This is a genomic window from Paraburkholderia sp. GAS33 (assembly GCF_050436645.1).
In the GTDB taxonomy this organism is placed as follows: Bacteria; Pseudomonadota; Gammaproteobacteria; order Burkholderiales; family Burkholderiaceae; genus Paraburkholderia; species Paraburkholderia phenazinium_B.
The window spans coordinates 170907-228577 of the sequence record NZ_JBNDMP010000001.1 but is presented as its reverse complement, the minus strand read 5'-3'; the positions used below and the strand labels follow the sequence as shown (position 1 = coordinate 228577).

General features: G+C 60.6%; 54 protein-coding genes and 1 pseudogene (2 of these 55 cut by a window edge). 15 read left to right on the top strand and 40 right to left on the bottom strand.

Going from position 1 to position 57671, the window contains the following annotated elements; genetic code table 11:
• The 9 genes and pseudogenes from kdsA to P3T24_RS01000 all read right to left on the bottom strand — a co-directional run.
• On the bottom strand, positions 1-287 hold the 5' portion of the coding sequence (kdsA, locus tag P3T24_RS01040; RefSeq protein ID WP_429431636.1) for a 3-deoxy-8-phosphooctulonate synthase. It extends 559 nt beyond the left edge of the window; only the first 287 of its 846 coding nucleotides appear in the window; its start codon is at positions 285-287; the stop codon falls past the left edge of the window.
• A gap of 25 nt (positions 288-312) precedes the next feature.
• Positions 313-1488 carry a glycosyltransferase gene (locus P3T24_RS01035; protein WP_429431633.1) on the bottom strand — a complete coding sequence of 392 codons (1176 nt, stop codon included), beginning with the start codon at positions 1486-1488 and terminating at the stop codon, positions 313-315.
• A 177-nt stretch (positions 1489-1665) separates the two neighbouring features.
• Positions 1666-2496, bottom strand: a complete 831-nt coding sequence (locus tag P3T24_RS01030) for a glycosyltransferase (RefSeq protein ID WP_429408227.1) — start codon at positions 2494-2496, stop codon at positions 1666-1668.
• A gap of 2 nt (positions 2497-2498) precedes the next feature.
• Positions 2499-3698: a capsular biosynthesis protein gene (locus P3T24_RS01025; RefSeq protein ID WP_429433210.1), complete on the bottom strand. Its 1200-nt coding sequence runs from the start codon at positions 3696-3698 to the stop codon at positions 2499-2501.
• Positions 3699-3727: 29 nt separating this feature from the next.
• Positions 3728-4960 (bottom strand): lipopolysaccharide biosynthesis protein, encoded by a 1233-nt coding sequence (locus P3T24_RS01020; protein ID WP_429431630.1) that lies wholly within the window; start codon positions 4958-4960, stop codon positions 3728-3730.
• A gap of 15 nt (positions 4961-4975) precedes the next feature.
• Complete coding sequence (locus P3T24_RS01015) at positions 4976-7216, bottom strand: polysaccharide biosynthesis tyrosine autokinase (protein ID WP_429431627.1); 2241 nt, start codon at positions 7214-7216, stop codon at positions 4976-4978.
• 9 nt (positions 7217-7225) lie between these two features.
• The gene (locus P3T24_RS01010) at positions 7226-7702 is read right to left on the bottom strand and encodes a low molecular weight protein-tyrosine-phosphatase (protein ID WP_074269116.1); all 477 of its coding nucleotides are present in this window, start codon (positions 7700-7702) and stop codon (positions 7226-7228) included.
• Positions 7699-8880, bottom strand: a complete 1182-nt coding sequence (locus P3T24_RS01005) for a polysaccharide biosynthesis/export family protein (RefSeq protein WP_429431624.1) — start codon at positions 8878-8880, stop codon at positions 7699-7701. The genes P3T24_RS01010 and P3T24_RS01005 overlap by 4 nt, the downstream gene beginning before the upstream one ends.
• 19 nt (positions 8881-8899) lie before the next feature.
• Positions 8900-9574 (bottom strand): annotated as a pseudogene (locus tag P3T24_RS01000) (sugar transferase); the annotation flags it as partial.
• A gap of 460 nt (positions 9575-10034) precedes the next feature.
• Here P3T24_RS01000 and P3T24_RS00995 point away from each other — a divergent pair.
• Complete coding sequence (locus P3T24_RS00995; protein WP_429431621.1) at positions 10035-11012, top strand: 2-dehydropantoate 2-reductase; 978 nt, start codon at positions 10035-10037, stop codon at positions 11010-11012.
• Between the two features lie 96 nt (positions 11013-11108).
• Here the strand turns inward: P3T24_RS00995 and P3T24_RS00990 are convergent, their stop codons facing one another.
• Positions 11109-12560 (bottom strand): aldehyde dehydrogenase family protein, encoded by a 1452-nt coding sequence (locus tag P3T24_RS00990; protein ID WP_429431618.1) that lies wholly within the window; start codon positions 12558-12560, stop codon positions 11109-11111.
• 48 nt (positions 12561-12608) lie between these two features.
• On the bottom strand, positions 12609-13937 hold the full coding sequence (gene oxlT / locus P3T24_RS00985; RefSeq protein WP_429431615.1) for an oxalate/formate MFS antiporter: 1329 nt from the start codon (positions 13935-13937) through the stop codon (positions 12609-12611).
• A gap of 357 nt (positions 13938-14294) precedes the next feature.
• Between oxlT and P3T24_RS00980 the strand changes: the two genes are divergently transcribed.
• Both P3T24_RS00980 and P3T24_RS00975 read left to right on the top strand, forming a co-directional pair.
• Entirely contained in the window at positions 14295-15236 is a 942-nt protein-coding gene (locus P3T24_RS00980) for a LysR family transcriptional regulator (RefSeq protein WP_074269121.1), read from the top strand.
• Between the two features lie 96 nt (positions 15237-15332).
• Positions 15333-15647 carry a hypothetical protein gene (locus P3T24_RS00975; RefSeq protein ID WP_074269122.1) on the top strand — a complete coding sequence of 105 codons (315 nt, stop codon included), beginning with the start codon at positions 15333-15335 and terminating at the stop codon, positions 15645-15647.
• A 67-nt stretch (positions 15648-15714) separates the two neighbouring features.
• Here the strand turns inward: P3T24_RS00975 and P3T24_RS00970 are convergent, their stop codons facing one another.
• The 6 genes from P3T24_RS00970 to P3T24_RS00945 form a co-directional block, all read right to left on the bottom strand.
• Positions 15715-16434: an NAD(P)(+) transhydrogenase (Re/Si-specific) subunit beta gene (locus P3T24_RS00970; RefSeq protein WP_429431612.1), complete on the bottom strand. Its 720-nt coding sequence runs from the start codon at positions 16432-16434 to the stop codon at positions 15715-15717.
• A gap of 37 nt (positions 16435-16471) precedes the next feature.
• Positions 16472-17287: a fumarylacetoacetate hydrolase family protein gene (locus P3T24_RS00965; protein ID WP_429431609.1), complete on the bottom strand. Its 816-nt coding sequence runs from the start codon at positions 17285-17287 to the stop codon at positions 16472-16474.
• 14 nt (positions 17288-17301) lie between these two features.
• On the bottom strand, positions 17302-18549 hold the full coding sequence (frc, locus tag P3T24_RS00960) for a formyl-CoA transferase (RefSeq protein WP_429431606.1): 1248 nt from the start codon (positions 18547-18549) through the stop codon (positions 17302-17304).
• Between the two features lie 27 nt (positions 18550-18576).
• Entirely contained in the window at positions 18577-20340 is a 1764-nt protein-coding gene (locus P3T24_RS00955) for a thiamine pyrophosphate-binding protein (protein ID WP_429431603.1), read from the bottom strand.
• Positions 20341-20618: 278 nt separating this feature from the next.
• Entirely contained in the window at positions 20619-21338 is a 720-nt protein-coding gene (locus tag P3T24_RS00950) for a GntR family transcriptional regulator (protein WP_429408246.1), read from the bottom strand.
• Positions 21316-21576: a hypothetical protein gene (locus tag P3T24_RS00945; RefSeq protein WP_074269128.1), complete on the bottom strand. Its 261-nt coding sequence runs from the start codon at positions 21574-21576 to the stop codon at positions 21316-21318. Before P3T24_RS00945 ends, P3T24_RS00950 begins: the two co-directional genes overlap by 23 nt.
• A 427-nt stretch (positions 21577-22003) precedes the next feature.
• On the opposite strand from P3T24_RS00945, the gene shiA reads away from it, so the two are divergent.
• From shiA to P3T24_RS00930, 3 genes are all read left to right on the top strand, one after another.
• Positions 22004-23320 (top strand): shikimate transporter, encoded by a 1317-nt coding sequence (shiA, locus tag P3T24_RS00940; RefSeq protein WP_074269129.1) that lies wholly within the window; start codon positions 22004-22006, stop codon positions 23318-23320.
• A gap of 395 nt (positions 23321-23715) precedes the next feature.
• Positions 23716-25119 (top strand): L-lactate MFS transporter, encoded by a 1404-nt coding sequence (locus P3T24_RS00935; protein WP_074269130.1) that lies wholly within the window; start codon positions 23716-23718, stop codon positions 25117-25119.
• An 11-nt stretch (positions 25120-25130) separates the two neighbouring features.
• Complete coding sequence (locus P3T24_RS00930) at positions 25131-25259, top strand: MFS transporter small subunit (RefSeq protein ID WP_074269131.1); 129 nt, start codon at positions 25131-25133, stop codon at positions 25257-25259.
• A gap of 90 nt (positions 25260-25349) precedes the next feature.
• On the opposite strand, the gene P3T24_RS00925 is transcribed toward P3T24_RS00930, so the two are convergent.
• From P3T24_RS00925 to P3T24_RS00890, 8 genes are all read right to left on the bottom strand, one after another.
• Positions 25350-26567: a sensor histidine kinase gene (locus P3T24_RS00925; RefSeq protein ID WP_429285986.1), complete on the bottom strand. Its 1218-nt coding sequence runs from the start codon at positions 26565-26567 to the stop codon at positions 25350-25352.
• A 138-nt stretch (positions 26568-26705) separates the two neighbouring features.
• Positions 26706-27131, bottom strand: coding sequence for a DUF3830 family protein (locus tag P3T24_RS00920; protein WP_429285987.1), 426 nt, complete (start codon positions 27129-27131; stop codon positions 26706-26708).
• Between the two features lie 144 nt (positions 27132-27275).
• Entirely contained in the window at positions 27276-28865 is a 1590-nt protein-coding gene (locus P3T24_RS00915) for an aspartate:alanine exchanger family transporter (RefSeq protein WP_429431601.1), read from the bottom strand.
• A 51-nt stretch (positions 28866-28916) separates the two neighbouring features.
• Entirely contained in the window at positions 28917-29858 is a 942-nt protein-coding gene (locus P3T24_RS00910) for a bifunctional enoyl-CoA hydratase/phosphate acetyltransferase (RefSeq protein WP_429431598.1), read from the bottom strand.
• A gap of 108 nt (positions 29859-29966) precedes the next feature.
• Complete coding sequence (locus P3T24_RS00905) at positions 29967-31262, bottom strand: NAD(P)/FAD-dependent oxidoreductase (RefSeq protein WP_429431595.1); 1296 nt, start codon at positions 31260-31262, stop codon at positions 29967-29969.
• The gene (locus tag P3T24_RS00900) at positions 31259-32029 is read right to left on the bottom strand and encodes an amino acid ABC transporter ATP-binding protein (RefSeq protein WP_429408253.1); all 771 of its coding nucleotides are present in this window, start codon (positions 32027-32029) and stop codon (positions 31259-31261) included. Before P3T24_RS00900 ends, P3T24_RS00905 begins: the two co-directional genes overlap by 4 nt.
• Positions 32026-32682 (bottom strand): amino acid ABC transporter permease, encoded by a 657-nt coding sequence (locus P3T24_RS00895; protein WP_074269138.1) that lies wholly within the window; start codon positions 32680-32682, stop codon positions 32026-32028. The genes P3T24_RS00900 and P3T24_RS00895 overlap by 4 nt, the downstream gene beginning before the upstream one ends.
• A gap of 72 nt (positions 32683-32754) precedes the next feature.
• Positions 32755-33552, bottom strand: a complete 798-nt coding sequence (locus P3T24_RS00890; RefSeq protein WP_429408255.1) for an ABC transporter substrate-binding protein — start codon at positions 33550-33552, stop codon at positions 32755-32757.
• Between the two features lie 172 nt (positions 33553-33724).
• On the opposite strand from P3T24_RS00890, the gene P3T24_RS00885 reads away from it, so the two are divergent.
• The 7 genes from P3T24_RS00885 (at position 33725) to P3T24_RS00855 (ending at position 42062) form a co-directional block, all read left to right on the top strand.
• Positions 33725-34528 carry an IclR family transcriptional regulator gene (locus P3T24_RS00885; RefSeq protein ID WP_074269140.1) on the top strand — a complete coding sequence of 268 codons (804 nt, stop codon included), beginning with the start codon at positions 33725-33727 and terminating at the stop codon, positions 34526-34528.
• 321 nt (positions 34529-34849) lie between these two features.
• On the top strand, positions 34850-35722 hold the full coding sequence (locus P3T24_RS00880; protein WP_429431593.1) for an ABC transporter substrate-binding protein: 873 nt from the start codon (positions 34850-34852) through the stop codon (positions 35720-35722).
• Positions 35723-35795: 73 nt separating this feature from the next.
• Positions 35796-37331, top strand: a complete 1536-nt coding sequence (locus P3T24_RS00875) for an amino acid ABC transporter permease/ATP-binding protein (RefSeq protein ID WP_429431590.1) — start codon at positions 35796-35798, stop codon at positions 37329-37331.
• A gap of 16 nt (positions 37332-37347) precedes the next feature.
• Positions 37348-38022 carry a GntR family transcriptional regulator gene (locus tag P3T24_RS00870; RefSeq protein WP_429408258.1) on the top strand — a complete coding sequence of 225 codons (675 nt, stop codon included), beginning with the start codon at positions 37348-37350 and terminating at the stop codon, positions 38020-38022.
• A gap of 105 nt (positions 38023-38127) precedes the next feature.
• Positions 38128-38982: an urea carboxylase-associated family protein gene (locus tag P3T24_RS00865; RefSeq protein ID WP_074269144.1), complete on the top strand. Its 855-nt coding sequence runs from the start codon at positions 38128-38130 to the stop codon at positions 38980-38982.
• 252 nt (positions 38983-39234) lie between these two features.
• Positions 39235-40269 carry an ABC transporter substrate-binding protein gene (locus P3T24_RS00860; protein ID WP_143787778.1) on the top strand — a complete coding sequence of 345 codons (1035 nt, stop codon included), beginning with the start codon at positions 39235-39237 and terminating at the stop codon, positions 40267-40269.
• Between the two features lie 14 nt (positions 40270-40283).
• Entirely contained in the window at positions 40284-42062 is a 1779-nt protein-coding gene (locus tag P3T24_RS00855; RefSeq protein WP_429431587.1) for a GMC family oxidoreductase, read from the top strand.
• Here P3T24_RS00855 and P3T24_RS00850 read toward each other — a convergent pair.
• The 5 genes from P3T24_RS00850 to P3T24_RS00830 all read right to left on the bottom strand — a co-directional run bounded on the left by P3T24_RS00850 (position 41983) and on the right by P3T24_RS00830 (position 46903).
• Positions 41983-42774, bottom strand: coding sequence for an ABC transporter permease (locus P3T24_RS00850; RefSeq protein WP_429431584.1), 792 nt, complete (start codon positions 42772-42774; stop codon positions 41983-41985). The two genes, P3T24_RS00855 and P3T24_RS00850, sit on opposite strands and share 80 nt — an antisense overlap.
• Complete coding sequence (locus tag P3T24_RS00845) at positions 42771-43676, bottom strand: ABC transporter permease (protein WP_074269148.1); 906 nt, start codon at positions 43674-43676, stop codon at positions 42771-42773. The genes P3T24_RS00850 and P3T24_RS00845 overlap by 4 nt, the downstream gene beginning before the upstream one ends.
• Positions 43677-43729: 53 nt before the next feature.
• Positions 43730-45043 carry an FAD-dependent oxidoreductase gene (locus P3T24_RS00840; RefSeq protein ID WP_429431581.1) on the bottom strand — a complete coding sequence of 438 codons (1314 nt, stop codon included), beginning with the start codon at positions 45041-45043 and terminating at the stop codon, positions 43730-43732.
• A complete protein-coding gene (locus P3T24_RS00835; protein WP_074269150.1) occupies positions 45040-45756 on the bottom strand; it encodes an HAD-IA family hydrolase in 717 nt (238 codons plus the stop codon). The genes P3T24_RS00840 and P3T24_RS00835 overlap by 4 nt, the downstream gene beginning before the upstream one ends.
• 64 nt (positions 45757-45820) lie before the next feature.
• Positions 45821-46903 carry an ABC transporter ATP-binding protein gene (locus tag P3T24_RS00830; protein WP_074269151.1) on the bottom strand — a complete coding sequence of 361 codons (1083 nt, stop codon included), beginning with the start codon at positions 46901-46903 and terminating at the stop codon, positions 45821-45823.
• A gap of 99 nt (positions 46904-47002) precedes the next feature.
• On the opposite strand from P3T24_RS00830, the gene P3T24_RS00825 reads away from it, so the two are divergent.
• A complete protein-coding gene (locus P3T24_RS00825; RefSeq protein WP_429285999.1) occupies positions 47003-47968 on the top strand; it encodes a LysR family transcriptional regulator in 966 nt (321 codons plus the stop codon).
• Between the two features lie 33 nt (positions 47969-48001).
• On the opposite strand, the gene P3T24_RS00820 is transcribed toward P3T24_RS00825, so the two are convergent.
• From P3T24_RS00820 to P3T24_RS00805, 4 genes are all read right to left on the bottom strand, one after another.
• Entirely contained in the window at positions 48002-48211 is a 210-nt protein-coding gene (locus P3T24_RS00820; protein ID WP_074269153.1) for a hypothetical protein, read from the bottom strand.
• A 418-nt stretch (positions 48212-48629) separates the two neighbouring features.
• Complete coding sequence (locus tag P3T24_RS00815; RefSeq protein ID WP_429431578.1) at positions 48630-49262, bottom strand: response regulator; 633 nt, start codon at positions 49260-49262, stop codon at positions 48630-48632.
• Positions 49259-50887 (bottom strand): hybrid sensor histidine kinase/response regulator, encoded by a 1629-nt coding sequence (locus P3T24_RS00810; RefSeq protein ID WP_074269156.1) that lies wholly within the window; start codon positions 50885-50887, stop codon positions 49259-49261. Before P3T24_RS00810 ends, P3T24_RS00815 begins: the two co-directional genes overlap by 4 nt.
• Positions 50884-53055, bottom strand: coding sequence for an ATP-binding protein (locus P3T24_RS00805; protein ID WP_429431575.1), 2172 nt, complete (start codon positions 53053-53055; stop codon positions 50884-50886). The genes P3T24_RS00810 and P3T24_RS00805 overlap by 4 nt, the downstream gene beginning before the upstream one ends.
• Here P3T24_RS00805 and P3T24_RS00800 point away from each other — a divergent pair.
• Positions 53015-54046: a substrate-binding periplasmic protein gene (locus P3T24_RS00800; protein WP_143787715.1), complete on the top strand. Its 1032-nt coding sequence runs from the start codon at positions 53015-53017 to the stop codon at positions 54044-54046. The genes P3T24_RS00805 and P3T24_RS00800 overlap by 41 nt on opposite strands.
• A gap of 30 nt (positions 54047-54076) precedes the next feature.
• Here P3T24_RS00800 and P3T24_RS00795 read toward each other — a convergent pair whose 3' ends face one another.
• The 6 genes from P3T24_RS00795 to P3T24_RS00770 form a co-directional block, all read right to left on the bottom strand.
• A complete protein-coding gene (locus P3T24_RS00795) occupies positions 54077-54385 on the bottom strand; it encodes a hypothetical protein (RefSeq protein ID WP_074269159.1) in 309 nt (102 codons plus the stop codon).
• Between the two features lie 177 nt (positions 54386-54562).
• Positions 54563-55324, bottom strand: coding sequence for an ABC transporter permease (locus tag P3T24_RS00790; protein ID WP_074269160.1), 762 nt, complete (start codon positions 55322-55324; stop codon positions 54563-54565).
• Positions 55321-56247 (bottom strand): ABC transporter ATP-binding protein, encoded by a 927-nt coding sequence (locus P3T24_RS00785; RefSeq protein ID WP_074269161.1) that lies wholly within the window; start codon positions 56245-56247, stop codon positions 55321-55323. The genes P3T24_RS00790 and P3T24_RS00785 overlap by 4 nt, the downstream gene beginning before the upstream one ends.
• A 105-nt stretch (positions 56248-56352) precedes the next feature.
• Positions 56353-56895 carry a PaaI family thioesterase gene (locus P3T24_RS00780; protein ID WP_429431572.1) on the bottom strand — a complete coding sequence of 181 codons (543 nt, stop codon included), beginning with the start codon at positions 56893-56895 and terminating at the stop codon, positions 56353-56355.
• Between the two features lie 279 nt (positions 56896-57174).
• A complete protein-coding gene (locus tag P3T24_RS00775) occupies positions 57175-57540 on the bottom strand; it encodes a response regulator (RefSeq protein WP_074269162.1) in 366 nt (121 codons plus the stop codon).
• A 43-nt stretch (positions 57541-57583) separates the two neighbouring features.
• Positions 57584-57671, bottom strand: the 3' portion of a protein-coding gene (locus tag P3T24_RS00770) for a hypothetical protein (protein WP_429433208.1). It continues 452 nt past the right edge of the window; 88 of the gene's 540 nt are visible here — the last part of the coding sequence; its start codon lies off the right edge, out of view; its stop codon occupies positions 57584-57586.

Genomic DNA, 57671 nt, shown 5'->3' with positions numbered 1-57671 from the left:
TCATGAACGTCGGTGATCACAGGGACGCCGAAGCGCTCCTTCACGGCGCTGAGAATGGTGAGTCCCTCATCGAGGCCCACGCCGCGATAAGAATGGATCGACGACCGGTTCGCCTTGTCGAAAGACGCTTTGAAGACAAACGGGACGTTCAGTTTCCGCGTGGTCTCTACAAACTGGCCGCAGACGTCAAGGGTAAGATCGAGGTTCTCGAGAACGTTGAGTCCGCCGAACAGCACGAACGGCAGATTGTTCCCAATGTCGATGCCTGAACCAATATGTACTTTCACTTTCTTCTCCAGATTGTTGGGTAAGTTACGGCAATGCCGATTCGAGCCACGCACGCAAACGCGTGGGACCGCCCCTCCGCAAACGCCCTTCTCGACCCGCAATATAAACCGGTATCAGTTCCTTGAAGAACCTGTCCTCGCAAAATCGTGCCTGCGCCTCCGCATGAGCGCGTGCCGCGATAGCCTCCCGAAGCATCTCATCTTCGGCAAGCCTGGCAAGTAGTTCGACCGCCTCGTCCGCGGTTCTGAAAATCGCCCCGGTATCCAGGTGGCGCACGACGTCTACATTTCCCGCACAAGCAAAGACAACGGCCGGCCGCCTCAGTAGCATGGCTTCGATAACCGACACCGGCATGCCTTCCCACGACGCCGTAGACAGATACAGGCTGGCTCGCTGGAGACAATCCATGACTTCAGCTCGACCCAGCCAGCCACTCACCTCGACGCCTGCGGCCAGCAGCTCATCCTTGAGCGCCTGATCGCCATCGCCGATCCAGAGGAACCGCATGCCACGCCCCTTAAACCGGCGGGCGATCTCGGCGAACAGGCGCGGATTCTTTTGCGCCCGAATCCCACCAACAGTAACGATACACCCACGAGCCATCGTGTCGTACCTCGTTTTATCGGGACTCGCAGCCGGCACGCTAGCAACCGCGTTTTCGATCACCACGACCGGCCGTCTCAGATAGGCTCGTATTGCAAGGCGCTCGCTCTCGGAGCAGGCGATGTACAGGCACCTCCTGAGACAGGCAATCAATTCGAGGCCCGCGAACGACAGTCTCCTGAGCATGGAAACATCTCTGCGCATAAAGGAAATGCAGTGTGGGCTATAAAAGAATGCGGTTTTTCGGAATGAAAACATCGCCGCGATCCGACCCAGGAAGCCCGCGAAGGATGAGTGCAAATGCACGATGTCGGGTTCAACCTCTTTCAATGCGGCGCGCACATCCGCGAGAACCGACAGCACACGCGCGTTTTTCATCTGGATATGCCGCAACACGACGTCCTTGTGGAACAACGCCCTGAGATCGGCCGGCGTATCTTTCCGAACCGAATAGATCACATGCACGTGGTGGCCCTCTTGCGCGAGCCGGTTTGCGATCATGCAAACCATCGACAACGTTCCGGTTGCGCTCGACTCCAGTAGCTGAACAATCTTTAGGGCTTTGCCTTGCGTGGGCTGAGACAACATTTCGAACATATTTCCAGTTTTAGACGGGCAGTCGTCAATGCCCCGTCGGCGCAAAGGCGTTGCACCGCCGCAGCCCCTAATTACCGAGGACGCGTCAGTTATTGATGAATTAATGGATTAACCGAAGTTGCCGCGTTCAATGCGCGGCAATTGACTACTTTCGAGTTCTGACCGGATTTATCTGGGCTACCGCCGCTTCAGCCAGAGCACCATCGAATATGGAATAGCCATCAACGCCAGCGTTTTAATCACGCCATATACGGTCGCCGCATTGGCGCGGGCATACCGCAATTGCAAACGCAATCTCGACTGCAATTGCTGCTTGCGCCTGCTAATTGAGAGCCCATTCGGATTGATTTCGCAACTTACCAACGCGGCCTGCAGGTTGGCCGTCTCAAACCTGCTGACAAACTTCCAGAAGAAGGCGTAGTCCTCGGCCATCGGATAGTCGATCGGATAGCTACCCAGTCTGCTCATGACCGAGCATCGCCACATCACTGCGGGGTGTACGAAGGCACAATTCAGATGCATGGCACGTCGGATTTTTCGGGCCTTCACCGGCAGTGTCAGCGTGTATTGGGGTTCGCCTTCGGTGTCTACGAAGGTGACTGCACTCCCCAACAGCATGATTTTCCGATTATTATCAAGAAACTCCATTTGCAAGCGGAAGCGATTGGGAGCACACGTATCTCCGCAATCCAGTCTGGCGACATATTCATAGTGTTGTTCAATCTCGAGCAGTCCCGCATTCAGCGCGAATTGAATACCCTGATTTCGTGGCAAATAGCCAAACCTGATGCGTCCGTCAAATGCTTTCTTCGCAGCAGTCTCATCGGGTTTTCGCTGGCTGCCGTCGTCCACCACCCAGACATCCACCGCTTCGTCTTTCCCGATAGAGGACAACGATTTCAGCAGCCCCTCGGGGTTGTTGTAGTGAGGGATCAACACAGCACATCGGCCCGTGCTCAGTTCAGTGCGGCCGCGCAAGCCGCGATTCAACGCCGACAAATCGTTCATTTCTATACCGTCCGGGCAAAAACATTTCGCGCCGACAGCGTAGAAATCTCACCAGAACCAAAATAGTCGATGCCGTCAATCAAAAACGAATGAATGTATTTGCGGAGCCTTGCCTGATCGAAGTCCTTGTAGAAACATCTCCCCAGCGATACGACCTTCTTCCCGTACAGCAGCGCTTCGAGGCCCACCGTCGAGTTGATGGTCACGACCATTTGCGCATGCCTGATCAGTTCCGTCGTAGGCGCCGCGACCAGATCGAATAAGTAAGCGTTCTTAAGACGCACAATTTCCGCGATCATCGCGGCATCGTTCTCCGCGGGGTGCAGCTTCACCAGCAGTCGAGCCCCGGCCTTCGCTGCCAACCCGGACGCAATCTCAATCGCGCCAACATTGTTCACATCGGAGTGCAGTTTGATCTGCGTATCGCCGGAAACCTGCAGCGGCAAGAACACGTAAGGCTGCGCGGACAGGTCCTTCGGCGAAACGTTCTGTGCCTGCCGATGCGCTGCCTTGCTGCTTCCGATCCGGATGGTACGCAACGAAGTCCTGGCGACACCTCGTGTGGCGAACTTCAACGCATAGTTGAGCACGGCCACAGCCTTGCGACTCATGAACGTTTGCGACTGAGGTAACGGCCTGGATTTGTATTGCTCGTAATCCACGAGCCAGCGACGATGTTCGTCTTCACTGGGCATCTGCAACGCATCGATCACCGCGGGATCTGCACTGATCGTCGAGAGAGCATTGACTCCCAGGCTATCGACGAACAGCTTGTTCGGGAGATTGGATATCTCGAGGAATCTGCGCTGCACGCCATGCTGTTCGCAAACCTTACCAATGGTTCGACCGAGTAGTTGCTGACCGTTCCATATGACGCATTGCGAAACCGCGAATCTACGAAACGCCCTGGAAACGCTGCTGCAGATCGCAGCAGCATCGCGTCGTGCGCGTTCCATGGAAACGTGCCCATTCAATACCTCAATGGCGGCGTCATACTGGGTCCCTGTCGGGCATTCATTGGGACTGAAGCGCAGCAAACCTGTCTTGCGCAGATAGATCGAGCGCAAACCCGACAACGAGAGCCGGACATGCGCAACCGGCTCACTCGTTAGAAACAGGAGATCCAGTTCTTTACCGACAGCCTTCACCAGTCTTCTCGCGAAGTAATAGCGCTCCATCGAATCAACAACAAAAGCAATCATGGTCCGTTTTTCTACTATGTTTGTGGAAATCAGGTCGAAGCGTGAACACGCGAGACGCTGCCGCTCATCACCTTGAATGTCAGCGTGATGCCGCAGATCATCAACATGGCGCCGGCCAGCGAAAAGCTCCGGATGCTCGCCTGTGCCGACAGATTCATGAGACGGGCCGCGAACAACACACTCATGAGCGTTGCGCCGCACGACAACTGAAACAGGAAGTCGGTTCGCTGCTGTCTGACGGCCAGAAATACCTGGGACAACGGCACATAAATCATCTGAAACGCAAAAAGAGGAATCAGGTCGTAATAGAAGCCGATCGCTCCGTCCCATCGATTGCCGAACACCATCTTTACAAGCGGCCCGAAGAGCAGAGCGCCGCCAACTGCGTACAGCAATGCAAGCACCGCGAGCGATCGCGCGTAAGCCAGAAACACCTTCGACAAGGCATCTGTTAAGTCATCCTGAGCGATGGCCGCAACCGCATCGCGCCGGAACACGCCACCTAGGCTCTGACCGATCAACGAGACAGGGAAACACCCCAGCCGATAGGCCGCGGCGAAATACCCCGCGCTTTCGGCGCCAAACCAATGTGGGATGACGATCGCCAGTGCGTAAGTCAACACCGATCCGCAGACGGTAGAAGGCAGGATATATTTTGCGAATCGACTGTTCGCGACAAAGAACTCGCGCGACACCCGAAACTCGTATCCTCGTCGTTTTCCCAGCAGAAGAATCCAGACAAGCATCAGGACTGCGACCACTACATTGACTACGGTATAGGCAACGAAAACGTCCAGTCCTCTAGTTGCGAGCACCCCCCATCTTCCAGCCAGGCACGTCAGAAATGCCAGGTTCACTGCCAAACGGCATGCCGCTATCCATCCATAGCGCCGCATGCTGTTGAGATAGGCGCCGGCGGCCTGCTGAATGAAGTAAGCAAACGCGAAGGCTTCAACGATGTACAGGTCGGAGCGCCCAGCAACGAAGCTGATCGCCACTGCAACGAGAATGACGCCTGCGCTGAGGCTAATCACATTGACAAGCGCGTTGAAGGATTGCTGCGGGCTATCGCTGACGCAAGCGAGCTCATAACGACACGCCAGCAGAGTCCCGGCAAACGTGCCGAGCGCGAGCGTGTAGTTAAAATGTCCCAGCACCTCTGGTCCGTTCAAACGCCCGATCAACGAGATGCACAGAAAAAGCACGATCTGAGCACTTACCACGCCAATCAGCGACACAACGGAGTCTTTCGCCTTGATCATGACAGAGCGCTCATCTCAAGTATCCTGGTCGGCTCCGTATTCGTACGCGACATAGCGATAGCCGCCATATTTCGAGCCGAATCGGGACTGTTCCAGGCGGGGATTCGCACCGTTAAACACGATGCCGTTCAGACGAACGCCGTTCTGAGCCAACCGCTTGGCAGACTCGGTCAGTTCACCCAGTCTCGTTGCCTCTGCGCGCGCAACCAGGAAGGTCGTACCCGCCATCGAGGCCAGCGTGCCCGTATCGGCCACCGCGAGAACGGGTGGCGAGTCGATAACGACAACGTCGTAGCTCTTCGAGAACGCTTCAATCAGTTTCGCCAAGCGGCTATTCAGGAGCAGCTCCGCGGGATTCTTCGGCAGCGCGCCTGTGGAAAGAAAATCCAGTCCGTCGATCACGTTGGAATGCAGCACGCCGTCAAACGGCGCATCGCTCTCTATCAGTTCGGATAAGCCGCATCCACGGACGAGTCCCAGGTATTCGTGCAGGCGGCCTTTGCGCATGTCGCCGTCCACCAGCAAGACGCGTTTTCCTGCCATTGCCAGTACGGCGGCGAGGTTTGACGAAATAAACGATTTGCCGGCCCCCGGCGCTGGCCCCGCGATCACTACGACATTGTTCTTTGCCTCGACAATCGCGAACTGGAGCGCGGTACGTAAGCTTCGCAGGCTTTCGACGGCGGGATCATTGGGGAACACATACGACAGGAGGAGCACATCGGGGCCGCCCGTTTTTGTCTGCTCAGAGAGCGCTTTCTGACGATTGCTCAATGGGACTGTTGCATAGACGCTCAGCCCAAGACACTGCTCGATCTCGTTAGCGTCGGAAATACCGCGAAACAGCATTGTGCGTGCAAGCGCCGTACCGCAGCCGACGAGCAAGCCAAGCATGGCAGACGCCACCATGACCAGCAGCTTCTTCGGTTTAACCGGAGTTTCCGGAACCGCCGCCGTATCGACTAGCCGCACGTTCCCCACCTTGCCGGCGCGAATCAGTTGCAGTTGCTGCATGTTATTCACGAGCGCCGTGTAAAGATCGGTATTGACCTTGACGTCGAGCATGAGACGTAGCGAATCCTGCTGCAGATCGGGAAGCTGACGAATCTGCTTTTCTGCCTGGTCGCGGTAAGCGCCCAGCGCGGCAATCTGCTCGTCAATCGCGACGACATCCGGATGCCGGTCCATCAAGCGCGATAACAGTTCCTGCCGCTTCTGCTGCAGCTCCAGCAAACGGGTTTTGGCGTCCGCCGTCTGCGCCAATGAGAGCCTGGCCTCTTCGGTGAGATCAACCGTTCCATGCTGCGCACGGAATTTCGTCAGACGTGCCTCCGATTCGTTCAACTGGTCCTTGAGTTGCGGCAACTGACCGCTAAGGAACTCGAGCGATTGCGCAGCCTCCGCCGACTTTCTTTCGACGTTCTGGCGGATGTACTGGCGGCCGATCTCGTTCATCGCGCGGCTGACCAGTTGTGGATCCGTGTCCTGCAGGCTCGCAACCATCACATCGGATTGCTTGATCTTTTCCTGGACGTTGAGCTTGTCCTGCAGATCGAGGATCGTTTGTAGCCTCGACTTGCGCACCAGCTTGAAATTGGCGCCCGGCATCGCCGAGATGGTATCGATGCGCAGTTCGATCATGCCGCGGCTCGTCGTAAAGCGCTCGAGCGTGCCGACTGTGCCCTCAATGCTTGCCTCGAGATCGCTTCCTGAGAGCCTGTAACGACCACCGCCAAGAGCGGTCACCGTGAACGCATCACCCTCTAACGCTTCCGGCACGTTAAAGATGGGCACGTCGATACTCTCACCGCCCCACGTGTAGCCACCCAAGCCCATGAAACCCGGCTTCGACAAACCACCGTTGCGGTGCGCAATCCAGCTTCCTATCACGGGAAAGCGTAGCGGCCTGGCGATCACGAACAGATGCAGATTGTCGACTGCCCGCGACACGACGAGGCGCGACGCAAGAATCTGTGTCTCAGCCGAGGCAGACGACTTCACGTCGAACATCGACGAGACGTCGCCAAGCAGGCTCTTTGCAGCCGACGTGTCGGGACTGTCTTCGACCTGAACCAGAATGTCCGCCTGGTAGACGGGCTTTGCCAGCAGCGCGTATGCTGCGCCGAGGAAAATAAAGCTGGCCATCACCGAAGCGATCAACCAACCGCTTCCAACGAGAACGTCGAGCATCGCGACGAAGTCGGCATCGCCGTTTGTATCGATGGGAGGCTGAGGATCTTGACTGATTTGATTCATATTCGTTAATCATGTACGGGCGGGTTCGGCCGCACTCAGCGAGTCGCGCGCTCGAACAAGCTGGAGGCGCGTCAGCCAGCGAGCAATGCCCGCCTCGATCAGCCGCGCGCAACGCTCAAAAACAAAGCGTGGCTGGCGGTAGGGATCGTGAATGTCGAAATCGTCATGCTCGCCAAGGCGAAAGACCTTGCCGCGTGCAAACGAGTAGCGCTCTTCCAGAAATCTGCGTTGATCCCGGTCCATAACCAGGATCAGATCGGCTTCCACACACAGGCTTCTACTGATCTGCCGAGCCCGATGTCCTCCAATGTCAACGCCGCGCTCGCGCATGACGTCCTGGGCAATGGCCGTTGCAGGTTTGCCGGTCAATGCGTTGACTCCGCAGGACGCAACTTTCACGTCAGGCAGTGCCGCGCCGAGCAATGCTTCGGCCATCGGGCTACGGCATACGTTGCCCTCGCAGACGACGAGAATCGTCCCGATCACTTCGCCACCACTGCGGCCGTCAAACCGGCGTTGACGGCCGGCAGCAACAAACTGAGCACCCGGCTAAAGCGCACGAGGCCGTTACCGTCGACATAGACGATGTCCTTAGGCTGCAATTCGAACTGGTTCGCCAGCACCATCGCTACTGGCGAGCTGGCGTCGAGATGAAACACCTGCGGCGTCGACTCGAGCGATCCGCGAATCACATAGAGTTGCGCGGCATCGGCAGTTGTCGCATTCAAACTACCCGCCTGCGACAGCGCATCACTAAGCGTTAGCTTGCCGTTTCTCTTCGGAAGCGCAGTAACGGGTTTGTTGACTTCGCCCATCACAAACGCCCCGCTGTCTTCGCGAGACAAAACATGAACGAGGTCACCGCCCCTCAGGACGATTTGAGCAGGATTACCTACCTGTCCTGCACCGTCAGCCAGGCTAATCTGCTTCGAGACGCCGTCGCGCACGAGAATGACGCGGCTCTGATCTGCACTATCGATAAAGCCGCCCGCGCGGCTGATCGCGTCATACAGCGTCATCGGAATGTCGTTGACTGGTTGAGACCCGGGAGTGTGGATCTCGCCCTCGATGTATACCTGCCCAGATCGAAACGAAGCGACGCGCACCGTAACCTGAGGATTGCGAAACGTACTGCCAAGCGCGTGCACCAGTTGTGTCTGGATCTCCTCAGGCCGTAAGCCACCCACATGCAGCCGACCTGCGTAGGGAAACTGCAGCGTCCCATCCTGATCGATAACGAATCCTGCGGGAGCATCGGATGGACGCGCTGCGGTGGCAGGTTGAGCCCCAAGTGCAGCCGCCAGCTCGGGATGATCCCACACGATGATTTGCAGAACGTCACCGGGCCCGACGACGTACGCGGTGTGTGCCGCGACAGGAAGGTCCACGGCGACAGACGAATCCAGGCTGCGTGCTTCTTCCCGCAATTTCCTGACCAGTGCAATAGAGATATCCGTGAAAGGAACGGGCAATTGGGATTCCGTGGTCTGAGCATCGCCACTCTCCGCCGGAATATGTGCCGGTTCCTGCATGCGCATGCCGGGTGCAACCGCGCACGCGCACAGGGTCGCGCACAAAGGTGCCAACGCCACCCACTTCCGAATTCCGGAGACGCGTCCACGCGATAGCGGACCGCCATTGCGGACTACCCTCAGCACACCCATATCGACCTCAAATTTGCGCTTAATACGCACCGCTCCCGGTGACGACCACCTTGACCGTCCTGATCAGGATTCCCAGGTCGCGACGAAGCGACCAGCTCTTCACATACGACACGTCGAGCGACACGCGCGTGGCGTAGTCCGTGTCGTTCCTGCCGCTGACCTGCCAGAGACCGGTCATACCGGGCCTGGCCATCAGGTAATAGCGCACGTCGTCGCCGTAGCGGACCAGTTCTTCTTCCACTATCGGGCGCGGGCCGACAAGGCTCATCTCGCCTCGCACCACGTTCAATAGTTGCGGCAGCTCGTCCAGACTCGTGCGACGCAGAAAGCGACCAATGCGCGTGATCCGGATATCGTCCCTAAGCTTGAATTCAAGGTCCCATTCCATGCGTGCCGATGGATCCCGATCCAGAAGATCCTTCAGCACCGCATCGGCATTCACCACCATCGAGCGGAACTTCAGACATTTGAATGCCTGACCGTGCTGCCCTACGCGAGTGTGTCCGAACATGGCCTTTCCACCGTCAAGCCTCACCAGCCATGACACTACCAACAGCGCAGGAGACAACACGACGAGCAAGCACGACGCAGCCGCAATATCGAAGGTGCGCTTGATCAGCGTTCTTACCCGCCGCCTTGCCGCACCGCTGCCAGGCCGGGTCTGGCCGTACCGTCTGCCATGATTCGTGGTTGCTCGTCCTGCACTTTCCGGCACTTGACACTCCTGAGACACAATCGCTTAAAAAACAGAGTTTCTGTACGCTCGCAACAAAGCGTTACTCGTCACTAAATCAGGATGACTAATTTAATATGGCACTTATGGAGTCGAACTACGTCTCTCTATGCCGCGCCAGTCAGCGAGAACTCGAGCGCCCAATCTTCGTTCGTCGAGAGGGCGCAATTGTGCCCCCCACAGACAGATGGGCATATAAGACATTTCTCAATGAGATTGAGATAAGTCCTCAACGAGTCTGGCTAATCGATGTACGGGGGGCGAGGTCGGAGTCAATTTGACGCATAACTCATAGCGAATGGATCAGCGCATAAACTTTAACTATCATTAATCGTAGCCACCCCCTATTCTTGAACCGTGACTCTCTGCGGGCGTGTCGTGCTGAGGGCAAGCGGCTTTTCACTACCACTGGGACGAAAACATGAAAATCTGCATCTTCGGAGCGGGAGCGATCGGCGGGCTGATGGGTGTTCAGTTGGCACGTGCTGGAGCGGACGTGAGCTTCATTGCGCGCGGCCCACATCTGGCCGCGATGCGCGAACACGGCGCGCGTTTGCTCATGGATGGCGAGGAGTTCAGCGCGCCCGTCAAGTGCACGTCCGATCCCCGTGAGCTCGGCGTACAAGACTTCGTGATCGTGACGCTCAAGGCGCACTCGCTGCCGGGCGTGGTCGAATCGATGCAACCACTGCTCGGCAAGCACACGGCCATCGTGACGGGCGTCAACGGCATCCCCTACTGGTACTTCTATCAGCACGGCGGCAAGTTCGCCGGCACACGCCTGTCCAGCATCGACCCGGACGGCACGCAATGGACGCGGCTCGGCCCCGAACGCGCCATTGGTTGCGTGCTATACCCCGCCGCTGAGATCGTCGAGCCGGGGCTGATCAAGCACGTGTATGGCAAGAAGTTTCCCATTGGCGAGCCGAGCGGCGATCGCACGCCGCGCATCCAGCAGCTTCACGAGATCATGCAGGCGGCGGGCTTCGACGCGCCGATCCGCGATAATATCCGCGATGAAATCTGGCTCAAGCTGTGGGGCAATCTTTGCTTCAACCCAATCAGCGCGCTCACTCACGCAACACTTGATGTGCTCACCAGCGACCCTGGTACGCGTGCCGTGTCACGCACCATGATGCTCGAGGCAAAGCGCATCGCCGATCAGTTCGGCGTGCACTTTCGCGTCGACGTCGAAAAGCGGATCGATGGCGCCGGCGCCGTGGGCGCACATAAAACCTCGACGCTGGTCGATCTGGAAAACCGCCGGCCGATGGAAATCGATCCGCTGCTTACGGTCGTGCAGGAAATGGGACACCTCGTCGGCGAGGCCACTCCGACTATCGACGTGGTACTTGCGCTGGTGAAGTTGCGCGAGCGCACGGCGTTGCAGGGTGCATAAATCGTACCCCGCATCAGCGATGCTTAGAGAAGCAGTACCGTTCAAGAATGTGGAATCGAGTCTGGCAGGCTCGATTCCGCAACCGGCCCTGAAACACTATTGATCGATCGCAAGCCAGACAGCCTTGGGTTCCGTAAAGTTTTCGATCGCCACGTCCCCATGTTCCCGGCCGAAACCCGAATCACCCGCCCCACCCCACGGCAAGCGCACATCGGTATACCCATAGGTGTTGATCCACACGGTCCCGGCCTTGAGCCCATGCGCGACCCGATGCAGCCGGCCAATATCGGCACTCCACACGCCTGCAGCGAGACTGTATAGCGTACCGTTAGCAATCCGTAACGCGTCTTCTTCGTCGTCAAACCGGATCACGCTCGCCACCGGCCCAAAAATCTCCTCCTGCGAGATACGCATCTCGTGCTCGACGTTGGCAAACACAGTGGGTTCGACAAAGAAGCCCCGCTCGCCAACGCGCTTACCACCCGTCACGAGCTTTGCTCCCTCTTCCCGGCCTATATCCACGTAACCGAGCACGGTCTTCATTTGCGCGGCAGAGATAAGCGGCCCCATTGAAGTTTCGCGCGCCGTAGGGTCGCCGATCTTCATCGATTTCGCGCGCGCCGCAAGCCGCTCGACCACTTCGTCATAAACATCGCGATGCGCCAGAATACGCGAGCCGGCCGAACACACCTGACCGGTGTTAAAGAAAATCCCGGATGCCGCCGCACGCACCGCGTTGTCGAGGTTCGCATCCGCGAAGATCACGTTGGCCGATTTGCCGCCCAGCTCGAGCGTCACCCGCTTGAAATTGCTGGCGGCGCCCTGCAGGATGCCACGTCCCACAGAGGGTGAACCGGTGAACGTCACCTTGTCGACACCCGGATGGGCCACCAGTGCATTACCAACCACACTCCCCTTGCCCGTGACGATATTCAGCACGCCGGGCGGCACGCCGGCTTCGAGCGCGAGTTCGCCCACACGCAAGGCGGTGAGCGGCGTAATCTCGGCCGGCTTGACAATCAGCGTGCAGCCGCACGCTAGCGCAGGGGCGATTTTCCACATGCCGATCATCAGCGGGAAATTCCACGGCACAATGGCCGCGACCACGCCGACTGGCTCGCGGATCGTGTAGGTCAGTGCATCCGGCCGCACAGGTACCACCTGGCCGGTGATCTTGTCGCACCAGCCGGCGTAGTAAGCGAGCGTGTCGATGGCGGCCGGTAAATCCTGGCGTTGCACGGCCGAGATCGGCTTGCCAGCATCGAGACTTTCAAGCGCTGCGATTTCTTCCTGGTTAGCCCGCAACAAATCCGCAAAGCGGTTCAAGATCCGGCTACGTTCGGCCGACCGAAGCGCATTCCACACCTTCAGTGCGGCCCTCGCCGCACGCACCGCGGTATCGACATCGGCGACGCTGCCTTGCGCCACGTAAGCAATGGGCTCTTCCGTAGCAGGATTGATGTCGACCGAGTATTCACCGCTACTCGGCGGTACACGCTTACCGTCGATCAGGAGATCGTATCGCTTGAGATCGAGTTTGGTGTCCATCGTGGTACTCCTTGCTTTTGGGGTATTACATTAGTTTGCGCGGTGCCGCTATTCACCTGTCTGCTCCGGCCAGTGCGTGAGCCGTGACGGACCATTGGCGGCAGCGGCGGGCGCGTTGTGCAAGCCGATCCAGCGCGAACGCATCGGCGCGAGAATGAACTTTGCGCAGATGGCTGCCGCGATCGTCACGACGGCCGACACGATGAACACCAGATTCCAGCCACCGGTTGTGGACAGGATCGAGGCGAGCGGCACGAGCAATGAAGCCGTACCTTTCGCTGTGTACAACGTGCCCGCGTTGGCCGCCGCATATTTACTGCCGAAGGTATCGGCACAGATTGCCGGGAAGATCGAAAATATTTCGCCCCAAAACAAAAAGATAAGGGCTGCGAAAGTGATGAACGCATACGGATTGCTGCCGTATTGCATGAGTCCGAGCAACGCCAGCCCTTCGCCGCTGAAGATCAGGAACATGGCGTTTTCGCGGCCAATCTTGTCGGAGATGAAGCCGCAGAGGGGCCGCGTAAAGCCGTTGCAAATATTGTCGATCGACAGCGTCACTGTCAGCAGCGGCAAGGTCATACCGAAGAAGCTCATCGGAATGCGCGCGAGCCCCCAGTCCTTCGCGATCGGACCAAGTTGCGCGGTGGCCATCAAGCCACCGCCCGCGACGGCGACAAACGAAATGTAGATCACCCAGAACAGGGGTGTCTTGATCATTTGTCCCGGTGTGTAGTCGACCTTGGTAACGAGGAATTTCTTGCTCGGTGCGCGTACCTGGCGCGTGTCGGGCTTCTTCAAAAGCATCGCGAGACCGAGTATGCAAACACCTTGCAGGATGCCGAAAAAGAAGAAGGCCTGCTCGTAGCCCGAGCGCACAATCATGTTGGCAATGGGAATCACGGTCACGGCAGCACCTGCACCGAAGCCCGCTGCAGTGAGCCCGGCCGCAAGGCCGCGCCGATCCGGAAACCACTTCAGCGCATTGCCGACGCACGTACCGTACACACAACCCGCGCCAATTCCGCCAATTACCGCGGCCACATAAAGATGCGGCAGCGTCGTCGCATACGAGTCGATCACCCATGCGAGCCCGGCGCACACCGCACCGCCTGCGACCACCGGTCGAGGGCCGAACCTGTCGACCAGCCAGCCCTCGATGGGCACGAGCCACGTTTCAGTCAGAATGAAGATCGAAAACGCGAGCTGGATGGAGGCGTCCCCCCAGTGGTGACGCACGCTCATTGGCGTCACGAAGAGCGTCCATGCGTATTGCAGGTTCGCAACCAGGGCCATGCACAGCATGCCAATCACGAGCTGGCACCACCGGTTCGCGCCAACGGCAGGGGCCGGCTTTTGCTGAGTGAGATCGTCCATGCGCCTTGTCTCCGCTATCTATTCAGGGCAGCCGGCCACTTCGCCGTGCTGTGTGCACCCCACCTTATAGTTGCGACCCGAAACGTTGCAATCGGGCATATTTTCTTATTTGCATCACCCATTTCCGCCATTTAAATCGCAATGCGTGGAAGTCCGGATTATTCCCTGGTTAAATCGGGTCGATTACGCGCACACGGTGACGTGCCTCACCCTGCAGCGCCTTTCTGCAAGCGTTAACCCGATAACCACTCTTCTCCACTCTGCTTTATAAATTCATGCTAGGGTCATTACTGAATTACGGATAATTAAAGTTTGTTAGTATGTCGATTCATATTCGCTTATACATCGGCCACGACGATGAGAAATGCGACACTCCGGCAATTGAAGGTCTTCGAAACGGTCGCACGTCATCTGAGTTTTTCGCGCGCGGCGGAAGAACTGCATCTGACTCAACCCGCGGTCTCCACTCAGGTGCGTCAACTTGAAGAGCATGCGGGGCTGCCGCTCTTCGAGCAGCTCGGCAAGAAGATTTACCTGACGCCTGCCGGCACTGAGATGCTCCATTACAGCCGCGCGATCATCCAGCAGTTTCACGAAGTGGATGAAGCGATGAGCCAGTTGAAGGGCGTCTCGGGGGGCAAACTGAATGTCGCGGTCATCAGCGCGGGCGACTACTTCTTCCCACGGCTGCTCGCCGAATTCACGCGCCGCTACGCCGGCGTCGTGCTCAATCTGGCAGTGCATAACCGCGAGGAATTGCTGCATCAACTGTCCACTAATCAGACCGACCTCGCGATCATGGTGCGTCCGCCGCATGAGATGGACGCCACCAACGAACCGTTTGCGCCGCACCCGTACGTGATCGTCGCTGCGCCGAACCATCCGCTCGCCCACAAGCGCAACATCAAGTTGAGTCAGTTGGCGAACGAAGCGTTTATCGTTCGCGAGCGCGGTTCGGATACGTGGAATTCCATGGAAGAAGGTTTTGCCGGCCGTCTCACCAACCTCAAGATCGCCATGGAGATCAAGAGCACCGAGACCATCAAGCAAGCCGTGATTGCCGGCATGGGCATTGCCTTCCTGTCCGCACACACGATCAGCCTCGAACTGCAGGTGGGTCACCTCGTGGTGCTCGACGTCGAGACCTTTCCGGTCATGCTCAACTGGTACGTCGTGCATCGGCGCAACAAGCGCCTGCCGCCCGTTGCCGTCGCTTTCAAACGCTTCCTGATGGAGGAAGGCGCCGCACTCATCGAGACGATCACGCGCGTGAAGGAATTGAGCGTACATAAACAATAGGCTATGGACTTCCAATAAAACTTTAACTATTGCGAATCCACCGTCGCTCCTATGCTTGAGTCGAATCACCACACTCATTTGTATAGGAGTCCGATCATGAGTCACGCTTCGTTCGTATCGCATGCCAGCACGCGTACCGCCCGCGTTGCCCCGGACAGTCCCGATGATGCCCATCTGAGCGCCTACAACGCTGCCTTCAGCGACCTTGGCCTGAGGTTCCGCTGGGACCGCGACACGCTCGATGCGCTTCATGAATTCGAAAGTGAAGTGGCACGTATCACTGCCTATATCAACCGGCACCACGCCCATCTTCACAAGGCTTACGACGCTGAGTTCCTTGCCCAACTGATTCTGCGCAAGAAGACCCAGTACTACTGCCAGTTCGCACCGTTCGGCGACAGCAGTTTCTAATGCTTCGACTACTTTCCCGCGGCGCATTCACACATCCTGGCGGCCGGCTTTGCGGCCGGCCATGCCACTACTCTCGAGATACCGCACGAATCGCGCGATCTCCTTCCTGGTAGCAACAACGCCGGCGACACTTGCCCCGAGCACTCCACGCGAGAACGTCACGGGCGCGGCGTCCCGGCCGGCGGGCATCGAAACGCCTGGGGCCAGGCACATTGCGTATTCCATCCACCAGCGACCACTTCCGCGCGAAATCATCGTCCAGAAGAGCCGGCATCTGCTCGTCGGGCCATTCGAAACCGTCCGTTACTGCGAGCGCGACGCGACGCTGCACGACCCCACAACGCACCGGCGAGCGCTCATCGAAACGGCCGTCAAGCCCGTAACGGCCAGATCCGACGCCGCCGCTCACCATCAGATGCGCGCCCAAAGCGGCCGCGAGCAGACTCTCTGCCAGCAACACGGCGACGCCGAACGTCGGCGCGTGCTCGGTGACGAAGCCATAACCCATCCACACCGAGAGCAGGAGTGCCGTCAGATTGACCACGCCGCCGCCCGGATGCACCGCCATGCGTGCGGCGAACCTGCCGCGCAAGGCCAGCCACAAAACCGCCGACCCGGCAAAGATCAATGCTCCGGCAAACACGGCGATGTACAACACGATGCGCATGAGGTTTTCGCAGGACGTCGCGCAGAGATAGCGTGCGAATCCTCCTGCCATCGCCGCGAGCCCCGTTGCGGTGCCAAGCACTGCAGCAAAGTGCGGCCTGCGGGTAAGTAAATCCAGCATTCGCTTCCCCCTCATGCGTGCTGTGCTGCGACCGCTTTCAGGCGGCGTTCGCTGCGCCCGCTACCATGGCGGCAGCGGCGTCCTGCGTTCCGACTAACGTATTGCTCAATGTGCCGATGCCCGCAATCGTCACCGCCACGGTTGCGCCGTCCTTGATCGAACCCACGCCAAGCGAGGTGCCGCAAGCGATCACGTCGCCAGGTTCCAGCGTGAGATCCTGCGAGATCAGACTCACCTGCTCAGCAGGAGAGAACACCATGTCAGCCAACGGATAGTTCTGCCGCTCCACACCATCGAGCGTCGTTACCACGCTACCTGCCTGCCAGTCGAAACCGGAGACGATGGCCGGTCCGATGCAGCAAAACGTATCGAAGCCCTTTGCGCGGCACCACTGCGGAAAATGCGGGTTCTCGCCGAGCAGGTCGGCTGCTGTCACGTCATTGACGATGGTGTAGCCCAGGATCGCAGCCTCGGCCTCCTCGAGACTCGAGTCACGGCAACGACGTCCGATCACGATGCCGAGTTCCCCCTCGTAGACGATCTTGCCCGCGTAGCTCACCGGCCGCCGTATTGCATGGCCGGCGCCGACCACCGAACTCGCAGACTTCAGCAAAAACAGCGGATGCGCGGGTACCGGTTTATCGAGTTTCGCCGCGAGCGCGTGATAGTTGTTCCATAGCGCGACAATCTTTCCTGGCGCGCACGGTGCAAGCGGCGTCAACGCCCGCGTCGACAACACCTCGCCGGTCGGCACACGCCGATCCAGACTTTGATACTCGTGCAGGTAACCACCTTCGACGCGGCCGAACACAATCTCGCCGTCGCCCGACATAAAGCGCATCCACGTATCCACAGCCTGCTCCTCGTTCAGATCGCACCAGCCGCGCGCAAAGCGCCGATCTGTTCAGGCGAATAGCCGAGTTCGGCCATCACCTCGTCGGTGTGTTCGCCCAGTAACGGCGAACGCGTTACATCCGTCGGACTATCGGACAGTTTGATAGGATTGCCAACCGTCAGATATTTGCCACGCACTGGGTGATCCACTTCAACGATCGTGCCGGTCTTGCGCAACGAAGGTTCTTCCGCAAGCTCCTTCATGGAGAGGATCGGGCCGCACGGGATATCGTATTCGTTGAGAATCTGCATGGCCTCGAACTTGGTCCGGGTCATGGTCCAGTGCTCGATCTCCGCGAAGATTTCCTTCAGCCGCGGCAAGCGTGCGGCAGGCGTCGCGTAGTCGGGATCCGTGGTCCACTCTTCCTTGCCGATCACATTGCAGATCTTCGCCCAAACGGGCGCCTGCGCGATGAAGTAGATATAGGCGTTCGGGTCCGACTCCCAGCCCTTGCACTTCAGGATCCAGCCAGGCTGGCCGCCACCCGATGCATTACCGGCACGCGGCACCGCTTCGCCGAACGTGCCGTTCGGATACTGCGGGTATTCCTTCATCACACCGGTGCGATCGAGCCGCTGCTGGTCGCGCAACTTCACGCGGCACAGGTTCAGCACGCCGTCCTGCATGGCGGCAAGCACCTTCTGGCCACGTCCCGTCTGCGTGCGCTGGTATAGCGCAGTGACGATGCCAAGCGCGAGATGGAGACCCGTGCCGCTATCGCCGATCTGCGCACCGGTCACGACCGGCGGGCCGTCGTCGAACCCTGTGGTCGACGCCGCGCCGCCCGCGCACTGCGCGACGTTTTCGTAGACCTTGCAGTCCTCATAGGGTCCGGGGCCGAAGCCCTTCACGGACGCCACGATCATGCGCGGGTTGAGTTCCTGGACGCGCTCCCAGGTGAAGCCCATCCGGTCGAGCGCGCCCGGGGCGAAGTTCTCGACCAGCACGTCGCATTTCTGGATCAGCGCTTCGAGCACCAACTTGCCTTCGGGGTTCTTCGTATCGATCGTGACCGAGCGCTTGTTGTGATTGAGCATCGTGAAGTAGAGGCTGTCCGCCTCCGGAACATCGCGCAACTGCTCGCGCGTGATATCGCCGGCACCGGCCCGCTCCACCTTGATCACATCCGCGCCGAACCAGGCGAGCAGTTGCGTGCAGGTCGGGCCCGATTGCACGTGTGTGAAATCGAGGATGCGCACACCGTCGAGTGCTTTACCCATGTCGTATCTCCAATATTTCCGTCGTTTTTACTTGTACATGGTCTGGTTCTTCGTACCCGGCGCGTACTCGCGCGGATCGACCCAGATGTTCACCACCGCCGAGCGTCCGGTGCGATGAATCGCCTCACGCGCGCGTTGCAACGCCCCTGCGATAGCCGCCGGATCGCGCACTTCTTCGCCGTAGCCACCCAGCATTTCGGCAAACTTGCTGAACGGCACGTCCCCCAGCAGATTGCCGACGTTGCCGCGCTCCTCGCCGTACTTCGCAAGCTGGCCGTAACGGATCTGGTTCATCGCAGAGTTATTGCCGATCACGGCGAGGTACGGCGCGCCAAAGCGATTGGCCGTTTCCATATCGAACGCGGTCATGCCAAACGAACCGTCGCCGTAGTAGCAGAGCACTTCCTTGTGTGGATGAGCGAGCTTCGCGGCCAGTGCGAAGCCCGTGCCGACACCGAGCGAGCCGAGTGCGCCAGGATCCATCCATTGCCCCGGACGGCGCGGGCGCACTGCTTGCGCCGAGATGGTGACAACATCGCCGCCGTCGCCGATATAAACCGTGTCATCCGCGAGAAATTCGTTGAGTTCGTAAGCGACGCGATAGGGATGAATGGGCGTGTTGGCGGACCTGAAAAGCGGCATCAGCTTTTCCGTCGCGGTGACTTCGGCGTCCTGCAGTTGCGCCATCCATTTACGGCGCGCCTGGCGCTTGTCGTCTTTAAGACGACCGCTTGCCGCCTGCAACACTGCGGCGAGAATCGCGCCTGGATCCCCGACGAGACCGAGATCGATATCGCGGTTCTTGCCCACTGTGCGGTAGTCCATATCGATCTGCACCAGCGTCAACTCTTTGCTGATGCGTTTGCCATAGCCCATGCGGAAATCAAAAGGAGTCCCAACGACGATCAGCACATCTGCGTTTGCAAAAGCCTGCGAGCGCGTTCGATCGAAGTGATGCGGATCGCCCGGCGGCAGCAGGCCACGACTGGCGCCGTTGAAGTAGCCCGGAATATCGAGTCCGCGCAACAGCGCCACCGCCTCTTCGTGGCCGCGCGCGGTCCACACCTGCTGACCGTAAAGGATCGCGGGACGCTCGGAATTGACGAGAATGTCAGCCAGTTTCTCGATGTCGCGCGGGTCGCCGATCGACTTCGTCGACGCCCGGTAATGGCCCGGCAGCGGCACCACGGCGCGCGTCAACTCGACTTCGCGGTCGAGCACGTCGCGGGGAATTTCCAGGTACGCGGGACCCGGCGCGCCATTGAAGCATTCGCGCACAGCCATCGAAACCATGTCCGCGACCCGCTCCGTGCTCGGCACGCTGGCGGAAAACTTAGTAATCGGCGCCATGATGTCGACGTGGGGCAGATCCTGCAGCGAACCCATCTTGTGCTGCGAGAGCGCACCCTGGCCGCCGATATGGAGGACCGGGCTCTCCGAACGGAACGCCGTAGCGATGCCGGTCACCGCATTCATGCAGCCCGGCCCTGCGGTCGTCACCACGCATCCGAGCTTGCCGGTCTGCCGCGCATAACCATCGGCGGCGTGCGCCGCAACCTGTTCGTGACGCACGTCGATGATGCGAATTCCCTCGTCGACACAACCATCGTAGATATCGATGATGTGGCCACCGCACAGCGTGAAGATCGTGTCGACCCCTTCGTTCTTCAGCGCCTTGGCGACCAGATGGCCGCCCGAGACGACACCGGCATCGCGAGTCTTCTGCTTGAGCGTGTCATCGGCCGTCGTGCTGCCCTTAGCGGTACTGAGGGATGAAGCAACTGCAGACATGGTCGTCTCCTTGTCGGCACTTCGTAAGCGTCAGCGGCCTGTTCAATACGGTATGTGATATATCACGTTCAGGCAAGACCAATTTCGACCTGATGATTGACGTGAGATTCGAGCGCGGGAGGCTTACCTGGAGCGGCTTTCGCCGTAAAAGGCGGGCTATTTCCGTTCCGGGGCAAGGGAAAATACTGAGGAAGGCTGAAGGTCAGACGGGAGAGATAGAGACGAGACGAAGCAAAACGCGGCGAAGCGAGCGCAGTCAAACACCAGCCATTAAACGCTCAATCCAGAAAGTCGCAATTCGCTTCGACAAATGCAGCGAGATCGAGCGAGTGCTGCCGCGCAAGTCGCTCAGCTAACTCGGTATCGCGCTTCTCGAGCGCCTCGATGATACGCAGATGATCGACGATAGAACGCGACGCGCGGTCGCTCTGCGAAATCGTCATGCGACGGATAGCCCGCACATGGATGAAGATGTTCTTGATCGTATCGAGGATGATTTGCGACTTCGACAACTCGACAATTGCCTGGTGGAAGGCAATGTTCGCGTCCGAGTATTCGGCAATGTGCTCCGCCGGCGTCGTGTCCTTGAAATTGTCGAACATGTGGCGCAGCGTGGCGATTTCCTCGTCTGTGGCATGCAGCGTGGCGAGCCGCGCTGCCATGCTTTCAAGGGCCGCCCACATCTGGATCATCTCGACGATTTCGCGCTTGCTCTTGCGCACAATATAGATGCCGCGCCGCGGCACCATACGCAGAAAGCCTTCCTGTTCGAGCAGCGTCATCGCTTCGCGCACCGGCGTGCGGCTGACGCCTAGCGATTCGCTCAGCACGCGTTCGTCAAGACGAATCTCATCGCGCGACTGGTAGATGTCAGCGTCGGCAATGGCCTGGCGCAGCATCGCATAGGCCTGATCGCGCAAGCTTGCGCTCGCGCCGATCGGCTGCAATGACAGTGTCAAAGGAGTGGCCACTGCTTCAGTTTGAAGTTCTGACGACATTCATCGCCTCTTGTTGAACATGAGCAGCCGCGTGGGCGCCCGCATTTGTCCTGGCACGAACACCCGAGGGCGGCGCGGGTGTGGCCGGGCTGTCCTGTTCGCCAAGTCCCGCAAAGCGGCCATGTTGCGACGCGAGGACGGCAACCGGTTGCGGAATCCAGCGAGTCAGCAGCACGGTGGCAGCCGAACCCAAACCAACCACAGCAACGGCCAGCAAGGCCAAAGACACCACATCCATTTGCAACTCCAGACGATTGAATGAGCAGATCACTCAATCATATGCTGCAATGCCGCAAATATCAATATTCCGTATGTAGTATATCAGTCAATTATGCGCTGCTACTGTAACATCAAGGTACCATGGCCGTCGCTGAATGGCGTATTCGCGCGCAAATAGCGCGCAGCTTGCGCGGTAAGCATGGACTCACTACACGGCTGGATGCGCCGGCCGCCCTCCTCGCCCTCTTGGTGTTAACGCGGAAAACGCGCGCTATGCGCGCATACTCGGCCGCCAATCGCGCAATATGCCTCAAACGCCGATTGTCGAAGAGGTGCTGTCTCTCTATCCTTCGGAAATCCTGCAGCGGATCAAACGGTACCTGGTCACAGAGCCTGGCCACCTGCCGATCACCCCTGCACTTCCGATATCAGGTAGGAGACACCTCATGACCACGGCAGTATCGACAGCGGCCCCACGCGACGCCGCCACTAACGTCAGCCGCGCCCGCCGGGCCGCGCTGGGCAGCTTTATCGGCGCGGTGGTCGACTGGTACGACTTCCTGCTGTACGGCATCGTCGCCGCGCTCGTCTTCAACACCGAGTTCTTTCCGCACGTCAGCCCGGCGATGGGCACACTCGCGGCCTTCGCCACCTTCGGCGTCGGCTTCCTGTTCCGGCCGCTCGGCGGCTTCATCTTCGGCCACTACGGCGACCGTCTCGGCCGCAAACGCATGCTGGTGCTGACCGTCATGATGATGGGCCTCTCCACTGCCGCAATCGGCCTGCTGCCGTCGTTTCTCAGCATAGGCTGGTGGGCGCCCGTTTTGTTGGTGACGCTGCGTGCCATCCAGGGTTTCGCGGTTGGCGGCGAATGGGGCGGCGCAGCGCTGATGGCCGTCGAAAGCGCGCCTGAGAAAAAGAAGGCGTTCTACAGCAGCGGCGTGCAGGTCGGCTATGGCGTCGGCCTCGTGCTCTCCACCGGCCTCGTGTCGATCATCAGCCATTCGATGGACAATGCCACCTTCCTCGCCTGGGGCTGGCGTCTGCCGTTCCTGTTCAGCGTGCTGCTGGTGTTGATCGCGCTGTGGATCCGCTCGAACATGGAAGAGTCGAAGGAGTTCGTCGAGAAGGTGGTCGAAAAAGGCGCGAAGCGTGCGCGTCTGCCGATCGTCCAAGCGTTGCTCACGCATCCGAAGGCGTTTCTGCTGATCATTGCGCTGCGTCTTGCCGAACTGTTCACGATGTATATCGTGACCGCCTTCGCGCTGAACTATTCGACCGCAAATCTCGGCATGCCGCGCACGTTCTTCCTGAATATCGGCCTGCTGGTGGGCGCGCTGAGCTGCTTCACGATTCCCTGCTTCGCAATCGCCGCCGACCGCTTCGGCCGCCGCCGCGTCTATATGGTCGGCGCGCTGGTCGGCATGCTGAGTGCCGTGCCGTTCTTCCTCGCACTCGATGCGCGCGCAACGATATGGATCGTGATCTTCGCGGTGATGCTCGCCAACGTTGCGCACGACATGATCGTTAGCGTGCAGCAGCCCATGTTCACCGAACTGTTCGGCACCGAGTACCGTTACAGCGGCGCCGGCGTCGGTTATCAGGTGGCGAGCGTCGTGGGCGGCGGGTTCACGCCGTTTATCGCCGTGGGCCTCGTGAGTCTCGCGGGCGGATCCTGGCATCCGGTGGCGGCGTATCTCGGCGTCGGTTGCCTGATCTCGCTGCTGGTCGCGGCGCGGATGAAAACCGGCCGTACTGTTTAAAACGACGATGCAGTAAAACCCCGCAGTGGCGCCCCGTCCTCGGGCGCGCCGTCCTCGGGCGCGCCGTCAATGTCCTGCTATTTCGCGGTTCGATCGACCCGAAAAAATGCCGCCCTGGGCGGCATTTTGCTTTCTTTACCTTACAGCGAAGCGAGCGAGACGCGCCTGCGCCCGTATGCCAGGCGTATTCCTTATGCATTCTCATCTCATATTGCCAAGGCGATCCGCGAGACCTATCGTTGCTTGACGGCCCAGGCGTCGTGCAGAAGTTGAATCAATATGAAATTGAACAACATATGTGCACGGCGCATCTCCCGTGCGATGCCGCGCCTTAAAGCTCAAGCATTGCCCGCGAGCGCCGATAACAAGTAAGAATCGTAATCGGAGACCCAAATATGAGCAGTATTACCGAGCCGCGCAACAACCCAGGCTCTGCACCCTTCTTTTCCAAACAGGCGACCGTTGCTGGTCCAGGCTTCTCGCGCTGGATGGTGCCGCCCGCGGCGCTCGCCGTGCATCTGTGCATCGGCCAGGCGTACGCGTTCTCCGTGTTCAACGGACCGCTCACCAAGGTGATCGGCATCACGCAATCCGCGCCGGACGACTGGTCGTTGACCACGCTCGGCTGGATTTTCTCGCTGGCAATCGTGTGCCTTGGTTTGTCGGCAGCGTTTGGCGGCAAGTGGCTCGAGCGGGTCGGCCCGCGCCGTACGATGTTCACCGCGGCATGCTGCTTCGGCGGCGGCTTCCTGGTATCGGCGCTTGGCGTGTGGCTGCATCAGATTGTGTTGCTGTACCTCGGCTATGGGGTGATCGGCGGCATCGGCCTGGGACTCGGCTATGTATCGCCAGTCTCCACGTTGATCCGCTGGTTTCCCGACCGTCGCGGCATGGCGACCGGCATGGCCATCATGGGCTTCGGCGGCGGCGCGATGATTGCAGCACCGCTCTCCGTCGCGCTGATGAACCACTTCCACAGCGCGACCAGCAACGGTGTTTGGGAAACCTTCGTAGTGCTGGGCATCGCCTACTTCATTTCGATGTCGATCGGTGCGCTCGCGATTCGCGTACCTGCGCCCGACTGGAAGCCGGCAGGCTGGACACCGCCCGTCACTAACCAGAACAAGATGATCTCGCGCAATCACGTGCATATCGATCAGGCGCTGAAGACCCCGCAGTTCTATCTGATCTGGCTCGTGCTGTTTCTGAACGTGACGGCCGGCATCGGCATTCTCGGCCAGGCGTCGGTGATGATTCAGGAAAGCTTCAAGAGCACAGTTACGGCGGCGGCCGCAGCGGGCTTCGTCGGACTGCTGTCGCTGTTCAACATGGGCGGCCGCTTTGTGTGGGCCTCGGCATCCGACTGGATCGGCCGCAAGAATACGTACTTCATCTTTTTTGCGCTGGGTGCCGTGCTGTATTACCTCGTGCCGGGATTTGCCGCCTCGGGGCAGATCGCATTGTTCGTGCTGGCCTACTGCGTGATTCTCTCGATGTACGGCGGCGGCTTCGCAACTGTGCCGGCTTACCTCGCGGATATGTTCGGCACCGCTTTCGTCGGCGGTATTCACGGCCGCTTGCTGACCGCATGGGCAGCAGCAGGGGTGGCAGGCCCTGTGCTGGTGAATTACATCCGTGCCTATGAAGTCGCACATGGCGTGGCCAAGGCCGACGCCTATACGATGACGGTGCACATCATGGCAGTCCTGCTGGTGGTCGGCTTCGTGTGTAACCTGCTGGTCAAGCGGGTGGACGAGAAGCACCACATGAGCGACGCACAACTCAAGAGCGGACAATAAGGAGACCTGATATGAGCACCAATCAAGCTGCCCAACCTACTTCCGCACTCAAGCTCGGTGTGTTCTGGCTATATGTGTTGATTCCCCTTGCATGGGGCGTGGTGAATACGCTGCTGCAAGCGATGAAGCTCTTTAGCTGATCGCGATATCGACATTGACATTGGCGTTGCAACGCGGACGCCCTACGCAAAGACGCGTAGGGCGTCCGTCCTCAAATGCACACGTAGTACTCAGTCCGGCGATTCCAGCCGCAGCGGAAACGTAATTTCAAAGCTCGTCCCTTCACCCTCATAGGAGTCGAAGCGGATCTGCCCGCCAAGCACTCGCGACAACTCCCGCACAATCGCAAGCCCCAGCCCAGCACCGGGAATATCGTCCCCAGTCGCGCGCTCGAATTCCTTGAACACGCGCTCACGGTCCGACACCCCGATCCCGACTCCTGTGTCCGATACCCGCAAACGCCACCGGTCGTCGCCATCAGTCGTCATCGCGAGTTCGACCTGCCCCACCTTGGTGTATTTCGACGCGTTAGTCAGCAGATTGAGCGCTACCTGTTTCAGCTTGAGCCGGTTCGACACCACCGTGCTCAAGCCGGCATCGAAGATAGGGCTTAAACGCAAGCCCTTCGCTTCGATCGCCGGACCGCACGATGCCACCAGTTCGTCGAACAGTTCGCGCAGCGGGAACGCCTCGACGACAAGCGGATTGGTATCGCCAAGCACAACGGAATACTCGACCAGTTCGTCCACGAGGACCTTCATGTCGACCGCCTGGCGATTGGCGAGCGCCAACGCCGCTTCGACCTTGGTGGGTGCGCGCGACATCAATTGCAGCGCCATCGAAAAGACGTTCAGGAAGTTGCGCAGATCGTGCACGACGCTGCGCGTGATCTGCATGCGCGACTCGTACAGATCGCCGACCAGCTTCTGCTTCAGGGTGAGTTCGTGATTGGCGCGTTCGAGCCGGCCAGTGTAATCGTCGATCTTGCGGTCGCGCTCGGTTACCACCTCGCGAATCGACGTCAGCGTAACGAAACTGACAGCTTCATCGATAAAGTGCCGCGCGCGCTCTTCGTGACGCCGCGTGAAATACGGCCGGGATTCGCTGAACTGGACAATCTGGCCGGCCAGCATCTGCCGGAACAGGTCGAGCTCGCGCACCAGTTCGTCGATCCGGTAGCCCTGCTTCCAGCGCAGCTTGCCATGCTTGCGCGCGTTGCGCTCGATGGCCGGCTCGACCTGGTCCAGATCCTGATCTTCAAGCGCGCTGCAGATTTCCTCGAGAATGGCCGGGATATGATCGGAGAGCTGCTCATACGTCAGCCGGTCGGCATCGCTCAGCTCGGTGTCATGGAAGACAGCCCGCATCCAGCGCTCGGTCAGATTGACCTGATCCAGACGAAGGCTTTCGGCAAACGCACGGAGTGGACGTACTTGCGTATCGGACATGAATCAGGGCCTGCCGCCGCGTGGGAACGGGAAAAATGAACGCTCGCCCCTGCCAGCGGGGCTCGCTCGATCACCTACCGTACCAGCGTATCACGCCCGGCTGACGCCAAGCCTCGCGGCCTTCCCTCAGACGATTGACTAGACCAGCTCGAACAGCACGTCCTGGGCACCTTCCCACAGCACCTTGGTGCCGAGTTCACGCAGACGCTCCTTGCCTTCGACGATGGTCAGAAAATGGTTGCCGGCCAGTTGTCCCATCTTGCTGGCAAAACAGCACGAGCCATAGGCGAGGATGATCTCGGTTTCGCTGTAGCCGCCGGGATAAAACAGAATATCGCCGACCGACGGATGGCTCGTGTGATTTTCAAAGCCCACGGCCTTGCCGTCGTTTTCGAGCTTGAAATCGCCGAGCGGCACCCAGCAGCCCTCGCCGCTCCAGCGAACGTGGATGATTTTCTGGCGATACGGCAAGAGCTTCAGGAAGGCGGCGACCGTTTGCGGTGCATCCGGATTGGTTTCGGCAATAAATTCGTAGCCGCAGGAGGTGAGACGAAGTCGGGTCATTGCTGTTGGTCCGCTAGATCAGGTTGAACGGGATGGTCGGCCGGTCGTCATTCTGTGGGCTCCAAAAAGAGCACGACAGGTACAGTTCGGACACCTTCGGTCAGGCCAGTTACGCTGGGAGCGCAAGCCGGATCTTCATCACGGTCAACGCAGCAGTGCCGGCACGATATCCACGAACAGTATCTTGATGATGGTCATGCCGGGGAAAATCATCGCATAGCCGATGTCCGGCTCATCCGTCGGCGCCAGCTTGCTCGCGTAGGCAAGGATAGCCGGATTGCCGCAAGCCCCAGCGACGATGCCCGCCACCTGATCGAACGACATATGGCAAACGAACAGCCCCAGCACGATGACGGGGATAGCGAGCGCCAGCAGTACTACCGCGCCGAGGCCGAGCATCAACAAGCCCGTCTGCGATACCGTCGAGGCAAAGCGCGGGCCCGATGCCATGCCGACCTGGGCGAGAAACAGCGTCAGCCCCAGGTTACGCAGCACAAGGTTAGCCGAGAGCGGAATGGTCCAGTTCAGCCCACCGGTGCGACGCAATTTTCCGAGGATCAGCGCTACGATCAGTACGCCTGATAATCCCAGGCCGATCTTGCCGATGCCAGGCAGAGGGATGCTGATCGCGCCGAGCAGGAAACCTAACGCCATCCCAAGGCCGATTGAGATGTAGCTGAATTCAGCGGTTCCCTTGATCGAATTGCCGAAGAACCTGCGTAGCCCCGCGAAATCCGCGGGATTCGCGAGCAGACCCACGCGGTCGCCGAACTCGAGAACGAGATCCAGGCGCGCCAGCATATCGGCATCGCCGCGCCGCACATGAGCAATCACCGCAGCGTTTTCACCCGGCAAGCCGAGTTCGGCCAGGGTTCTGCCCACCACCGCCGGGCGCGATGCAAATACCCGCAGGTAATCGAGGTGCTGGCGGTCCTTGACCATCCGTCCCGGCTCCGCCTCGCCAAGGCTTTCTCCCGCGAGGTCGAGCGTGGCGCGGTTCGGACCGACCATCAGCAGCAAGTCATGTTCCGCCAGCACCAGGTCGGGCCTGGCCGGTTCGTTGTGATGCGCCCGGCGACGCGCCACGATCTGCACATCCGCAGGCAGACCGCTCATCAACTCAGCCAGCGTTTTCCCCGCAAAATGAGGGTTATCCAGCGAGACCTCGAGTATTTCCATGCCGGCAGCCGAGGGCGCCGCAATCTTCGGCTTCACCAGCGCGAAGGTGATGTACAGCAACAATATCGGCCCCGCCACGCCGAACGGATACGCGACCGAATAGCCCACCGCCGCATCGTCGTTACCGAGCTCCGCGAGCGCCGCCTGCAGCGTTGCCGTGCTGGTGCCTGAGCCGGCGAACAGGCCTAACGCGTGCCCCGGATTGAGCTGATAGATTTTCATGCAGACCAGACTCACGACGCCGGATAGCAGCACGCCGACGAGCGCAATGAGATTCGCCCGGCGTCCATAGGCGCTGCTGAAGCCGAGGAAAAACTGCTTGCCGTACTGCGCTCCTACCGCATACAGAAACAGCGCGAGGCCGAGCGTACCGACCATTGCCGCAGGGGCCGATTTCGGCGCAAACCAGCCGACCGCCAACCCGACGAACAAAACCGCCCCTACGCCGAGAGAAAATCCCTTGATGCTGATTTCCCCCACCACGTAGCCAATCGCGATGGTGAGGAACAATGCGAACATCGGCTGCTGTTCGAGCAGCGCCTTGACGAACTGCATGGCGACCTCCGACTTCGGTTCAGCCGTGGTGCAACAGAGGTTCGGCGCACGTCATAAGATCGCCTTGGTGGGTTGCGCCCGCCTCCAGTTTGCAAACAATGCCGCCACCGCACAGGACGCAAGACGCGCCGTCAGCGAGTCGGCCCGGCTGGTGAGGACGATGGGCAGCCGCGCACCGAGCACGATTCCCGCGACATCGGCGCCGGCCAGGAAGGTCAGGCTCTTGGCGAGCATGTTGCCCGCTTCGAGATCCGGCACGATCAGGATATCGGCCTGGCCCGCCACCGGCGAGTCGATGTGCTTGATCTTCGCCGCATTCAGATCGATGGCGTTATCGAGCGCAAGCGGCCCATCGAGCAGCGCGCCGGTGATCTGTCCGCGATCGGCCATCTTGCACAGTGCGCCAGCTTCAACCGTTGTGGGCATAGTCGGGTTGACCGTTTCGACGGCCGAAAGTATCGCCACTTTCGGCAACCCGACGCCGAGCGCATGGGCAAGATCGATCGCGTTCTGAATGATATGCACCTTGTCCTGCAAGGTCGGAACAATGTTCACAGCAGCGTCGCTCACAATCAGCGGCTGCTTAAGCGCAGGCACGTCCATGACGAAACAATGACTGATGCGCCGCTCGGTACGTAACCCGGTCTCGCGCTTGACCACCGCGCCCATCAGTTCATCCGTATGCAGGCTGCCTTTCATGAGCGCGTCGACCGCTCCTTCGCGTGCCAGGCGCACTGCCGCGTCGGCGGAGGCGTGGCTATGCTCGGCGTCGACAATCGAGTAGCCCGAAATATCCAGCTCGCAAGCGGCAGCAACGGCACGGATTTTTTGCTCCGGCCCAATCAGGGTGGGGATTAACAGATGCTGCCTGGCGGCATCCACGGCGCCGCGCAGCGCACTCTCGTCGCATGGATGAACCACGCCGCAGCGCATCGGTTCGAGCGCCTGGCAACTGGCGATGAGGCGCGCGTATTTTTCGTGCTGGTTTTCCATCGGCTACGGCTCCCAGGACTGCGTGCGGTCGGAGACTGCTGGATAACTGTAGTTGGTCTGATGAATGTTTTCAATGAGCGAACGCTCGACGCATCGTGCGGCCGGCAGTCAGGACAGCGCGTCGAGCATGCGGTACCAGGCGACTCCCGCAGCAATGTAGAAACGCTGCAAGCCATGCAACGGAACGGGCCGGATCGGAGTAGCCGGAAATGGAAACGCCGTACTCGCGTCGCCGCACAAGCGGGCGGCAAGGTGCTTGCCCAGTGTCGTCGCCATAGCGATGCCACGTCCGTTGTAGCCGAGTGCAATCGTGAGGCCCGGAGCCGGTTCGTGAACGTGCGGCAGAAAGTCCGCGGTAATGGCAATGCGTCCCGCCCAGCGGTATTCGTATTCGATCCCCTTGAGCTGAGGAAACAACAGTTGCACAGACCGTTCGAGGTGTGACCAGTCGCTGGCGCTGCGCGGTTCGGAAAACGGCCCGCGCCCCCCCATCAGTAAACGGCCTTGCGAATCGCGGCGAAAATAGAGCAGCAGACGGCGCGAATCGGATGCCACTTCGCCGCCGCTCAGAATGCTATCCGTCACCGCGGGCGCGAGCGGCCGAGTCGCCACAATGAAGCTGTTCGCAGCAATCACCGTTCGCTCCAGTTTCGGCCAGAGCGGGCCCGTATAACCGTTGGTCGCCAGCACGACCCGGCTCGCCGTCACAACCGGGCCGCGTGCGGTTGCGACGCGCCACATGTTCCCCTCGTGAACCAGCGAAGTCGCGAGCGTACCGCCATGCACGGTCACCCCCAGCCCGACCGCGGCCCGTGCAAGGCCGCGCGCGTAACTGAGCGGCTGGATGCTGCCGGCGCGGTGATCGACCCAGCCACCCACGAATGCGTCCGTTCCAACGCGTTGCGACACGGCTTTTGCATCGAGCACGCTCACGGACGCGCCGCGCGCCTCCCACTGGCGCGCGCGTCGCACCACCTTCTCGAGCATCGCAGCTGAATGCGCAGGCTGAATCCAACCGTGGCGCAACGCAGCGCAGTCGATTCCATACCTGTGGATCAGATCGAAAACCGTATCGGCCGCGCCGCCCACGATCTCGACGAGCGCGTTGCCTGCCGTTTCGCCATAGCGCCGCACGAGTTCATCGGGGTCGTATTTAAGGCCCGGGATCACCTGGCCGCCGTTGCGGCCCGATGCGCCCCACCCTGGCTCCGCGGCATCGAGCACACACACGCGCACACCGCGCTCGGCAAGATGTAATGCAGTGGAAAGCCCCGTATAGCCGGCCCCGATGATCGCCACGTCGAACGTTGCGGATTCAGTTAGCGGTGGAGTAGCAGTCGCGGGCGTCGCGGTGGCCGCCCAGAGCGAGTCGGGCAAAGACATCTCAGCGTTGACTGCAATCATTTCGGAGTGCTGGAAGATGGAGAAGATGAAGCGGAGTCATGAGGCGACAACAGACGCCGCAGAAAATCCTGGGTGCGCGGATGCTGCGGACGTTCAAGCACCTCGCTCGCTGCGCCCTCCTCACAGATCGTGCCGCCGTGCAGGAAGCAGACCCGGTCTGCCACTTCGCGCGCAAAGCCCATCTCGTGGGTCACGACGATCATCGTCATACCGTCGCGCGCGAGCGTGCGCATCACATTGAGCACTTCGCCGACCAGTTCCGGATCGAGCGCCGAAGTCGGCTCGTCGAACAGGATGGCCCGCGGTTTCATCGCGAGCGCCCTCGCAATCGCCACGCGCTGCTGTTGACCGCCCGACAGTTCCCCCGGATAAGCGTTGATCCGATGCGACAGCCCCACTTTGTCGAGCAGTTGCCGCGCTTCCTCTCGCGCCACAGCAGGCGCGACCTTCTTGACGTACACCGGACCCTCCATCACGTTTTCGAGCGCGGTGCGATGCGGAAACAGGTTGAAGCGCTGAAACACCATCCCCACCTGCGTACGCAGTTCGTGGATGTTCTTCGCGTGCGCATCGACGCGCGCGCCGGCAATTTCGATCAAGCCGTCGTCATACGTTTCGAGGCCGTTGATGCAGCGAAGCAGCGTCGATTTCCCGGATCCAGACGGTCCGATCAGACACACTACCTGCCCCTGTTTCACGCCGAGCGACACGCCCTTCAGCACATGCTGATCGTGAAACCGCTTGTGAACCGCCCTGACCTCGATCATGTGCTTTTCCTCAATCCAAGCCGCTTTTCAAGCCGGTGCAGGCCAAACACCAACGGCAAGCTGAGTGCGAGATAGAGCAGCGCGACCAGCGTAAACACGGTCATGTTCTGGAATGTCGACGAGGCGATCAACTGGCCCTGACGGGTCATTTCGGCGACGGTAATCGTCGAGGCAAGCGACGAGTCCTTGAGCATCATCACGAGCGTGTTGCAGTACGGCGGCAGCGCGATACGAAACGCCTGCGGCAACACCACGCGCCGCATGATCAGCGCACTGCGCATGCCGATCGACTGCGCGGCCTCGATCTGCCCATGGTCGATCGCTTCGATGCCTGCCCGGAAGTTCTCAGCCTGATAGGCCGAGTAGGCGAAACCGAGCCCTGCAACACCGGCCTGAAATGCCGAGAGCTGAATGCCGATATCCGGCAGCACGAAGTAGATGTAGAACAACTGGACGATAATCGGCAGCCCGCGGATCACGTTGATCACGGTGGTCGCGAACACCGACGCGGCCCGGTTGCGCGATACCTTCAGCAACGCCAGCACCAGACCGAGTACCGAGCTCAATACGAACGAGCAAACGGTAATCTCGATCGTGACGATGGCGCCTTTCAGCAGGATTGGCAGGAACTCGATCGCATTCTGCAGGAACATGGTTCTCCCCGAATTACACCGAAGATGCGCGCGGCACGGACACGGCCAGGCTGGATGAAGCGATGCGCGGCGTTACTCCATATGCCATTTCTGCAGGACCTGCTGCAGGGAACCGTCTGCCTTCATCTTCTTGATGGCCTGATTGAGCATTTCAAGCGTCGCCGAGTCGCCCTTACGGACTACGAAACACACCTGGCCCTTCACATCCGGTTGATACTCCTTCACGAGTTTTACCTGCGGATTCGCACCGTGTTCGAGCTGATACGCAATGATGGGCTGGTCGCCGAATCCCGCCTTGATACGGCCAAGCGCGACGTCGCGCATGATGTCGGCCACCGAGTCGTATGTGCGCACTTCCTTGAAGATGCCCCGCTTGTTCAAGGCATCGACGAATGCCGTGCCGACCTGAGCGCCCACTACTTCGCCCTTCAGGTCGTCCATCGACGTGTAATGCCCAGTATCGTCTGCCTTGACCATCAGCCCTTCGCCGTACGAGTAGACCGTGTCGGAGAAATCGACGACCTGCTGGCGCGCCGGCGTCTTCAGCATTGCCGCAGAGATGATGTCGATTTTTTTGGTGGTAAGCGACGGAATCAGCGCGGAGAACGTCGTTTGCTGGACACTGACCTGGAAACCCCCTTCCTTGCCCGCCGCCGTGATGGCGTCGACCATCATGCCCTGAATCGAACCGGTCCTCACGTCGAGGAAGGTGAACGGCACACCGGTTGCCGTGGCGCCTACCGTGTAAGCCGGCTGCTCGGCGGCCACCGCATTGGCGGCCACCGCAATGGCGGCCACCGCAATTACACAGGACAAAGCGATAGCAAGGCCGGTTGCAGCACCGGCGAGGCGTTTGACGAGCGGAATCATGCGGATCTCCAGATTGGGATGGTTTGAACCTACTGCGACTCTTCCACAGCGATACGCGGTGTTTGAAGCATGATAATCAAATCAAAAATATCGCAAAGAAATTTATGTGTATCGATATTCGATACGATAGACTGTATCCAACCTGGCAAAGCAAAACGGATCAAAGGCGCACATGAGCGAGCTGAACGAGGACAAAGAGGTCGACCTGCTGTTCAACCAGTCGCTGGAAAAGGGCTTGGCCGTGTTGCGCGCCTTCAGCGCGAAACGGCGCACCATGACGCTCGCAGAAGTAGCCGAAGCCACCGGCATAACAAAGAGTTCGGCCCAGCGCATGATCTATACGCTCGAGAAGCTCGGCTACGTGCGCAAACATCCGCTCACCCGCCGCTATCAGTTGACGCTGCGCGCGATGCAGATCGGCTTCAACTATCTGGCGGCCGACACGTTGATCGACGTGGCCAACCCGTTCCTCTCCGAACTGACGAACGTCACCGGCGAGACCACCAATCTGACCGAGCCCGACGACGACGAAATGGTCTACGTAGCCCGTTTTGTATGTACGAAGTTCGTACCAATCCACATGCCGATCGGCAGCCGGATTCCGATGTACTGCACCGGGTCGGGCCGTGCCTACCTCAGCGCGTTGCCGCGCGATGAGGCGCTCGAGCGGCTCGCGAAAATGGATCTGATCGGATACACGCCACACACGCTGACGGATATCGGGGAGATCGGGCAGCGCCTTGCCGACGCACAGCGCAACGGCTATGCGACGAATCGCGAAGAGTTGTTCATCGGCGATATGACGATCGCAGCACCGGTAATCGATAGCCAGAGAAGGCCGGTAGCGGCGGTGCACGTCGTGGCGCCCACCAGCCGGTGGACGCTCGCCGAGGCGCAGGAGCGGCTCGCGCCAGCGGTGATCGACTGCGCCCGCGGTATCAGCAATTCGATCAGGACACTCGAGCTGATTTCATAAAAGGCGCGCGCCAACCTGCAGCGTCGCGCGAAACCGTCGCCGCACGCACGATTTCGATTCACAACCGCTTCGCCTGCCTCTTCGTGTCTCTCCCGAGGCACGGAAATGGTGCTTCGGCTTCCCCGTCCGCCGATACCGGCGCTTTCCGGCCGCCCTCCTCGCCATCGGCCAACCCACTGTCCGTCCGCCGTTTCACACCCGCTCGCCGCTTTCGCACACCTCATTGGCATACATTCTGCTTGATGGCACTTTAATTGTTCAACAATTATTTTCTTATTGTTGAACAATGTATATTGTCACCACACCGACGAGTGAGAGCCCATGAAAGCCCATCTTTGCCTCAATTCTTTGCTGAACGCCCTGCTGAAACTGGCGAAATTCGCTACCGCTACCGGGGCGGTCTGCGCAGCCACCCATGTCTTCGCGGCCACGGGCATCCCGACGGTCACCTCTGGCGCCTTAACCGTCGGCGCCGATTTGACCTATCCGCCGTACGACTACCTCGAAGGCGCCACCCCGAGCGGTTTCGACCCTGCGTTCATGAGCAGGCTCGCGGAGCATCTGAAACTCAAACCCGGATTCGTCGACACGCGCTTCGCCAACCTGATCCTCGGCGTCAACGCGAACCGCTTCGACGTGATCGCATCGGCGCTCTATGTGACGCCGGAACGCGCGAAGCAGATCGATTTCGTGCCTTACCTGAAAACCGGCGGCTCGCTGCTCGCGTTGAGCCATTCCGGGTTCGCGCCGAAGACGCCGGAAGATCTGTGCGGCAAGCGCGTAAGTTCGATCAAGGGCGCGTCGTGGATTCCGAAACTCAACGACGTGTCGAAACAGGTCTGTGCGCCTGCCGGTCGCGGCGCAATCGACGTGCGCGAGTTCGAGACTTCGCCGGAAGCGGCCCAGGCCGTGCTGGCGCACGCGGTCGACGCGCAGTTCGAAGACTCGGCCGTGGCGCAGATGACCGTCAACAAGCTTGGCGGACGCGTGGCGATTACCTCGACCACCCCGCTCTATCCGGTCGTCATCGGTCTCGGCGTCAAGAAAGGCAATGACGCGCTGCTCGCCGAGCTGAAGAGTGCGTTTGCGTCGATGAAGCAGGCGGGTGAATACCAGGCACTACTCAAGCAGTACAACGTCGCGGAGCCGACCGGCAATGACATTGCCCTGGCGCTCGGTGCGGCACAGAACTAACGGCACGCCGCGCGCAGCCTGAGGCCGGGCACTCGCCTGTGTCCTCGTGGCTGCACGCTGTAGGGGAAAGCTCATGGTATTCGACTGGCACTACACGGCTTCATTGCTGTTTGACGCCGCTTTCTGGAAGGCCACCTGGCTCGTAGTCGAACTGAGTGCCGCGACCTGGCTGATCGGCATTGTGGCAGGCTTCGCGCTTGCACTCGGCAAACAGTCCGTCTTCACGCCGCTACGCGTGGCGTGCAGCACCTACATCTGGCTGTTTCGCAGCCTGCCGCTGCTGGTGCTGCTGATCTTCGTCTATAACCTGCCGCAGGTCCTGCCCTGGACCGGCGGCCTGTTGTCCGATCCGTTCTGGGCCGGCCTGCTGGCGCTGTCGATCAGCGAAGCGGCCTATATCGCCGAGATCCATCGCGGTGGCCTGCTGTCGCTTCACAAAGGCCAGCTCGAAGCGGGTAAAGCGCTCGGCATCCGCTTCGTCGGACTGCAACGGCTGATCGTGCTGCCGCAGGCGTTTCGTGTCGCGCTGCCTGCGCTCATCAACGAGTACATTACGATCGTCAAGCTGACCTCGCTCGTGTCGGTCATTTCGCTGGCGGAAATCCTGCTGGTGGGTGAGCGTCTGTACACGCAAAACTTCAAGGTGCTCGAGACGATGCTGGCCGTATCGTTCTACTATGTGCTGATCGTCACCGTGTTCGGCCATGTGTTGAAGCTGCTGGAAAAACATCTGGACGTCACGCGCCGCAAGCAGGCCGGCATCGCCGCCGTTGCCATTGAGGTGCCGCGGCCCGCGTCAACACCGGCGGCTGCGAAGGTCACGCGTGCAGCGCGAGCCGGCGGTACGGCGCGCGCGCTGGAGGCTATCGGCATCCGCAAACGTTACGGCAATCATGAGGTGCTTGGAGGGATCGACCTGACGGTGCACTCCGGCGAAGTGGTATCGATCATCGGCCCGTCGGGCTCCGGCAAGACCTCGCTGATACGCACGCTGAACGGCCTGGAGACGCTCGACGACGGTGAAGTCCGGCTGCACGGCGAGGCATTCCTGTGGCCGCCCCGCGGCAGGCATGGCAAGGTGCCGCACGCACAGTACGTGCGCGGCATCCTCGATATCGGCATGGTGTTTCAGAGCTTCAACCTGTTTCCACACCAGACAGCGCTGCAGAATGTAACGCTGGCGCCCCGCTATCACGGGCGCCGCAACGGGGCCGCGCTCGAAGAGGCCGGCATGCAGTTGCTGGCGAAGGTGGGCATGGCCGCGCATGCGCAGAAGTATCCGCATCAGCTTTCCGGCGGCCAGCAGCAGCGTGTCGCCATTGCGCGAGCATTGGCGATGCAGCCGTCGATCGTATTGTTCGACGAACCGACCTCGGCGCTCGATCCCGAACTGGTCACCGAGGTGCTCAAGGTAATCGAGGAACTCGCCCGGGAAGGCATGACCATGATTATCGTCACACACGAAATCAACTTCGCGTTCCGCATTTCAGACCGTATCGTGTTCATGGAAGCGGGTACGATCGTCAGCGACGCGTCACCGCACGAACTGGTGGCGCTGGACAAGACTTCGCGGATCGCCAGCTTCCTTAAAGACGTCCACATTGCCTGAAAAACACAAACACCGTATGCCTACCTCGCATCCAGCTGTTACCACCCTCACCGGCCAGGAGCCCGAGCAATCGGTCACAGATCGGATCCTGTCGACGATCCGCGACGAAATCATCGAAGGTAAATTGCCGCCGGGCACGGCGCTCGTCGAGAACGACCTCACCCAGATTCACGACGTCTCGCGCAACACACTGCGTGAAGCGCTGCGCCTCTTGTGCCGCGAAGGACTCGCGGTGCATTACCGGCATCGCGGTGTGATCGTGCGCACCTTGACGCGTCACGACGTGCGCGACATCTACCGGGTACGGCGTACGCTCGAACTGCAAGCCCTGTTGCGCGAAGACCCGATCGAAGAAAACGAAATCGCTTCCATGCGCGAAGCCGTCATGCACGCGCAAGCGGCGACGGACGAAGGCGACTGGCGCAGCGTCGGCACCTATAGCCTCCTGTTTCATCGGCGCATCGTGCAGTTGCTCGGCAGCCCGCTGTTCGACACGTTCTTCACGACGATTCTGGCGCAACTGCGTCTCGTGTTCGCTTCCGCTCCCGACGAGCGCCGCTTCCAGCGACCCTGGATCGCGAAGGATCAGCAGATTCTCGAGCTGATCGCCAACGGCCGTACCGCCGAAGCCAGCGCCGCGCTCGCCGACTACCTGAAGCAGTCGGAGCATGCGTTGCTCGATTACCTTTGAGTCACTTCCCTCTCATTCACACCTCAGTCAACGACCACTGCGCAAACCGGCTGCCGCGCGTAGCAAGCGCAGCCTGTCCGCCTGTCTCATGAAGGAGTCACCAGCATGTTGAATTACCCCGCCGCCTATCAGTCCACCAAGGGTTCCGCGCTCGACCCCGACAAGGCCTTCTATCAACGCATTGCCTCCGAACACGACTCGCGCACGCTGATCGAGTCGATCGTTGTGCCGATCCGTTCGGGTCAGGCCTGGAGCGTGCCGGCCGGTCACGTGTTCCGGATTGTCACGATCGAAGGTCCGCAAGTCGCCGACCTGAACATGTGGAACCTGCATAACCCGCGCGAGCGCATGTGGGCATCGCGTACGCGCCAGTTGCAGCAGGCGCACGTCAGCACCTTCGACCGCCTGTGGTCGACACTGCCGTTTCTGCGCCCCATGGTGACGATCACCGACGACAGCCTCGCCGACTACGGCGTCGACGAACATGGCGGGCGCGTTCACGACCTGCTCGGCACACGTTGCGATCCGTATGTGAACCGGATGCTGACCGGTGAGGACTTTCATTTCCACTGCCACTCGAACCTGACGCGCGCCATCGCTCCGTACGGCCTGACCGAATACGACGTGCACGATGTGCTCAACGTGTTCCAGTGCACCGGACTGAATCTCGAAGACAAATACTTCATGAAGGCGTGCCCGGCCAAAAAGGGAGATTACCTGGAGTTCTTTGCGGAAATCGACCTGCTATGCGCGCTGTCGACGTGCCCGGGCGGCGATCTGTCATTGCCCATGTGGGGACCTGACGCGCGCGATCCGCTGGAAGTGTGCCGCCCGCTTGGCATCGAAATCTACCGCCTCGCGCCGCAGATGCTCGATGGCTGGACGCCGCCCGCCGTTGCTGCGTACAAGGGCCAGCATGGCATGGCGCTGCAGCCGCCGCAGTGGAAATGCGGTTGCTGACCAAGGCCCTCTGCGCATCGTTCTTCCAGCCATGACGTAGCGTTATGCCCGCTCTAACAATTCGGGAATTGCGAGCGGGAAAATGGTCCCCTACATTTTGACCACGACGTATCCGGCGCAATGTGCCTCGCGGGCTCCTCGCGCCGCCGATACGCTTCGCAGATAGCGGCCTGCACTCCTAAGTGGCATGACATCCGGACACGGGCCTCGCTAACGAACCATTCAACCTTGGGGATAGCCGCCGTGAAAATGATGAAGCCAGGTCGCGTCACTGTTCTGTCGCTCGCCATCACGCTGCTGAGCACACCTGTGCTGGCTGCGAGCGGCCAGATCACCTTCGTCTCGCAAGGCGGCGTCTACCAGGAAGCGCAGACCAAGGCCATCCTCGATCCGGCAGCCAAACTGCTCGACATCACCGTCAATCAGGACAGCGTGCCCGACGCGTACCCGGCCATCAAGGCGCAAGCTGCGGCGGGCAAGCCGATCTGGGACGTGGTGGACACTCCCGCGTCGAACTGCCTGCGCGGCGGCAAGGAAGGCCTGATCGAAAAGCTCGACTTCTCGAAGATCCCGAACGCCGCGTCGATACCGGAAAAATACCGCACGCCGTACTCGGCGGCCTACGAGTTTTACTCGACGGTGATTGCGTATAACAAGAAGTCGCTCAAGAAAGTCCCGCAAAGCTGGGCCGACTTCTGGAACGTCAAGGACTTCCCGGGCACGCGTGCCCTGCGCAACGATCCGCAAGGCACACTCGAGGCCGCGCTACTCGCAGACGGCGTGGCACGCGACAAGCTCTATCCGCTCGACGTGGATCGCGCCTTCAAGAAGCTGCAGCAGATCAAGCCGGACATCACGGTCTGGTGGACCTCGGGCGGCCAATCGGCGCAGTTGCTGCACGACGGCGAAGTCGACATGGAAATGATCTGGAATGGCCGCGCCAGCGCGGTGCGCAAAGACGATCCCGATGTCGACTTCACCTTCAACGATGGCCTGCTGCAGAACACGCAACTGTGCATCGTGAAGAACGCGCCGAACCAGGCGGCCGCAGTGAAATTCCTCAACGCGGCGTTCTCGCCCGATCTGCAGGCTAATCTGCCGCTTTATATCGACTACGGGCCGGGTAATCCGGCTGCCTTCAAGACCGGCAAGATCACCGCGCAACGTGCCAGCGAGCTGCCGAGTTCGCCCGCCAATGCCGCGAAACAGGCCCTGCTCTCCGAAGAATGGTGGGCCTCCGATGCCGGTATCGCCGCTCGTGCCCGCTGGCTCAAGTTCATGCAATAGACGCAACGCGCCACGTGATCGACTATCTGATTCTGGGTGGAGGCTCGGCGGGCTGCGTGCTCGCCGCGCGTCTTTCGGAAGATCCGCAGAAGACCGTGTGCCTCGTCGAGGCCGGCCGGGACATCTCGCAGGCGAGCATGCCGGATGCGATCCGCAGCCGCTATCCCGGTCGCGCGTATCTCGACGTCAGCAATATCTGGCGGCGGCTTACTGCGGTGATGTCTACGCGGTTCGCCCCTGGCACCACTGCGGCCGGCACGAGCACAGGCACATCCCGGCGCTACGAGCAGGCGCGCCTGTTAGGCGGCGGTTCGGCGATCAATGCGCTGATGGCTAATCGCGGCGCTCCCGCCGACTACGATGAATGGGAAGCGCTCGGTGCGCATGGCTGGAACTGGCAAGCCTGCCTGCCGTATTTCCGCAAGCTCGAAACGGATTGCGACTTCGACGGCGAACTGCATGGCCAGCAAGGTCCGGTGCGCATCCGGCGTACCGAATGGGCTCGCTTGTCGCCGTTCGTTCGAGCCGTGCTGGGTGCGTTGGAACAGCTCGGCCATCCGCGGCGCGCAGATCAGAATGGCCCATGGCAGGACGGGACCTATGTCGGCTCGATAGCGGTAAGCGAGAACGGTGAGCGCATTCCGACCTCGGTCTGCTATCTGAGCGACGCAGTCCGGAAACGGCCGAATCTGACAATCCGCACTCACCTCCTCGCCGAGCGCATCCACTTCGAAGACGTGCGTGCGACAGGTGCGCGATTGCGGCACGAAGACGGTTCGACAGAAGATCTCTACGCGAAGGAAACCATCGTTTGCTCAGGCGCAATTCATAGTCCCGCGCTGCTGCTGCGCAGCGGCGTCGGCCCAGCCGCCGACCTTGCCGCGCTCGGCATTCCCCTCGTGGCCGATTTACCCGGGGTGGGCCGCAACCTGATGGAGCATCCTTCGATCGCCGTTTCCGCCTGGCTGCCGCGCGCAGGCCGCACGCCGTACCCGGAAGAGCATCACGAGCAGGCCATTGTGCGCTTCTCCTCCCGCTTGCCGGACACCGTAGCCGGCGACATGCACGGTGCGATTCTGTCCCGCTCCGGCTGGCATTCGATCGGATACCGGCTTGGTACGATATTCTTCTGGGTGAACAAATCGTACTCGCGCGGCCAGCTAAAACTCACCTCAGCGGATCCGCGCGACGAACCGTCGGTCGAATTCAACATGCTGTCCGACCCGCGCGACCTCGAGCGCCTGAAGCTCGCAATGCGCCTTGGCGCTACCACGCTTGCCGGGAGTTCAATGGCAGGGATGCGCGGCACGATCTTTCCCTCGAGCTATTCGCCGCGTGTCGCGAAAGTCGCAGTGCCCGGCAGGTTCAACGCACTACAGCGTGGCGCGCTCAGCGCACTGCTCGATGTCGCGGGGCCGCTGCGTGGCTGGCTGATTCGCCGGCTGATTACCCAGGGCGTCACGATCGAAAACCTGCTCGCCGACGATGCAGCATTAACCCACTTCGTCACGCGCTCAGTGGGCTGCACCTGGCATCCATCCGGCACTTGCCGGATGGGCTCGCCCGACGACCCTCAAGCGGTGACCGACGCGAGCGGCTCCGTGCGGGGCGTCGAAGGCTTGCGTGTGTGCGATGCATCGCTGATGCCGTCGATCCCCTGCGCCAACACGAATATCCCGACCATCATGATCGCCGAACGCATCGCCGATATGATCAGGCTCGTGCAGCCGGCCTGCGAGTCACCACAATCGTCACAACCAGACATAAGGTCAACGCAGTCAGCAAGGTACTGATCGCCGCAATCGTCGGGTCGATTTCATCGCGCAGCGCGACGAACATCCGCCGCGTGAGCGTCTGATTGTCGCCACCGGAGACGAACAGTGCGACCACGGTCTCATCGAGCGCCTGAATGAACACGAACACCGCGGCGGAAATCACGCTCGATCGAATCTGCGGCAGCGTCACCGTCATAAAGCTGCGCAAGCGGTTCATGCCGAGACTGCGGGCGACCATCTCCTGGGTCTGATCGAAGGTCCGCAGATCCGCGCTCACGGAAATCAGCACGTACGGCAGACCGAGCATCGTGTCGGCGAGAATCAACCCGGTCATGCTGTTGACGAGCCCCGTATGCGCATATACGAAGAACACCCCGACCGCGACGATGATGATCGGCACCATCAATGGCAGCATCAGCACGAGACGCACATAGCGCATGCTCCAGTGGGTGCCGTTCTGGATCCCATACGCCGCCGCGACGCCAAGCGGCGTAGCGATCAAGGCCGCGGACACGGAAGCCGTCAGCGTGGTGCGCGCGGCAGCCATCCATGTCGGGCTGCCGACGAATGCTTCGTACCAGCGCAGCGAGTAGGCCGGCGGCGGGAAGGTCATAAAACGCGTGTCGGAAAACGACAGCGGCACGACGATCAGAACCGGCACGATCAGAAACAGCAGGATCAGCACGACCACCGCGCCTAAAACAAGCTTGCCGGATGCGGATCTTTTCATTTCGCCCCCAAGGTCTTCTCGAGCGGTATCACGCGGCTCACAGCGTAGAAGATCGCAAACACGCAGACGAGCAGCACCACGCTGACGGCGCTCGCTGCCCCCCACCTATCGTAGAGCTCCACGTTACGGCTGACGAGCATCGACACCATCATCGATCTGCCGCCGCCCATCAGCTCCGGGGTGATGTAAAAGCCGAGGCAAAGAATGAACACAAGGGTGGCACCCGCGAGCACGCCGCTTAACGACAGCGGCAAAAACACCCGCAAAAATACGTGCAACGGCGAGCCGCCGAGGCTCGCTCCCGCATGCACGAGATTCTCCGGAATCTTCTGCATTGCCGAGTACAGCGGCAAGACCATGAACGGCAGCAGGATATGCACCATGGCGATGATCGTGCCCAACTGGTTGTAGGCCAGTTGCAATGGATGATCGATCACACCCATCGACAGCAGCGTCTTGTTGACGAGCCCCGTACGCTGCAGCAGCACGAGCCACGCGTAGGTGCGCACCAGCACGCTGGTCCAGAACGGCAGAATCACAAGGCCCAGCACGAGCGCGCTCAGTTTCGGCGGCAACGCGGCGGCCGCATACGCGACCGGGTAGCCCAGCAGCAGCGTAACGAGCGTGACGATAAAGCTAAGCTTGAAAGTAAGCGCGAACGTGGCTCCGTAGGCGCTGTCGGTGAAAATGCGCCGGTAATTCTCGAGCGTAAAGCCGTCGGCATAGATCGATTGCCAGGAAAGCCACGCGAGCGGCACCACCAGCAACACGACGATCACGATCAGCGCCGGCGCGATCAGCAGCAGCATCGTGCGGTCCTCGCGGCGCTGATACCGCACTGCCGCGTTGGCCCTGTCGACCGCATCGGCCGCATCGGCCTTGTCGGCCGCGAAAGAAGGCATCCACCCATCTCCTGCAGAAGTTCGCCCCGCGGTAGCGTCGCGCTGAGCTGACATCACGCACCTATTGCATCGAGAAACTGATACCACGCCGCGACCATCCGCACACCCGGCGAGCGCAACGTATGAAAAGGCACCGGTTGCAAACCGTTCGTTGCGAGCAGCGACAATTCCGGCTTGTCGCCGAGCGCGAGCGCCGCCGCCTGCTGACCGAGCAGGCTGGCCATCGCCACACCTGCTCCGTTGTACCCCAGACAAAATGTCGTGACAGCATCGCTGCGCCCGATATGCGGCAATTGATCGAAGGTCATGCCGACGTAACCCGACCAGCGATACTCCACCTTTACACCGGCGAGATCCGGAAACAGCGCGACCATCGCGCGCTGCAGCGCATCAAAACCGGTGAGTTGTCCTTCCTTGCCAAACGCATCGCGTCCACCGAACACCATCCGGCCATCTGCCTTACGGAACCACTTCATCATGCGCCGCGTTTCGGTATAGCTGCGCTGCTCCACCATCAGACGTGCATCGAGTTCGGCGGGTAAACGCTCAGTTGCAATGATCGCGCTGCGAAACGGCACGAGCGTACGCTGATAAGCACCGGTGGCCGGCGTCAGACTGGAATACGCGTTCGTCGCGACTATCACCTGTTTGGCGCGCACCGTGCCGCCCGGCGTGCGTATCAGCACGCCTTCGCCGTCGCGCTGCATGTCGATCGCCGGACTCGACTCGTAGATCGGCACCTTGCGGGTCGTCAAGCCGGCGGCGATACCTTGCACGTAGCGCAGCGGCAGGATCGTGCCGGCGTCGGCGCTCAATACGCCGCCGACGAAAGCACTCGAACCGGTCTCGCGCGCCACCTCGGCCCGCGATTGCACGGACATCGACGTATCGCCGAGCGCCTGTCGCACCCAGTCCGCTTCGGCACGAATCGTTGCGAAAGCACGCTCCGTATGCGCGCAGCGCAAGCTGCCAGTGTGCTGAAAATGCGTGTAGTGAAGCTTGAATTCGTCGACCAGTGACTCAACCACTCGCACGCCTTCGTGCGCGAGGCGATGCATCATGCGCGCCGTGTCGAGGCCGTGCAGCCGCGCGATGGTCGGAAACGAGAGGCGGAATTTCGACGACACCACGCCACCGTTACGGCCACTCGCGCCCCAACCGACCGGGTTGGCATCGAGCACCACCGTCTCCGCGCCGCGTTTTTGCAATGCGTACGCAGCACAAAGCCCCGAATAGCCGGCGCCGATCACCGCCACCTCGGTCACCAGATCGCGGGCCAACGGTGCACCGGTGCTAACGGGCGCCATCGCGCCGCCCATCGCGGACCACAGCGACGCAGCGGACTGCCGGGCGGCAGGCGGTTTCATGCGGCGACCTGCTCCTCGGCCTCGACCGCGTCAGCGAGTGCCTTGAGCGTCGCAAACCTGAAGTCGGGTGTCGTCACGCGCTCGGGTATCGGCGTGGCGCCAAACCCTTGCAGCCCCTGACGGCGCTCGATCCAGCACACCGTATACCCAAGCTCGCGAGCCACGCCGATGTCGTGGTACTGGCTTTGCGCAACGTGCAGGATGTCGCCGAACTTGTAGCCGAAGGCGGACTGGCGTCCGCGGTTATAGGCGAAGAACTGCGGGTCCGGCTTCGCAACGCCGGTTTCGTCGGCGGTAACGCTGTCGTCGAACGGATCGCCGAGCGTGTGCGCATACGCCGACAAGGCCACGCGATCGGCATTGGTCATCGCCACCAGCCGGAAGTGCCGGCGCAGGCGTTGCAACGCCGCCACTGAATCGTCAAACGCGGGCCAGTCGAGCACGTCGCGCTGAAAAGCAGCGGCCGTCTGCGGATCGGCGGGCAGGCCCAGTTCAGCCGCCAACGACTGGTAGACGCTCGCCATCGCGTGGCTGGAGCGGCCCGGATACGTCGCGCGGCCACGGATGTACGGTTCGAAGATCTGATCGTCGGTCAAGTTGCGGGCCGCTTCGCCGCCGAGCCGCCGGACCGATTCCAGCACGCCTTTTTCAAAGTTGATCAGCGTGCCGACGACATCGAACGTCAGCACCTTGAAATCGGTCAGTTTTTTCATTCGTATTCCTCTTCAGTTTGATGTGAACCCTGGATGAGAGAACCCGGCAATCCGGGCACATGAATCAGGCCGGCACGACTATGGTGTCCTGCGGGTCGAGCACCACGGTCATCTCCATGCCGGGCGCGGGAATCTGCAGACGGGCGTGGTAACTGCCCGGCTGGCGCAAGCTGATTGCCGTACCATCCGGCAGCGTCGCAAAGACGCGCAGGCTTTCGCCCTGATACAGCACCTCGGTCACGCGGCAACGCAGCTGGTTGAGCTGCGCGCCGTTGTCATCACGACTGTCGTGGATGCGCAGCTTCTCCGTCTGCACCGCCAGCAGCAAAGCCTCGGCACGCGGCAGCGGATGCGCTGTGCGCAGCACGGTCGCCCCGAGCAGCACCGCATCGGCGCCGGCACGTGTCACGCTCAACAACGTCGCTTCACCGATAAAACTCGCCACAAAGGCATCGCGCGGCCGGTCGTACAGATGCTCCGGCGTATCGACCTGCACGAGGCGGCCGTTGCGCAACACCGCAACGCGGTCGCTCATCGTCAGCGCCTCGCGCTGATCGTGCGTCACATAGACGATCGTCGCGCCCAGCTTTCTGTGCAGGCGGCGCAGTTCGATCTGCATGGTTTCGCGCAGTTGCTTGTCGAGCGCGGAGAGCGGCTCGTCCATCAGGATCAGTTGCGGCTCGAATACCATGGCGCGGGCGAGCGCCACGCGCTGACGCTGGCCACCGGATAGCTGCGCAATGCGCCGGCCTTCGTAGCCGCTCAACTCGACCATCGCGAGCGCATCCGATACTTTCTTCGCCCAGCCCGACTTCGGCTGGCGCCGCGCGCGCAGCGGATAGGCGACGTTCTCGCCGACCGTCATATGGGGAAACAGCGCGTAGTTCTGAAACACGATGCCGATGTCGCGTTTATGGGGCGGCGCAAATGTAATATCACGGCCACCCACCCATACCGAGCCCGAACTCGGCTGCACGAAGCCGCCCAGAATGCCGAGCAGCGTGGTCTTGCCCGACCCGGACGGCCCGAGCAGCGAAACGAATTCGCCCGGCGCGATGTCGATGGACACGTCGTCGAGCGCGACCACCGGACCGTAGCGCCGCGCTGCCGAACGGATCGACACGTCTGCTTTCGCTCTTGCGTCCATGCTTGTTTCCCGTCCACAGGACCATCGGTTAGAAAAATATACGTGGCTGTTATTTCGTCAGCAATTCCCAAATTGTTGGATCAGGCATAACATCACGTCATGCCCAATCTCCGCCGCAAACTCCCCAGCGCCAATGCCCTGTTCGTGTTCGAGGCCGCGGCGCGGTGCGGCAACTTCACGCGTGCCGCCGAAGAGCTATATGTCAGCCAGCCGGCCGTGAGCCGCATGCTTGCGCGCATGGAGGACCATCTTGGGGTGCAGTTATTCGAGCGCGTGCGCGGCGGCATCGAACTGACCGAGAACGGCAAGATCCTGTATCGGAAGATTTCGGAGGGGTTTGGCGGGATCGAATCGGCAATCCGCGAAATCGAGGCCAGGGCAACCGGCATCGAAACGGTGACCCTCTCGGTTTCGACCGCTTTCACCACACATTGGCTGATGCCGCGCATGAACCGCCTGAACCAGGCGTTTCCGGGCGTCGATCTGCGTTTCCAGCTGATTTCAGGCCGCATTGGCGGCCCGCTCGTCGACGTCGACCTCGGCATGCGCTTCAGGACCGACGAAGAAATCGACGAGCACTCGGCGCTCGTGATGCCGGAAGTCCTGCTACCGGTATGCAATCGCCGCTATCACGAGCAACTGTTGCTGGACGCCGGCAGTCCGCACGACGACACCGTGATCAACATGGATGACGGCGAGCGTGGCTGGCAGGAACGTTTCGCCGCGTTCGCCGAGCATCAGCGCAGGGCCGCGAACGTGCTGAGCTTTTCCGACTATGCGATCGTAGTGCAGGCCGCCTTGCTGGGCCAGGGAGTCGCGCTGGGCTGGTTGAACGTGCTGTCGCACTGGCTGGCCGACGGTGCGCTGATCCCAGCTGAGCACGAACTGATCGTGACGGACCGGCGCTGCTGTCTGGTGTGGCCGGCAAGCCGTCCATTGCGCCCGGTAGTGGCTGCGCTGCGCGACTGGATCATCGAGGAAGTGCATGCCGACATGATTCGCGTCGACGCGGCCTACCCCGATCTGTGCCTCGCAGCCACGCTGCGCAATGGTAAAGCGCTTTAGCGGCAGCGCCGACGCGCGCCGCTAACCGTAAGCTCAATGCATCACGCCGAAGATCACATCCGCGCCTTCCACCGGTGTGAGGCCGACCTTGAAATACCCTTCGAGCCGGTCCGCAACCGCCTCGTCGAGTGTAAACGGCGGCCGGATAAAGCCGACCTTGACCGCATGTTCGTACCACGCAGTGATCCACGCGCGCAGGTCGACCACATACTGCGGCAGTCCGATATATTCGTCGTAAGCCATGATCTCTCCTTCCCCTTGGTCATGCCATCAGGCGGCTAACCGGCCAACGCTCATTGCAGGCTGGCGATTCGCTGGCGGAAAAACATGCCAGCTGCCGTCGTCATGGCGGAAGAAAAACAGGGTGACTGGACCACTCGGGCAGTTCGCTTCGATGCACACCCGGCAAATGCGGCCGGATTGCGAACGTTGTGTCATCAATACGCGGAGCGGTTGGGCGCTGGCCGCACCAAGCCACTTCTCGACCAGAAAACGCAACGACCTTTCCGCAGTACTCATAGCCCCTCCGAGGTGCCCATGAAAGCATCGTAGGGTCAACGGAAATGCACCTGTATCGGGAGTGGCGGATGTTGGACGCCGGATCGGCTGATTCTCCGCTCAGGATTTCCCTAATAATCCTTAGACATTTAATGCGCGCTGGTTATTCGGCGGCCAGACCGTGCCTGATCGCATAGCGGATCAGCTCGGCGTTGTTCGCAAGACCCAGCTTTTGCATGAGACGCATCTTGTGAGTACTGATGGTTTTCGCGCTGAGCGCGAGGGCCTCGGCGATGTCGTTGATGCTTTTGCCCGACGCCAGCATCTGCAGCACCTGAAATTCGCGGTCGGACAGAATTTCGTGCGGCGGCGCATCGCCCGAGTGCGTCTCGAAGATGATCGCGTCAACCAGCTTCGGGTCGATAAAGCGGCCGCCGCTTGCGAGTTTGCGAATCGCGGTAAGCAGGACCTCGGGATCGCTGTCCTTCGTCACATAGCCGGTCGCGCCCGCGCGCAAGGCCCGCGACACCACCTGAGCCTCGTTGTGGATGCTCAGCACCAGCACCGGCAACGACGGCTGCTCGGCACGCACGCGCCGGATCAGGTCGACTCCGCTGATGCCCGGCATGGTCATGTCGAGGAGCAGCAGGTCGACCTCGGACGTGCGCAGCTTCTCGACCACTTCGGAGCCTTGCGCCGCTTCTCCGCTCACGACGATATCCGCGGTCGTCGCGATGATCTGCTTCAATCCGCCGCGCACGATAGCGTGGTCGTCTGCAATAAGTATCTTGATCATGTGTGAGGTTCCTCGTCTAGCGGAATGTGAATCGAAACTGAGGTACCTGTACCGGGTGAACTGTCGATCAGCAGCGAGGCGCCAATCAGGCGGGCGCGTTCGCGCATGCCAAGCACACCGTAAGAATCGCCTTTGCGCGCTGCGTCCTGATCGAAACCACAGCCGTCGTCGCTCACGTGCAGATCGAGGCCGTTCGCGGAGCGCGTTAGCGTGACGTCTGCCCTGGTGGCGCGGGCGTGGCGCGCAACATTCGTGAGCGAGGCCTGAACGATGCGAAATACCGCCGTTGCATGAGCATCCGGAAGCACAGGCTCGCTTCCGTTGATGCGAAACTGGCAGGGAATGTTGTTACGCCGGCTGAAATCTTCAACCAGCCACTCGAGCGCGGAAACGATGCCGAAATTGAGCGCAGCGGGCCGCAGATGGCTCGCCACGTTGCGCACCATCCAGATGGTCGTTTCAACCAGTTCGCGCATGTCGTCGGCCTTTTTCGCCGCATCCGAGTCGCCGGCGAGCCGCATCTTGAGCAGCGAGACATCCATTTTCAACGCCGTGAGGAGTTGCCCCAGTTCGTCGTGAATCTCCATCGCGATGCGCTTTCTTTCTTCTTCGCGAATCGCTTCCATGTAGGCCGACAGCTCGCGTAGCTGTTCCCGCGATTCTAGCAGCGCCTGTTCGATGCGCTTGCGCTCCGTGATGTCGTTCAGGCCGACGTAAATGGCGGGCGCCTCGTTATAGGTCGCCACGCGGGCCGTCGCCATCGCCCAGAATACCGAGCCATCCGGGCGCGTGAACTGAATCTCGCTGTTGTGAAAACTCCCCTCGCGCTGCAAGTGATCGACCAGGCTGTCGCGCTCCAGCGGATCGGCGTAAAAGTCCACGACATTCGCAGCGTCGTTGAGCAGGTCGAGTCCGAACAGTTCCTGGAACGGCCCGTTCGTATAGAGAAGCTGCCCGCCCGGCATCGAGGTAATGCATAACGGCACCGGGCTCGTCTCGACAATCGCACGAAAACGCGCCTCGCTCGACAGCAGTTTCGCCTCGGCGCGTCTGCGCTCCTCGACCTGCGCCAGCAGACTCTGGTTCGCTCGCGCCAGTTCGGCGGTGCGCAGCGCGACGCGCCCCTCCAGCTGGTCGCGCGCACGCGATAATGCTGCCTCGGCCTGTTGACGCACCGACACCTCCGCGAGCAGTTGCCGGTTCTGCACAACCAGTTGCTTGTGCATCGTTCGCAGTGCGAGATGTGTGCTGACGCGCGCGATCATTTCCTCTACGTGTACGGGCTTGGTCAGGTAATCGACGCCGCCCGCAGAAAATCCTTCGACCATGTCCTCGCTGCCGGTACGCGAGGTCATGAAGATCACCGCAATATCGCGGGTGCGATCGTCCATCTTCAGGCGCCGGCAGGTTTCGAAGCCGTCGATGCCGGGCATCTTGACGTCGAGCAGAATCAGATCAGGTTGCGAGAACTGAGCGCGCTCGAGCGCTTCCGCGCCGTCGAGCGCGACAAGGACGCGAAAGCCGCGTTCAGTCAGACTGTCGACGACGACGCCCAGATTGGCGGGCGTATCGTCGGCGATGAGGATGGTGGGCTGCTCGCTGAGTTGGCCCGTTGTGTCGCTCATGGTGCCGGCCTTTGCACAAGATTTTGTTCGACCAACTCAAGAATCGCCTTCGACTGGTAGCCCTTCGCCAGTAGACGCACCTGCTCCGCGAACGGGGCATAGCGTGCGTCGAGTGCCGCGACGCGCTCGCTCCAGAGCGAAATTTCCCTCATGTCGCCATGCCGGGCGAGGCGGTGCAACTCGTTCATTTCCTGCGACGGCACGGCAAGACTCGCTTCGGACAACGACACGCCCTGTTGTGCCGTTGCGGTTGCCGTCGCCGGTGCTGTTGCATACGTCCACTCCAGGCCGAGCAACGCCGCGATCTTCTCAAGCAGCCGGTCGAAATCGACTGGCTTCGGGAGAAAGGCATTCACGCCGGCGTCGAGGCTCCGTTTCTCGTCAGTGCCGGACGGACTCGCGGACACCGCGATGATCGGCACATCCGCAATGCCCGGCGACTGGCGCAGCCGCTGGGTCACTTCGAGGCCATCCATGTCGGGCATCACGATGTCTGTAACAACCAGCGACGGCCGCTCGTGTTGGGCCTGTTCAAGCCCTTCACGGCCGGTCGCCGCTTCGACGGTGTCGAACCCGAGCCGCTCGAGCAACGTAATGACAACCGCACGATTGACCGGCACGTCGTCGATCACCAGCACCTTCCTGCGAGGACCGTCGTAGCCCGTCACATCCCGCGCGGGGAGCGCAGTCACCGGGGCGTCCGGCAGCGCGAGCGCCGCCGCAAGCTCGAACCAGAACAGGCTGCCTTCTCCAACCCGGCTTTCGACGTGAATCTCGCCACCCATTGCGCGGACGAACTGGCGGCTGATCGCAAGACCCAGCCCGGTGCCGCCAACCCGGCGCTCGGGCCGGCCGACCTGTTCAAAGGGCTCGAAAATCGTCTCCAACTGCTCAGCGAGCATGCCGACACCCGTGTCCCGTACCTCGAAGCGCACTGCCCGCGGCTCAGCCCTCATGATATGCAGACTCACGCTGCCATGGTCCGTGAATTTGACGGCATTCGCGAGCAGATTGAGCAGCACCTGGCGCAGGCGCTGTCCGTCTGCACGCGCGCCGGCAGGCGCATCGCCGGCGATTTCGCAGATGAAATCCAGACCCTTCTGCTCCGCCTTCACGCCGATGATCTCGCGCAGCACGTCAACCAGCCCCGCCAGCGGCACGTCGCCAATCTGGACGCGCAATTTGCCGGCTTCGATCTTTGCGAAGTCGAGCGTGTCGTCGATCAGCGTCAACAGGTGCTCGCCACTGCGCTGGATCACCGCAACACCTTCGAGCTGCCGCTCGCCGAGCGCAGGGTCACGCCGCAAGATCTGGGCGTAGCCGAGAATGCCGTTCAGCGGCGTGCGCAATTCGTGGCTCATGTTGGCGAGGAATTCGCCCTTGGCGCGATTCGCCGCCTCGGCGGCCTGGCGTGCCTCGCGCTCCCTTGCGGCCGCGCGCTCCTCGAGATACGCACGATGCAGCCGCGCGCCCATCGCGTTGAACGCCGCCACCACGCGATCGAGTTCATCCGGCGCATTGGGTGCCCGCCGTTGCAGGCCAAGCGGCTGCGGCGTTTCGTGAAAGTCGTAGTCGCCGACACCGCTCGCGATCGCAGCAAGATGCCGCGTCACGAGCCGGGACAGGATGTAGATTGCAAACAGCGAAACGAGGAACGTATTGGCCGCCTGGCTCACCAGAATGAGCAGCGCCGTATGCGTCAGTTCGTGGTACAGATTAGCCAGGGTGGCCTGGACATAGAGCGTGCCGATCCGCTGATCCTTGCCCTGCACCCGGTAAAGCAGCGGAAATTCGCGGGCTATTGCCGGACCAGCCGTGCGCCGCCCCGCCGTCACGACCATCGGCGCGGCACCCGCACCGGCTTCGATAACCTCGGCAGCGCAGATATCTTCGAGACGCAGAATGCCGTCCAGCTCGATTTGCAGTTGCGGCTGATCGAGCCGCCAGAGCGCCTCGCCGACGCCGCCGCTGTAGCTTCTGTCGATGTCCGCGAGACGATTTTGGACCCGTTCGATTCCTCGGTCATAATCACGGTAGAGTTGCAACGCAGTCAGCAAAAGCGTGACTACGCAGCTGAAAAGGAATACCGTCGCGAGAAGCCGCAGAACCACGCTGTGGCGAAAGCGATTGAGCGAACTCCACCATGCGCCGAACGTGTTGAGAGCCATATTCCCCCGCGAGTGCCCTGGTTCTCGTTTTCCCTATTCTGCACTCGTTGCCGATCCGCGGTCTACCCATAGAGCGCCGGGTAGCAGCGCGCCACGGCGCCGAAGCGCCCTCTCGGTGGTGCGTGGCCTCGCCGCGGGGCTGCTTGTCTGCGCTGCGACCGTCCTGCCCGCGTTCGCCCTGGATACCGTCAAACCGCTAAAGTCTGATGAATTCCGGGTTCGCTACGCCTACCCATTCGAACTCCTTACGGAAGTACTCAAACGTACGACGCCAGCCTACGGCCCTTACGTCGAAGAGCCCTACACCGAAACCATTTCGGTCGCGCGTTCGCATGAAGAAGCCCTGAAGGGCGACCGTATCAACATCATGATCAGCGATGCAGGGCACAAGGAATTCGACGAGGACATGATTCCCGTTCCGTTCCCGATCGACAAGGGACTGCTCGGCTACCGCGTTGCGCTGATCGACTCGGATAACCAGTCGAAGATCGACGCCGTTCAGACGCTCGAGCAACTCCGCACGCTGTCGGTCGGCCAGGGAAGCAACTGGGGCGACGTCCGCGTCTATGAATACAACCATGTGCCCGTAAGAACTGCACAAACCTACGAATCGCTTTTTCTGATGCTTTTACATGGACGTTTCGACCTGTTTCCACGGGGCGTCACGGAAGCCCCGGGGGAAGTACTTGCCTATGGCCCTCAGTATCCGCGCCTCGTGATAGATCGGCACCTGCTGATCCGCTACCCGTTCGCGCAGTTCTTTTATGTCAGCAAGTCGGAGCCGCGGCTCGCCGCCCGCATCCGCGATGGGCTCGAGCAGATGAAAAAAGACGGCAGCTTCGACGCGTTCTTCAACCAGCACTTCGCCCGGCAACTCATCGATCTCAAACTGCCGGATCGTACCGTCATCGAGCTCAAGAATCCGTACTTGCCGGCATGGGTTCCGTTGTCGCGCAAGGATCTCTGGTTCGATCCCAATTCGCTGCGCTAGCCGGCTTGCCAGCCAGTCAGATCATGCAGATCAGCCGGCCATGGCGAGCGTATCCGGTACCGAGGCGTGTAACAGGACCTCGTCCACCAGATCTGCCACATTCAGCAAGGTCCGCTCGACCGCGCCACCTAGCATTTCACTGTGGGTTTTGCGCAGTTCCCATAAGGTCTCGCCGAGCCTGCGAATCGATGCAGGCTCGCTATCGGTCAATGGCCAGCAATGCAGCAGATACGCCAGCGAGGTAACGTTTCGCTGCTCACACCATGTGTCGAACAGATGCATGCAGATCGAGTTGATCTGCTCCACTGCATTTTCGCGCTCGGACAGATAGGGGAACATGGCGCACCAACCGGATAAACGATTTCGATATCCAATGCTAGGCGCGCGGTCACCGGGTTGCAGTCAGGAAGCGTGGAAAATGCCCGACATGGATGCTGAATCGCGGGTCAGGAAATCCTTAATGCAGCGCGACAGGGTCGATAAGGCTGAATCGCCGGACCGGAGCATAGCAGACCGTCAGCTCTTCAACCGGTACCCCGTCTTGAAGATCCACGCGACGATAACCAGAAAAATGGCCAGGAACAGCGCGGTCATGCCGAGACTCACCGCGACGTCCACATCTGCCAAGCCGTAAAAACTCCAGCGAAAACCACTCACCAGGTACACGATCGGATTGAACAGGGTCACGATCTTCCAGAACGGCGGCAACATATTGACCGCATAGAAGCTTCCGCCGAGAAACGTCAGCGGCGTGATGATCAGCAGCGGCACGAGCTGCAGCTTCTCGAAACTGTCCGCCCAGATGCCGATGATGAAACCAAACAGGCTGAACGTCACCGCGGTGAGCACCAGGAACAGCACCATCCAGAACGGATGCAGCACCTGCAACGGCACAAAGAGCCCGGCAGTAGCGAGAATGATCAGTCCCAGCAGAATCGATTTGGTTGCAGCCGCACCGACGTAGCTCACCACGATCTCGAGATACGAGACCGGCGCGGACAACAACTCGTAGATCGTTCCTGTGAACCGTGGAAAGTAGATCCCAAACGACGCGTTCGAAATGCTTTGCGACAACAGCGACAGCATGATCAGCCCCGGCACGATGAACGCGCCGTAAGTGATGCCGTCCACTTCCTTGATGCGCGAGCCGATTGCCGCGCCGAATACGACAAAATACAGCGAAGTGGAAATCACCGGCGCAATAATGCTCTGCATCAGCGTGCGCCAGGTGCGCGCCATTTCGAACTTGTAGATTGCGCGGATTGCGTAAATGTTCATTGATCACCTCTGAGCAGACTGACAAAGATGTCTTCGAGCGAACTCTGCGTCGTCTGCAGATCCTTGAAGCGAATGCCTGCGTCTTCTAGCGCTTTGAGCAAGGCGATGATGCTGTTTTGCTCGCGTTCCGTGTCGTAGGTATAGATCAACTCGTTGCCATCCGCGGAGAGCGTGAGGCGATAGTCGGCGAGCGCCGGCGGCACCTGTTCCAGCGGACTTTCGAGTTGCAGTGTCAGTTGCTTCTTGCCGAGCTTGCGCATCAGTTCGGCCTTGTCTTCGACCAGCATGATCTCGCCCGCGTTGATCACGCCGATGCGGTCGGCCATTTCTTCGGCCTCGTCGATATAGTGCGTGGTGAGAATGATGGTCACGCCGCTCGCGCTCAGCGAGCGCACCAGTTGCCACATGTCGCGCCGCAACTCGACGTCGACACCCGCCGTGGGCTCGTCGAGAAACAGCACGCGCGGTTCATGCGAAAGCGCCTTGGCGATCAGCACACGGCGTTTCATGCCGCCCGAAAGCTGGATGATCTTGTTGTTACGCTTTTCCCATAGCGACAGGTCCCTGAGCACCTTCTCGATGTACGCAGGGTTCGCCGGTTTGCCGAACAGTCCGCGGCTAAACGAAACCGTGGCCCAGACCGTCTCGAACGCGTCGGTAGTGAGTTCTTGCGGCACCAGCCCGATCAGCGAACGCGCCGCCCGGTAAGCCGTGCCAATATCATGACCGTCCACCACCACGGAGCCTTCCGACGCCTTCACGATGCCGCAAATGATACTGATCAGCGTGGTTTTGCCTGCACCGTTCGGTCCTAGCAACGCGAAGATCTCGCCACGGCGAATCGACAGATTGATGTTTTTAAGCGCGTGGAAGCCGGAAGCGTAGGTCTTGGAGAGATTCGTGACAGAGACGACAGGCTGCATGGAGGATAAGGGTACGGACGCAGCTGCCGGTTGGGTTTGCCGGGCCGCAGCCCGGAGAGATGTTTCGGAATCGATGATGATCCTCGCAATGTAAAGGGAAGCGCGTTATCGCTGGGGCATCTCGAACACGAGACAGGTCGTCGTAGCATGCGCATACAAGGTGCCGTCGGGCCCGACCAGGCGCGCTTCAGCGGTTGCCAGTTGGCGGCCGCAATGAATCACTTTGCCCTCAGCACGCACACGTTTTACGCGGGGCGTCAGCCCCTTCACGTAGTTCACGCTGAGTTCGGCCGTGGTATAGCCTCGTCCAGGCGGCATCTTCGTGTGTACGGAACAGCCGAGTGCCGAATCGAGCAGCGTGGCGACCCAGCCGCCGTGAATCGTGCCGAGCGGGTTCAGATGCTGTGCCCGCGGTTCACCCTGAAACACGCAGCCGCCGTCACTGACTTCCACAATCGTGAAGTCCAGGGTCTTCGCTATCGCTGCGTAGGGTACTTCGCCGCGCAGCATGGCCTGCAGGAATTCCAGCCCGGTCTTGCCGGCAACCTGTTCGGGGCTTGCCAGTCCGGGGCCCGGTCCCGCTTCCAGCCGGCTCACAATCTCCGCCTCCTCGGCGAGCCATGTCTCGATCACTGGTTCGGATGTCACTGCAAATCTCCGTGTTTTATTGATGTTTCGCGCGGGCTGGGGCCGCTCGGCCGCCCTCCGCGCGCGCCATCTTTCGCTCCAGACTGGCGCGCAGCGCCGGCCATTCGGTGTCAATGATACTGAAGCGCACGGAATTTCGCTTACGGCATGGCGTGACCCCGCCATCGCGGCGAGGGCGTTAAAGCGCTCCCAGGAAATGAGAGACGCAAATCCGCGGCCATTGCAGCCGCGGCAATCCAGGCGTGCGGAGGCTAAGCGCCCCTGCACACCCGGTGTCAATCAGCTTGCCAGCTTCCTGAACGTTTCCAGCACGGCATCGCCCTTGAACGGCTTGACGATCCAGCCCTTCACGCCCGCTGCCTTGCCGCGTTCCTTCATCGCCGGGCTGCTTTCGGTGGTCAGCATGATGACGTTGACCGTGCTGTTGCCGAGTTCACCACGAATCTTTTCGACCATCGTCAGGCCGTCCATGTTCGGCATGTTGACGTCGCTGATCACGAGTCTGATGCCCGGATTGCCCTTGAGCTTGGTGAGGCCGTCCTTACCGTCCACTGCCGTATCGACGTCGAGACCATTTTTCTTCAGGAAGCCGGCTACCTCGTCACGCACCGTGCTCGAGTCATCCACAACAAGAATTTTCGACATGTCTATTTCCTATGGCATCGATCAAAATAAGTCGAGGCCGGTTTCAAAACAGTTCAAGTTCACCGCTGGTATCTTCGAGCGCACTCGCTTCGGCAACAAAATCGATCGGCGCATGCGCACACATGCAGATC

Excerpts from the sequence above, each read along its gene's own strand:
- P3T24_RS00995 (WP_429431621.1), top strand. The coding sequence starts at position 10,035 with ATGAAAATCTGCATCTTCGGAGCGGGAGCGATCGGCGGGCTGATGGGT.
- P3T24_RS00980 (WP_074269121.1), top strand. The coding sequence starts at position 14,295 with ATGAGAAATGCGACACTCCGGCAATTGAAGGTCTTCGAAACGGTCGCA.
- P3T24_RS00785 (WP_074269161.1), bottom strand. The coding sequence starts at position 56,247 with ATGCAGCCTGTCGTCTCTGTCACGAATCTCTCCAAGACCTACGCTTCC.
- P3T24_RS00975 (WP_074269122.1), top strand. The coding sequence starts at position 15,333 with ATGAGTCACGCTTCGTTCGTATCGCATGCCAGCACGCGTACCGCCCGC.
- P3T24_RS00795 (WP_074269159.1), bottom strand. The coding sequence starts at position 54,385 with ATGTTCCCCTATCTGTCCGAGCGCGAAAATGCAGTGGAGCAGATCAAC.
- P3T24_RS01005 (WP_429431624.1), bottom strand. The coding sequence starts at position 8,880 with ATGGGTGTGCTGAGGGTAGTCCGCAATGGCGGTCCGCTATCGCGTGGA.
- P3T24_RS00990 (WP_429431618.1), bottom strand. The coding sequence starts at position 12,560 with ATGGACACCAAACTCGATCTCAAGCGATACGATCTCCTGATCGACGGT.
- P3T24_RS00945 (WP_074269128.1), bottom strand. The coding sequence starts at position 21,576 with ATGGATGTGGTGTCTTTGGCCTTGCTGGCCGTTGCTGTGGTTGGTTTG.
- P3T24_RS00890 (WP_429408255.1), bottom strand. The coding sequence starts at position 33,552 with ATGATTCCGCTCGTCAAACGCCTCGCCGGTGCTGCAACCGGCCTTGCT.
- P3T24_RS00930 (WP_074269131.1), top strand. The coding sequence starts at position 25,131 with ATGAGCACCAATCAAGCTGCCCAACCTACTTCCGCACTCAAGCTCGGT.
- P3T24_RS00920 (WP_429285987.1), bottom strand. The coding sequence starts at position 27,131 with ATGACCCGACTTCGTCTCACCTCCTGCGGCTACGAATTTATTGCCGAA.
- P3T24_RS00860 (WP_143787778.1), top strand. The coding sequence starts at position 39,235 with ATGAAGCCAGGTCGCGTCACTGTTCTGTCGCTCGCCATCACGCTGCTG.
- P3T24_RS00870 (WP_429408258.1), top strand. The coding sequence starts at position 37,348 with ATGCCTACCTCGCATCCAGCTGTTACCACCCTCACCGGCCAGGAGCCC.
- P3T24_RS00835 (WP_074269150.1), bottom strand. The coding sequence starts at position 45,756 with ATGAAAAAACTGACCGATTTCAAGGTGCTGACGTTCGATGTCGTCGGC.
- P3T24_RS00805 (WP_429431575.1), bottom strand. The coding sequence starts at position 53,055 with ATGGCTCTCAACACGTTCGGCGCATGGTGGAGTTCGCTCAATCGCTTT.
- frc (WP_429431606.1), bottom strand. The coding sequence starts at position 18,549 with ATGGGTAAAGCACTCGACGGTGTGCGCATCCTCGATTTCACACACGTG.
- P3T24_RS00775 (WP_074269162.1), bottom strand. The coding sequence starts at position 57,540 with ATGTCGAAAATTCTTGTTGTGGATGACTCGAGCACGGTGCGTGACGAG.
- oxlT (WP_429431615.1), bottom strand. The coding sequence starts at position 13,937 with ATGGACGATCTCACTCAGCAAAAGCCGGCCCCTGCCGTTGGCGCGAAC.
- P3T24_RS00935 (WP_074269130.1), top strand. The coding sequence starts at position 23,716 with ATGAGCAGTATTACCGAGCCGCGCAACAACCCAGGCTCTGCACCCTTC.
- P3T24_RS00825 (WP_429285999.1), top strand. The coding sequence starts at position 47,003 with ATGCCCAATCTCCGCCGCAAACTCCCCAGCGCCAATGCCCTGTTCGTG.
- P3T24_RS00970 (WP_429431612.1), bottom strand. The coding sequence starts at position 16,434 with ATGCTGGATTTACTTACCCGCAGGCCGCACTTTGCTGCAGTGCTTGGC.
- P3T24_RS00955 (WP_429431603.1), bottom strand. The coding sequence starts at position 20,340 with ATGTCTGCAGTTGCTTCATCCCTCAGTACCGCTAAGGGCAGCACGACG.
- P3T24_RS00815 (WP_429431578.1), bottom strand. The coding sequence starts at position 49,262 with ATGATCAAGATACTTATTGCAGACGACCACGCTATCGTGCGCGGCGGA.
- P3T24_RS00950 (WP_429408246.1), bottom strand. The coding sequence starts at position 21,338 with ATGTCGTCAGAACTTCAAACTGAAGCAGTGGCCACTCCTTTGACACTG.
- P3T24_RS01025 (WP_429433210.1), bottom strand. The coding sequence starts at position 3,698 with ATGATTGCTTTTGTTGTTGATTCGATGGAGCGCTATTACTTCGCGAGA.
- P3T24_RS00875 (WP_429431590.1), top strand. The coding sequence starts at position 35,796 with ATGGTATTCGACTGGCACTACACGGCTTCATTGCTGTTTGACGCCGCT.
- P3T24_RS00840 (WP_429431581.1), bottom strand. The coding sequence starts at position 45,043 with ATGAAACCGCCTGCCGCCCGGCAGTCCGCTGCGTCGCTGTGGTCCGCG.
- P3T24_RS00915 (WP_429431601.1), bottom strand. The coding sequence starts at position 28,865 with ATGCAGTTCGTCAAGGCGCTGCTCGAACAGCAGCCGATGTTCGCATTG.
- P3T24_RS01030 (WP_429408227.1), bottom strand. The coding sequence starts at position 2,496 with ATGAACGATTTGTCGGCGTTGAATCGCGGCTTGCGCGGCCGCACTGAA.
- P3T24_RS01015 (WP_429431627.1), bottom strand. The coding sequence starts at position 7,216 with ATGAATCAAATCAGTCAAGATCCTCAGCCTCCCATCGATACAAACGGC.
- P3T24_RS00850 (WP_429431584.1), bottom strand. The coding sequence starts at position 42,774 with ATGAAAAGATCCGCATCCGGCAAGCTTGTTTTAGGCGCGGTGGTCGTG.
- P3T24_RS00790 (WP_074269160.1), bottom strand. The coding sequence starts at position 55,324 with ATGAACATTTACGCAATCCGCGCAATCTACAAGTTCGAAATGGCGCGC.
- shiA (WP_074269129.1), top strand. The coding sequence starts at position 22,004 with ATGACCACGGCAGTATCGACAGCGGCCCCACGCGACGCCGCCACTAAC.
- P3T24_RS00895 (WP_074269138.1), bottom strand. The coding sequence starts at position 32,682 with ATGTTCCTGCAGAATGCGATCGAGTTCCTGCCAATCCTGCTGAAAGGC.
- P3T24_RS00880 (WP_429431593.1), top strand. The coding sequence starts at position 34,850 with ATGAAAGCCCATCTTTGCCTCAATTCTTTGCTGAACGCCCTGCTGAAA.
- P3T24_RS01035 (WP_429431633.1), bottom strand. The coding sequence starts at position 1,488 with ATGTTCGAAATGTTGTCTCAGCCCACGCAAGGCAAAGCCCTAAAGATT.
- P3T24_RS00885 (WP_074269140.1), top strand. The coding sequence starts at position 33,725 with ATGAGCGAGCTGAACGAGGACAAAGAGGTCGACCTGCTGTTCAACCAG.
- P3T24_RS00900 (WP_429408253.1), bottom strand. The coding sequence starts at position 32,029 with ATGATCGAGGTCAGGGCGGTTCACAAGCGGTTTCACGATCAGCATGTG.
- P3T24_RS00910 (WP_429431598.1), bottom strand. The coding sequence starts at position 29,858 with ATGGAAAACCAGCACGAAAAATACGCGCGCCTCATCGCCAGTTGCCAG.
- P3T24_RS00905 (WP_429431595.1), bottom strand. The coding sequence starts at position 31,262 with ATGATTGCAGTCAACGCTGAGATGTCTTTGCCCGACTCGCTCTGGGCG.
- P3T24_RS00845 (WP_074269148.1), bottom strand. The coding sequence starts at position 43,676 with ATGCCTTCTTTCGCGGCCGACAAGGCCGATGCGGCCGATGCGGTCGAC.
- P3T24_RS00925 (WP_429285986.1), bottom strand. The coding sequence starts at position 26,567 with ATGTCCGATACGCAAGTACGTCCACTCCGTGCGTTTGCCGAAAGCCTT.
- P3T24_RS00810 (WP_074269156.1), bottom strand. The coding sequence starts at position 50,887 with ATGAGCGACACAACGGGCCAACTCAGCGAGCAGCCCACCATCCTCATC.
- P3T24_RS00865 (WP_074269144.1), top strand. The coding sequence starts at position 38,128 with ATGTTGAATTACCCCGCCGCCTATCAGTCCACCAAGGGTTCCGCGCTC.
- P3T24_RS00830 (WP_074269151.1), bottom strand. The coding sequence starts at position 46,903 with ATGGACGCAAGAGCGAAAGCAGACGTGTCGATCCGTTCGGCAGCGCGG.
- P3T24_RS01020 (WP_429431630.1), bottom strand. The coding sequence starts at position 4,960 with ATGATCAAGGCGAAAGACTCCGTTGTGTCGCTGATTGGCGTGGTAAGT.
- P3T24_RS00820 (WP_074269153.1), bottom strand. The coding sequence starts at position 48,211 with ATGGCTTACGACGAATATATCGGACTGCCGCAGTATGTGGTCGACCTG.